Here is a 54099-nt window from a genome sequence, read left to right on the forward strand (position 1 = left end):
ACAGGTACGCTGCACGGCGGGACCTTCGCCAAATTCAGTGGTGTGGCCGCCGAAGGGACGCTGATAGATCTTGCCTTCTTCGGTCCGCGAGAACGGAACGCCATAGTGTTCCAGCTCATAAACAGCCTTGGGCGCGTGACGTGCGAGATATTCCATCGCATCGGTATCGCCCAGCCAGTCCGAGCCCTTGACCGTGTCATACATATGCCACTGCCAGTTATCCGGCCCCATGTTCGACAAGGATGCCGCGATACCACCCTGAGCGGCCACGGTATGCGAACGGGTTGGGAAAACCTTGGTCACACACGCAGTGCGAAGTCCCTGTTCAGCCATTCCCAGCGTTGCGCGCAGGCCAGCTCCGCCGGCTCCAACAACCACGACGTCATATTCGTGGATTTCGTATTCGTATGTTGTCATCTTACCTGATCCTCTACGCGCATTTTACAGGGCGAGCTTTACGAGGGCGAAAAGCCCTGCAGCGATCAACGTGTAGGAAAACGCCGTAACCGCCATCAGCGTCAGTTTCTCTGCAACGCCGTGCACATAGTCTTCGATTGCAACCTGCGCCTCGCGCATCAGGTGAATGATGACCACTACAAGGGTCAGTCCTGTCACGATCGCGGGGAAGGGTCGGCTGTAATAGGCCAGCACTTCTTCGTACGTGCCGCCCAGGCCGTTGGCAAATGTGATAACAAAAAGCGGAACCAGAATGACCAGCGCTGCCGAGCTGACCATCATTTGCCAATGATGATGCGTGCCCTGCCCTCCGGCACCCATGCCTTCTGCGCGTTTGCGTTCGGTAAGATACTGCATAGCCATCCCTCCTTAGACCGCGACCGCTGTGATCAGGGCCAGAACCGTCGCCAACACAAACATGCCGATGCCCAGTTTTTCCGAAACCTGAACATTCAGGCAGTACCCGAGATCCCAGATCAAATGGCGAAGACGACCAAGCATGTGATAGAAAAGCGCCCAGGCCGCACCAAACATCACGAGGTCGCCCAGAAAGCTCCGCATCAATCCGTCGATGAAATTGAATGCGCTTTCCGATGTCGCTGCCGCAAGCAGCCACCAGACCACGAGCACAGAAAGAAGCAAAGCCGCAATGCCGGTGATGCGCACCATGATCGAGGACACGGACGTCATTTGCGGACGGTATATCGTCAGATGTGGTGAAAGTGGGCGGTTGCCCCGATTTACATCGGCCATGTTGGCTCCTTTTCGGTTGGCTACCGAACGTTTTACTGTTTTTTGCGACTCTGTCACGCGCTGCAGGTGCAAAAAAGAGCAAAATTGGCCTAAAAGCACCTATAAATCCAAAACGTGATCACACGAAATATTCTCGTGATCACAAATACCATTCCCCCCTTGCAATGTTAGCGTTTTCAATGCCGAAGCATTGTGATCACGAATCTCCGCCCTGGTCACCTGAGGTCCGCTGTTTGTTGCGTCACCTCGCGCAGCAGCTTTTTTCGAATTCTTTCGGGATAATCGGCGAACCCCGCAGCTGAGACGACGAACGCACCTTCGCCAACAATCACGTTCTCAAAAAAATATGCCGTCAGGTCGGGCTCGCTTTCTTCGATCGCGATCGCATTAACGGTCACACCTCGATGTCGCAACAGCGCGTGTAGCTCAGAAGGTTCAACACCTTCGTTGGATATTCCATCACCGGAGATGTCGATCAAATGCCTTTTGCATTCCGATACCGCGTCAAAGCTGGCCATTGTGGTTTCCAGAGCTTCTCCAATCGCCGTTGAGAAATTCCGCCACACACGCGGGTCTGTCGCCACCTGCCCCGCAAACCGGTCTAGCGTTTCAAAACTGTCGATGTAAGTCCAAGGAATTGTTGTCCTCTGACGCGATGCACCGGTCCACTGAACCAGCATGAGCCGCGCCTGCCCCCGCACCAGCGCCTCGGACACCACCGGATCGCGCAATCCTGCGGCCAGGCCATCCATCTGAATGCGATATTCCTTTGTGTCCACCGAGCCCGACACATCAACCGCCAAAGCCAACGCGAGATCGCAGGCGACCGATTGGGTAGCAAACAAAGAAGCAAGAGTTGCTGCACGCAAAATATGCATGCCCCAACCCTAGCACAGATGAAGGAAACTCAATTCAAATTCTCATCAGGGGGCAATTTCGCGAAGCCAGCCTTCAAACTCAGAGCAAATCGTGATCTCAGCCCGCTCAAGATCATAATACGCGTTTGCCTCACCGCAGTCCTCGACCGTCACCTTCAAGGTCTGTGGCAAACGGAAGTTCTGGTTCAGGGCGGCAACTTCTTCCGAGATGATCTGTTCGGTCAAACTGGAAGTGCCACCAGTGTAACGAATGGATGTGCCCGAACCTTCAATTTCATCGAACACCGGACCCCAGCTGCTGTTGGCCAGATCAAATTCTTCTTCGCAGCTATCCTGTCGTTCTTCTGGCAGCTCCAGATCTTCAATCATATCCGATCGCGCATCCATGTCTGCGCCGACGAACAGGCAGACAAGGTTATAATATCGCTGCAAATCGGGTCCGTGTACGTCCCACCATGCTATATCGCTTCCGGCGGCATGTGCCTCACCCAAAAAACCAAAGGCCGCATCATAGGCTATGCTGACTGCATATTCCTCTTCAAAGAAGGCATCAATCAGCAGGATCGACGCGACATCTGCAGCGTCCTCTTCCTGTCCGAACACAGGTAGTTTCAGGATGTCGATCAGCGCATGCCCGAGCTCGTGATAGAAGATCGACAACAGGTTGGCTTCGACAAAGTCATCGGTATCAGCCGCAACCGGAGCCGCAATCATCGAAGCGCAAAAGGCAATACGTTTCAACATCTTAATATCTCTGTTCTACTTTGGAACAAGTACCCAGACATCCAGATCAAGTAGCACGTTGGGCAGGTATTTTCCGTTTTCATCCTTCAACTCAAACGGGGCTCCGCCCTTTGTTGCAACCAATCGCAGCCGCAGCGCGCCGACCCCTGGGGTATCTGTTTCGGCCTTATCCAGAACCTCGGACCATGCTTTGACCGTGTCGCCAGCGAAACATGGGTTGGCGTGCGCACCGCCGTTCAGACCAACGATCATCTGGGCATTGGCGAGACCATTGAAAGACAAGGCCCGCGCCATCGAGATGACATGGCCGCCATAAATCAGTCGTCCTTCCGGGCGGAATGTCAGGTCGAAATGCACTTTGGCGGTGTTCTGCCACAGACGGGTGGCGAGCATGTGCTCGGCCTCTTCAATCGTCACGCCGTCCACATGATCGATCATTTCGCCTGTTTTGTACTCATCCCAGCGGTGAGATTCGCCGGATTGTACAAAATTGTAGTTTGAGAAATCGAGGCCTTGCGGCACCACCAGATCCGTTGGATCAAGTACCTTTTTCAGTTCAGGCACCACAGTTTCCGGTGCAGGTGCGTCGAGGTTTGATTTTCGAACCATGACCCAGCGGACATATTCGATCACTACCTCGTCGCGCTGGTTCAGTCCGCGGGTTCGCACCCAAACGACACCGGTTTTCCCGTTCGAATTCTGTTTGAGGCCGATCACCTCGGATTCCGAGCGCAATGTGTCGCCGGGATAGACCGGTTTCAGCCAGCGACCTTCGGCATAACCCAGATTGGCAACCGCGTTCAGAGAGATATCCGGCACCGTCTTGCCAAACACCACATGGAAGGCGGCCAGATCGTCAATCGGGCTTTCAGGCAATCCACAATTCCGGGCGAACTCATCCGAGGAATAAAGCGCGTGGCGCGCAGGATAGAGCGCGTGATAGAGCGCGCGCTCTCCTACAGTGACGGTGCGGGGTACTGCGTGGTGCAGCACCTGTCCGACCGAATAATCCTCGAAGAAGTGACCCGGATTTGTTTTTGCCATTATTGCTGTCCCAGTTTCATGTCGGGTGAATAGTCGGCCTCGACCTCTTTGGTCACGGCCTGCGCGCAGCGCATCATGCGGCTGTTTTCGTCATAGGCATACGACGGGTCGCCATACAGCTCCCACCCTTTTGCCAATGCGTCCGACACTTTGTGGCAGAAGGCGGATGTGTCTTCCTCGGTCAGCAGACGATAGAGTTTTGCCATGGTGTCAGATCCTTATGAAGGGAACGGTGACGGGCCGACCAGCCCATGAATGTATCCGATGATGCCCATCAGCACGATCGAGGCGACAAAGAACATCGCATCCTTGCCATAGGTCCCGGGTTCGCCGGGCGTCCAGTCGGGCTCGGATTTGTTGATCACGATCACTTCGACCACAGCCCAGGCCAACAACCCGCCAAACAGGATGATCGAAGCCAGATCGCCATTCACCAGAAGATGCGCAAAGGTCCATAGTTTGAACCCGCCCAACATCGGGTGGCGCATCTTGTTCAAAACACGCCCTTTGGTTCCGGCGGGGCTCAACATGAAGATCGCGATCAACACCAGCAGGTTGTTGATGTGAATCATAAAGGTCGGCGGGGCCCAGACATAGATGAAGTCGGTCATGCGATAACCGAAAATCATCAACAGGATCGACGCCACCAGCGCCAGCGCGACCACGCCCTTGCCGGCATCGCCCATCGCAGCGCGACGTTCAGGCATCACGCGTTTGAACAGGTGCGCGGCCCACCATAGCGCCACGCCGAGAATCAGAAGAACAAAGCCCATGCTGGCTTACCCCGCTTGCAAAGCTGTAATTGCCTCCGCTTTTGCCAGAATTTCGCGGGCAGTTACAACGTGCAGGTTCTCTACGATCTTGCCGTCAACCACAGCCACGCCCTGCCCCAGTGCCTCGACCTCTTCGAACGCGGCGATCTGACGACGCGCCAGATCAATCTCGGAATCGGATGGGGCAAAGGCCGCATTGGTGACATCCACCTGCGCGGGATGGATCAGGGTCTTGCCATCAAAGCCCATATCGCGCCCTTGTGCGCATTCTGCAGCCAGCCCTTCTTCATCCTTGAAGGCGTTGTAAACACCATCGACGATGATCAGGCCTTCGGCCTTTGCCGCCAGCAGGCACAGGCCCAGCGAAGTCATCAGAGGAAGGCGGTCAAGGCGGAAACGGGTTTGCAATTCCTTGGCCAGATCGTTGGTGCCCATAACAAACCCGGCCATCAGTGGATGTGCCGCAATCGCTGCCGCGTTCAGCATTCCGCGCGGGGTTTCCATCATCGCCCAGATTGGCATGTCGCCAGTGATAGCAGCCAGGGCATCAACATCGGCAGCACTTCCGACCTTGGGCAGCAGGACGACGTCTGCGTCCATCTCGCGCACCGCTTCGGCATCCGCGCGACCCCATTCGGTATCCAGACCGTTGATTCGCACGATCTTGACGCGCGACCCGTATCCGCCTGCTGCCAATGCAGCCTTGAGCGTCTCGCGCGCATTGTCTTTTTCATCTGCCGCGACGGCATCTTCGAGATCGAAAATGATCGCATCCACAGGCAGGTTGCGCGCTTTTTCCAGCGCCCGCTCTTTCGAGCCGGGAATATACAGAACCGAACGATATGGGCGCTGACGCGGGTCCATGGGCTTCTCCCATTGAAATAATGTTGCGCGGAATGGGGCATTTTTTGCCGGAAAGTTCAAGCGCAAAATCGCCGCAACGCAGCATTCGGGACGCAACGTGCGTTCTCTTAACCGAATTTCGGTCTGGTCGCGGCAGCCTGAATGCCAGTTGGGATCGAAAGGGGTCAGAGATGAAAAAGACGCTGTTCAAGATGACGATGGGCCTTGGAATAATGGTTCTGGCCGCGCAGCAGGTTCACGCCCGCAATTGTGCGCCACGGGATGAAGTGATCAAGCGTTTGACCGAAACCTATGGCGAAACCCGTCAGGGAATTGGCATCGCGCGCCGGGGCGCGGTGATGGAGGTTTATGCCTCGGACCAAAGCGGAAGCTGGACGATCACGGTGACGTTGCCGGATGGGATGACCTGCCTGGTGGCCTCGGGTCAGGCCTACGAGGCGATAGCCGAAGCTTTGCCGCCAAACGTGTAAAGCTCAGGTCAGCGCATCCCAGATCAACTTGCTGCCGGTCAGGGTCAGCAGGACATAGGCGATACCAAAAAACAGGCGTTCGGATAGCATGAAATGAGCCCGTACGCCCAGCCAGGCCCCTAGGATCGCAAACGGCGTCAGCAGCAAATCGGCCCATGCCGTATGCCATGTGAACATCCCCAGATAGGCATAAGGCACGAATTTCGCGATGTTGATGACCCAGAAAACCAGCACTGTGGTGGCCTGAAATTCGGTCTTCGACAGGCGTTGCGACAGCAGATAGACAGCGGCGGGCGGGCCACCTGCATGACTGACAAAACTGGTGAACCCCGCAACCAGGCCGGCAAACAAGCCCGCAGGAGGCGGCAACCGGTTGGCGAAGCCGCGCACCCAACCTTTGGTCTGCGCGATGTGCCAGACGACAAAGCCGACAGATATCCCCCCTATCAACAGACGCAACAGATCATCATCGGTCGCGCGATAGAGCCACGCGCCCAGTACCACACCCGGCACGGCACCGAGCATCAGCAATCGGGAATCCGGCCAGCTCCAGCGTTTCCAATAGGGTCCCAGCGTCGCCACATCGATGACCATCAGGATCGGAAGCATCAGGGCAAGTGCCTGTCCGGGTTCCAAAATCAGCGCCAGAATCGAAGAGGACGCAAAGGCCACGCCGGACCCGAAACCGCCCTTTGAAATGCCTGCAAAGATCACGGCCGGGATCGCCACAGCAAAAAACATCAGGTTCAGTTCGAACATGGCCCGGCCCCGGAAACGGCTTGTTTCGCAAGCCCTTTAGCGCAACCAGCATGACACTTGCAAACGGTATGCGGTCGCATGCCGCGTCGCAGAACCCTTGCACGATGCCGTTTTAACGACTAGCAAAACCGCGATTTCAAAACCGACCGGAGATATTCCAAATGGCCAGACCCAAGATTGCGCTGATCGGCGCGGGGAACATCGGCGGCACGCTTGCGCATCTTGCAGCTGTCAAAGAACTGGGTGACGTTGTCCTCTTCGACATCGCTGACGGGTTGCCGCAGGGCAAAGCGCTCGACATCGCTGAATCCGGCCCCTCCGAAGGGTTCGATGCGTCCATGTCCGGCACCAGCGACTATGCCGACATCGCAGGCGCAGATGTTTGCATCGTCACCGCCGGCGTTGCGCGTAAACCGGGCATGAGCCGCGATGACCTGCTGGGCATCAACCTGAAAGTCATGAAGTCGGTTGGCGAAGGCATCGCAGCCCACGCACCCGACGCATTCGTGATCTGCATCACCAACCCGCTGGATGCGATGGTCTGGGCTCTGCGCGAATTCTCGGGTCTGCCGCACAACAAAGTCTGCGGCATGGCAGGCGTTCTGGACTCGGCTCGTTTCGCACATTTCCTGTCGGAAGAGTTCAACGTTTCGATGCGCGACGTCACCGCATTCGTTCTGGGCGGCCACGGCGACACGATGGTGCCTTCGGTCCGTTACTCGACCGTTGCCGGTATCCCGCTGCCCGATCTGGTCGAAATGGGCTGGACCACGCAGGACAAGCTGGACGCCATCGTTCAGCGCACCCGTGACGGCGGCGCCGAGATCGTTGGCCTGCTGAAAACCGGTTCGGCCTACTACGCACCTGCCACTTCGGCGATCGAAATGGCCGAAGCGTATCTGAAAGACCAGAAACGCGTACTGCCTTGCGCCGCATACTGCAGCGGCGAGCTGGGCGTCGACGGTCTGTATGTAGGCGTTCCGACCGTCATCGGCGCTGGTGGTGTCGAGCGGATCGTCGACATCAAGCTGAACGAAGACGAGCAGGCCGGTTTCGACAACTCGGTCAACGCAGTCAAAGGCCTGATCGAAGCATGCAAGGGCATCGACAGCTCGCTAGCGTAAGGTCGGGAATTCCGGACCAAGGGATTGAATGCGCGTCTTAGGGCGCGCATTTTCTTTTGGTACCTTAAGGTTCAGGTTATGTTGGCTGCGATAACTTCATTGATAATTACCTTAGCAGCATTTCTGCTGGTTTTGCTTGTCATTCCCCTTCTATGCGTAATCATCAGAAACCGGTCTTCCAGTATTTGGACTCTGCGTATTGCGAGCATCGGCCTTCAGCTATACGCCAGCTTTTGTATATTGATTGGAATTGCACTTATCCCGATAGGTTACTTTACGTTTGGAGTTTCTGGAGGGAACCCAAGTGCTTGGGCTCTTTTTCTTGCCGCATCATTGAGAAGTGCACCACTTCTTCTAGCAGGTGGCGCTTCTTGGTGGATGTGGAATTGGCAGAATCGATATCTGTCTTGACACCCCTACGGCATTATCAATCTCGATATGTGATCACACCCCAAAAACCTGTGATCACAAATATTGAAAATCTTCGTGAAAATCCTCTTTCCGGTCAAAAAACCCTTTAAACTTACAGGGTAGACACCCCTATAACGGTTAAATCGCAGTCAGACGGGACAGTTTCGATGAACATTCACGAATATCAGGCCAAAGCCCTCCTTCGCAGCTATGGCGCACCGGTGTCCGATGGTCGCGCCGTGTTGCGCGCCGAAGAAGCCAAAACCGCAGCAGGTGAGCTGGACGGCCCGCTTTGGGTTGTCAAAGCACAGATCCACGCAGGTGGTCGCGGCAAGGGTTCGTTCAAAGAGGCCGATGCCGGTGAAAAGGGCGGCGTTCGTCTGACCAAGTCGGTTGAAGAAGCCGCTGAAGAAGCCAAAAAGATGCTGGGCCGCACACTGGTCACCCATCAGACCGGTCCGGCAGGCAAGCAAGTCAACCGCATCTACATCGAAGCCGGTTCCGGTATCGAACGCGAACTGTATCTGGCGCTGCTTGTCGATCGTCAGACCAGCCGTATCTCGTTCGTCTGCTCGACCGAAGGCGGCATGGACATCGAAGAAGTTGCCGCTGAAACCCCTGAGAAGATCCTGTCCTTCTCGGTCGACCCGGCAACCGGATATCAGCCTTACCATGGCCGCCGCATTGCGTTCTCACTGGGCCTGGAAGGTGCACAGGTCAAGCAATGCGTCAAGCTGATGGGTCAGCTCTACAAGGCCTTCGTCGAGAAGGACATGGAGATGCTGGAGATCAACCCGCTGATCGTGGCCGAAGGCGGCGACCTGAAGGTACTGGACGCCAAACTGGGCTTTGACGGCAACGCGGTTTACCGCCACCCCGACATCGCCGAGCTGCGCGACACGACCGAGGAAGACCCCAAGGAACTGGAAGCCTCCAAGTACGACCTGAACTACATCGCGCTGGATGGTGAGATCGGCTGCATGGTCAACGGTGCCGGTCTGGCGATGGCGACGATGGACATCATCAAGCTGTACGGGGCTGAGCCTGCCAACTTCCTCGACGTGGGTGGCGGCGCGACCAAAGAGAAAGTGACCGAAGCGTTCAAGATCATCACCTCAGACCCGCAGGTCAAAGGCATTCTGGTCAACATCTTCGGCGGCATCATGCGCTGTGACGTCATCGCCGAGGGCGTTGTAGCTGCGGTGAAAGAAGTTGGCCTGAAAGTACCGCTGGTCGTACGTCTGGAAGGTACGAATGTCGAGAAAGGCAAAGAGATCATCAACAATTCGGGTCTGGACGTGATTGCGGCGGACAACCTGAAAGACGGTGCAGAGAAGATCGTGAAGGCGGTTAAGGGTTGAAGCAAGTGACCGTCGGTTTTCGTCATTCCCTTGTAGCTGCTTGCCTGATTTTGATGTCAGCGTTCTTCGCTTCTTCAGCCTCAGCTCAAGACCTCGAACCAGGCACCAAAGGCTTGGGCTTGGAGGACACCGCAAACCTGTTTATCGGTGTCTGCGCTAAAACTTATCCGAACTTTCGTAAGGCTAAGAAAGTGCTTGCCCAAAACGGGTTTCAAGCTCACTCGAAAACGGGAACGTTTTACGATGGCAAGCGAGATGTGTCTTTTAAACTGACACGTAGCTCGTCTGGCAAAGTTTGCTCCATGGTTTTTTCGTCGAAAGAGAAACCAGAGGAACTCGGTCTGCTACTTGCAGTAGGAAGCACGCAAGGAACTGACGGGAATGCGAAAATCGACGTCGATCCGAACACGTTCGCGACTCGAACAAACTCGCGCGGAAGTTCAGTTATGAACTTCACACCCACGTTCGTGAACAACGGCAAACAGTACTTTCGTGCATCATTGAGCGCATCTAACTGACAAGGAGCCTCCCCAAAATGGCAGTCCTCATCGACAAAAATATCAAAGTGATCTGTCAGGGCTTTACCGGCTCGCATGACAAACCTCGCGCGATGTGGACTGTTTGACCGAGTTGGAAATGAACTGACCCCATGACCATCCCTATCTTCCTCATAGGCCTAGAACGCGCCACCGGGCGGGCGCGTTTGATGGAGCAGGAACTGCAAAAGGCAGGCCTGTCGGCAACGCGGGTGAATGCGGTCGACTGTGATGCCGCAACCCGCGAGGATTTCCTGCGCGATTGCAGCAGCGAAGGACCGTGGGGATATTTTCAGACCAAGGACATGGCCTGCACGCTGAGCCATGCCAAGGCGTGGGAAGCGGTGATTGCCTCAGGGGCTGAGCAAGCGCTGATTCTCGAAGATGACGTATTCCTGACGCCTGAACTGGCGATTTGGCTCAACGATCCGTCCTGGTGGCCCGAGGATGCGGATATCGTTCGGTTCGAACGCTGGCGCAGCACCAAGCTGTATGTGGCGCTCGGGCGGAATCGCCAATCCCATCTGGGGCGCGAGATCCGGCTGATGAAATCGCGACACCCCGGTGGCGCGGCCTATGCCCTGACCCGCAAGGCGGCACAGCACTTTCTGGCGCAGAAGCCGTTTGACATCACGCTGGATGGCCTGCTGTTCAACCCGTCGGCGTCGGCCGCTGCGCGCCAGATCAACATCTATCAGGTGGTTCCGGCCATGGTCGAACAGGGCAACGAAGCACCTGGAGAACACCAGATGGGCTCGCCCCGTCATCGCCCCAAGGGCTGGCCCCTGCTGCGCCAGAAGATCCGGCGCGGCATTGCCGAAATCGATGGCGGAGCCCGCACCATCGCCAATCTGGCGCTTGGTCGCGCCACGCTCGAAAAAATTACTTACGCGCCGCAGGTTCTGCCGGACGCGCAACCCAATCAAACCAGCATCGCCTAAGGAAAGGGACAACATGGCAGTCCTCATCGACGAAAACACCAAGGTCATCTGTCAGGGCTTCACCGGCTCGCAGGGTACATTCCACTCTGAACAGGCCATCGCCTATGGCACCAAGATGGTCGGCGGTGTGACCCCCGGCAAAGGCGGAATGGAGCATCTGGGCCTGCCCGTGTTCAACTCGGTCCACGAAGCCAAGCATGTGACCGAAGCCAATGCCAGCGTGATCTACGTTCCTCCGCCCTTCGCGGCGGACTCGATCCTCGAAGCGATTGACGCCGAGATGGAAGTGATCGTCTGCATCACCGAAGGCATCCCGGTTCTGGACATGATGAAGGTGAAGCGCGCGCTGGAAGGTTCAAGCTCGCGTCTGATCGGCCCGAACTGCCCCGGTGTCATCACACCTGACGCTTGCAAGATCGGCATCATGCCCGGCCACATCCACAAGCGCGGCTCGGTCGGTGTTGTAAGCCGTTCAGGTACGCTTACCTATGAGGCCGTGAAACAGACGACCGACGTAGGACTGGGCCAGTCCACCTGTGTGGGCATCGGCGGTGACCCGATCAAAGGCACCGAGCATATCGACGTACTGGAATGGTTCCTGGCCGATGACGAGACCGAGTCGATCATCATGATCGGTGAGATCGGTGGCTCGGCCGAGGAAGAAGCCGCGCAGTTCCTGGCGGATGAGGCTAAGAAAGGCCGCAAGAAGCCGACCGCTGGGTTCATCGCAGGCCGCACAGCCCCTCCGGGCCGCCGCATGGGCCACGCGGGCGCGATTGTCGCCGGCGGCAAAGGCGGTGCCGAGGACAAGATCGAAGCCATGCGCTCGGCCGGTATCGTCGTGGCCGAAAGCCCGGCGCAGCTGGGTGAGGCTGTGCTGGAAGCGATTGGGTAAGCGGAACAGCCTGTAGTTATGTTGACCAGTATCAAAGAACTTCTATCGTTTTCCGGGCGGGCGTCCCGCTCGGAATACTGGAAGTATGCTGTTCCGATACTGGTGATAATTGCAGGCGCACTGTACGTCGATTTAGCGGTTCTTGATCCAACTGCATATCAGCGTGTGACCACAACAACCGATCTGCTGACGGGAGAAGAGACACAAGAGGTCTCGATTGTTATCAAGTATGGACCAGGGGTTCTTAGCCTCGTTGTGTCCCTCATACTCGTTGTTCCGTTTGCGTCTGTTCTGACACGCCGGGTACACGATATCGGATTCCCGGGCTGGTACGCTTGGCTGGCTCTGTTCCTGGCGTTTTTCTTCGGCCCGGCTTTGTCTTTCTTCGCAGGTTTATTGGGCCTGATCTCGATACCGTTGGCCCTAGTCGTCTCGATCCTACTGGGGATACCGCAACTTGTGATTTCGATACTCGCACTGATCGTAATAGTTTTGTGGGGTACGACCCCTTCTGAGGCGGGGCCTAACGAGTACGGGCCAAGCCCTTTGGGGGCGATAGCATGACCTTCTCTGACGCCATTCGTATCTGTTTCTCCAAGTTCTTCACCTTCTCGGGTCGTGCCTCGCGGCCCGAATACTGGTTCTTTTTTCTGTTCATCGTGATCTGGAACATCATTGCTGGCATCATCGACTGGCAGTTCTTCACACAAGTCTCGGTCACCCAAACGGATGAGGTCAAATCCGTTGCAGCCACGTCCCGGCAACCGGTCCAAAGCATCGTCGGTCTGATCGTTTTCATCCCGCACCTGGCGGTTGCGTTCCGGCGGATGCACGATACCGGTCGCAGCGGGCTTTATGCGCTACTCCCGATCCTGCTGATTGTGGGCGCATTTGCCGTTTTGATCTTTGGCATTGGCATCGCCAGCCAGTTTCACGGTGGCACGTTGGACATCCTGTTCACGCGGGCCACACTGCTTATCGTCATTCCGACATTGCTGGTTCTGGCAGTGTCGCCCCTTCTGGTTCTGTGGTGGCTGACCCGCCCCAGCCAGCCAGGCACCAATCAATACGGTCCCAACCCACATGAGGTAGCCCAATGACCGAACATTCGCCCAACTCTGCCTTTCATGCCTCAAGCTTTATGCAGGGGCATAATGCCGAATATCTGGAGCAGCTTTATGCCCAGTACACAAAGGACCCGAATGCGGTAGATGCCGCCTGGGCCGAATTTTTCAGGCAAATGGGTGACGCCACACCGGACGTGCAGAAAGAGGCCGAGGGACCATCCTGGGCGCGCACCGATTGGCCTCCGATGCCGACTGATGACCTGACGGGTGCGTTGACCGGGGAATGGGCCGAGGTCGATGCCAAGGCCGCCGGAAAGAAGATCAAGGACAAGGCCGCCGCCAAGGGCGTCGAAGTCAGCGATGAGCAGGTCAAACGCGCCGTGCTGGACAGCCTTCGGGCGCTGATGCTGATCCGGGCCTATCGTATTCGCGGACATCTGGCCGCCGATCTGGACCCGCTGGGTATGCGCGCCGCCAGCACGCACCCTGAACTGGACCCAAAAACATACGGTTTCACCGATGCAGATATGGATCGTCCGATCTTTATCGACAACGTGCTGGGCCTGCAGATGGCCTCGATGCGGCAGATCGTCGAGATCGTGAAACGGACCTATTGCGGCACGTTCGCACTGCAATACATGCACATCTCGAACCCGGAAGAAGCCTCGTGGCTGAAAGAGCGGATCGAGGGGTATGGCAAGGAAATCGCCTTTACCAAGGAAGGGCGTAAGGCGATCCTGAACAAGATGGTCGAGGCCGAAGGGTTCGAAAAGTTCCTGCATGTGAAATACATGGGCACCAAGCGCTTTGGTCTGGACGGTGGCGAAGCGCTGATCCCCGCGATGGAACAGATCATCAAGCGCGGTGGCGCGCTGGGTGTCGAGGATATCGTGATCGGTATGCCGCACCGCGGGCGTCTGAACATTCTGGCCAACGTGATGGGCAAGCCTTATCGCGCCATCTTCAACGAATTCCAGGGCGGCAGCTTCAAACCCGAGGATGTGGATGGATCGGGTGACGTGAAGTATCACCTCGGCGCCTCCAGCGATCGGGAGTTCGACGGAAACTCGGTTCACCTGTCGCTAACTGCGAACCCCTCGCATCTTGAAGCCGTGAACCCGGTTGTTCTGGGCAAGGTCCGCGCCAAGCAGGACCAGTTGAACGACACCGATCGCACCAAGGTGATGGGCATTCTGCTGCACGGTGATGCGGCCTTTGCCGGTCAGGGTGTTGTTGCCGAAGGCTTCGGTTTGTCGGGTTTGCGCGGTCACAAGACCGGCGGCACCATGCATATCGTCGTGAACAACCAGATCGGCTTTACCACTGCGCCGCATTTCTCACGCTCCAGCCCGTATCCGACGGATATCGCGTTGATGGTTGAGGCGCCGATCTTCCACGTGAACGGCGACGACCCAGAGGCAGTGGTTCATGCGGCCAAGGTCGCAACCGAGTTCCGCCAGAAGTTCCACAAGGACGTGGTCATCGACATCTTCTGCTATCGCCGGTTTGGTCACAACGAGGGCGATGAGCCCATGTTCACCAACCCGATCATGTACAAGAAGATCAAGACCCATAAGACCACGCTCAGCCTCTATACCGAGCGTCTGGTCAAGGACGGCCTGATCCCCGAGGGTGAGATCGAGGACATGAAAGCCGCCTTCCAGGCGCATCTGAACGATGAGTTCGAGGCCGGCAAGGACTACAAGCCCAACAAGGCCGATTGGCTGGACGGGCGCTGGTCACATCTGGACAAAAACAAGGAAGAATACGTACGCGGCGACACCGCCATTGCACCGGAAACTCTGGCCGAGGTCGGGAATGCCCTGACCCGCGCGCCCGAAGGGTTTGCCCTGCACAAGACCGTCGGCCGTCTGCTCGATCACAAGAAACAGATGTTTGAATCCGGTCAAGGATTTGACTGGGCGACTGGTGAAGCGCTGGCATTTGGCTCCTTGCTGACCGAAGGCTATCCGGTGCGTCTCTCTGGGCAGGATGCGACGCGCGGAACGTTCAGTCAGCGCCATTCCGGATTTATCCATCAGGAATCCGAAGAACGGTACTACCCTCTGAACAACATCCGCTCGGGCCAGTCGCATTACGAAGTCATCGACTCGATGCTCAGCGAATATGCGGTTCTGGGTTTCGAGTACGGCTTCTCGCTGGCGGAACCCAACGCGCTGACCCTGTGGGAGGCGCAGTTCGGCGACTTTGCCAACGGTGCGCAAATCATGTTCGACCAGTTCATCAGCTCGGGCGAAAGCAAATGGCTGCGCATGTCTGGGCTGGTCTGCCTGCTGCCACACGGGTTCGAAGGGCAAGGCCCCGAACACTCGTCAGCGCGGCTTGAGCGGTTCTTGCAGATGTGCGGTCAGGACAACTGGATCGTGGCGAACTGTACAACGCCTGCGAACTACTTCCACATCCTACGCCGTCAGTTGCACCGCACCTTCCGCAAGCCGCTGATCCTGGTGACCCCCAAATCGTTGCTGCGCCACAAACTGGCCGTCAGTACGTCCGAGGATTTCACCACCGGCTCTAGCTTCCACCGGGTGCTATGGGATGACGCGCAGAAGGGCAACTCGGACACCACGCTGGTTGCAGATGACAAGATCAAGCGTGTGGTGATGTGTTCGGGCAAAGTCTACTACGACTTGCTGGAGGAGCGTGATGCGCGCGGCATCGACGATGTCTACCTGCTGCGGATCGAACAGTTCTATCCGTTCCCTGCGCACTCTCTGATCAATGAGCTGGAACGCTTTAAACAGGCAGAAATCGTCTGGTGTCAGGAAGAACCGAAAAACCAGGGCGCGTGGACATTCATCGAGCCAAATATCGAATGGGTGCTGACCCGTATCGGCGCCGATCACAAACGGCCGCGCTATGTCGGTCGCGCAACATCGGCCTCGCCCGCGACGGGTCTGGCCAGCCAACACAAAGCCCAACAAGAAGCGCTGGTGAACGAAGCGCTGAGCATTGAAGGAAAGTAAACGATGTCGATTGAAGTTCGTGTTCCCACGCTTGGCGAGTCGGTAACCGAAGCCACGGTTGCGACATGGTTCAAGAAACCCGGCGACGCAGTTGCCGTGGACGAAATGCTGTGTGAGCTGGAGACCGACAAGGTCACAGTCGAGGTTCCGTCGCCCGCCGCCGGCGTGATGGGTGAGATCGTGGCCGCCGAAGGTGAAACCGTTGGTGTCGATGCCCTGCTGGCAACCATTGCCGCTGGCGAAGGCGCGGCCCCTGCGCCCGCTGCTGCTGCGCCTGCCCCGGCCGCAGCACCCGCCGCTTCGGGTGGCAGTGTTGACGTGATGGTGCCTACCCTGGGCGAGTCGGTGACCGAGGCAACCGTGTCGACATGGTTCAAGCAGGTGGGTGACAGCGTCGCGCAGGACGAGATGCTGTGTGAACTGGAAACCGACAAAGTCTCGGTCGAGGTTCCCGCTCCGGCAGCAGGTGTTCTGGCAGAGATCGTGGCCCCGGAAGGCGCAACCGTAGATGCAACGGCTAAACTGGCGGTGATCTCGGGTTCAGCAGCGGGTGCCGCTGCAGCACCAGTGGCGGCTGCGGCTGCTGCACCAGCCGCGGCGGCAAGCACCGGCAAGGACGTGGCAAATGCCCCCTCTGCCGAGAAAGCCATGGCTGAGGCCGGATTGTCGGCAGATCAGGTCACCGGTACCGGTCGTGATGGCCGCATCATGAAAGAAGATGTTGCGCGTGCCGTTGCTACGGCTGCAGCCCCTGCACCTGCTACAGCGCCCACCCCTGCAGCTCAGGCCCCGCGCGCACCAGTTGCGGCCGAGGACGAGGCCCGCGAGGAACGTGTCCGCATGACACGCCTGCGCCAGACCATCGCAAAGCGTCTGAAAGATGCGCAAAACACTGCCGCAATCCTGACCACCTACAACGAGGTGGACATGACCGAGGTGATGGCCCTGCGTAATCAGTACAAGGACCAGTTCGAGAAGAAGCACGGCGTGCGTCTGGGCTTTATGTCCTTCTTCACCAAGGCCTGCTGTCACGCGCTGAAAGAGGTTCCCGAAGTCAACGCCGAGATCGACGGCACGGACATCGTCTACAAGAACTTCGTTCACATGGGTGTGGCTGCTGGCACGCCGCAGGGTCTGGTTGTACCGGTCATCCGCGATGCTGACAGCATGTCCTTTGCGGCCATCGAAAAAGCCATCGCCGAAAAGGGCAAACGCGCTCGCGAAGGCAAGCTGAGCATGGCCGAGATGCAGGGCGGCACGTTCACCATCTCGAACGGTGGTGTCTATGGCTCGCTCATGTCCTCGCCGATCCTGAACCCCCCGCAGTCCGGCATTTTGGGCATGCACAAGATTCAGGACCGTCCGATGGTCATCAATGGCGAAATCAAGATCCGTCCAATGATGTATCTGGCCCTGTCTTACGACCACCGGATCGTTGACGGTAAAGGCGCCGTGACCTTCCTTGTTCGCGTGAAAGAGGCGCTGGAAGATCCGCGCCGCCTACTGATGGATCTGTAATAATGGCGACACATGTACTCTGGCAGGCCGATGTGGCCGATTTCGATGTCTGGCTGAAAGTGTTTCAGGAAGACAAACCGATGAGGGAGGCCGCGGGCATTCGCGACCTTCACATCTGGAAAGACCCGGATCAGAAGGACCATGCCGTCGCGCTGTTCGAGATCACGGATCTGGATCGCGCTCAGGATTTCATGGAATCCGAGGAGTTGGCGATGCATCACGAACGTGGTGGGGTTGCTCACATCCAGATCAAGGTGCTGGATCCTGTCTGAAATCCGCATTCGCGCCTCATTCAGGGGCGCGAAGTTCACTCGTAATCCGATGATTTGTACCAACTCAGGGGGAACTGACGGATGACCACGGAGCTGACCGTTCTGACCCTTGCTGCATTGCTCTGGGTGGTGCAATTCACGGCCTACTTGGCAGCAGGTCATGGCAAGATCGACCTAGGCCACGCCATTGGCCCACGGGATACCCCATTTGACAAACCCGGTGTCTGTGGCCGTCTGCATCGCGCGCTCAGCAACCATACCGAAGGGTTGGTTCTGTTTGGGATCGCGGCACTTGTCCTGACTGTCTCGGGGCAATCCAGCGGATTTACCGCCGCCTGCAGCTGGATCTATCTGATCGCCCGAATTCTATACGTCCCGGCCTATGCGTTCGGCTGGACACCCTGGCGTACAGTGATCTGGATCGTTGGTCTGCTGGCCACCACCGCAATGTTGCTGGCTGCTGTTCTTTGAGACGGCCCCCAGCATAGATTAATCATAAGGGGAACGGCCCTGGCGCAATCGGTACTGCCGCCATCCCCGCAAACGATAAGGACCTGACATATGGCAAACTATGACGTTATCGTAATCGGCGCCGGTCCCGGCGGCTATGTCTGCGCCATCCGCTGTGCCCAGCTGGGGCTCAAGACGGCTGTGGTCGAGGGGCGTGAAACACTGGGCGGCACCTGTCTGAACGTGGGCTGCATCCCGTCCAAGGCCCTGTTGCATGCCAGCCATCAGTTGCACGAGGCTGAGCATAACTTTGCCAAGATGGGTCTGAAGGGCAAAAGCCCCTCAGTCGATTGGAAACAGATGCAGGCCTACAAGGACGAGGTGATCGACGGAAACACCAAAGGCATCGAATTCCTGTTCAAGAAGAACAAGATCGATTGGCTGAAAGGTTGGGGTTCGATCCCTGCCGCTGGCAAGGTCAAGGTGGGTGATGAGGTTCACGAAGCTAAAAACATCATCATCGCTTCGGGATCGGAACCGTCGTCGCTGCCAGGCGTAGAGGTGGACGAAAAGATCGTCGTAACCTCGACTGGTGCGCTGTCACTGAACAAGATCCCGAAAAAGATGGTGGTCATCGGTGCAGGTGTCATCGGGCTGGAACTGGGCTCGGTCTATCAGCGTTTGGGTGCTGAGGTGACCGTGATCGAATTCCTCGATGTCATCACACCGGGCATGGATCCGGAGGTTCAGAAAACCTTCCAGCGTATCCTCAAGAAGCAGGGCCTGAAATTCGTCATGGGCGCTGCGGTGCAAAAGACCGAAGCCACCAAGACCAAGGCAAAGGTGACATACAAACTGCGCAAGGATGACAGCGAGCATGTGATCGATGCCGATACCGTACTGGTCGCAACCGGGCGTAAGCCATTCTCGGATGGTCTTGGCTTGGAGGCACTGGGTGTTGAGATGACACCACGCGGCCAGATCAAGGTTGGTGCTGATTGGCAAACCAACGTGCCGGGTATCTATGCCATCGGCGATGTAACCGAAGGCCCGATGCTGGCGCACAAAGCCGAGGATGAAGGCATGGCGGCCGCCGAGCAGGTCGCGGGCAAACATGGCCATGTGAACTATGGCGTCATTCCGGGCGTGATCTACACCTGGCCCGAAGTCGCCAATGTTGGTGAGACTGAAGAGACGCTCAAGGAACAGGGCCGCGCCTATAAGGTCGGCAAGTTCATGTTCATGGGCAATGGCCGCGCCAAGGCAAACTTGATGACCGATGGGTTTGTGAAAATCCTCGCCGACAAGGAGACCGACCGTATCCTGGGCGCGCATATCATCGGTCCAGCAGCGGGTGACCTGATCCACGAGGTCTGCGTCGCAATGGAATTCGGCGCATCAGCCGAGGATCTGGCCCTGACCTGCCACGCCCACCCGACCTATTCCGAAGCCGTACGCGAAGCTGCGCTTGCCTGTGGCGACGGACCGATCCACAGCTGAGTTTCCCGATCCCGGCAGCCGTCAGGTTGCCGGGGTCAACCATGCCTCAAGATAGACTTCCAGTCGATCGGCAAAGCTCTGCGCCTCATGCAGCGCGCAAAACTGCAGGGACATGGCCTGTATGGAAAAGGCCTGAACGCCTTCGGCAAGCAGATCGTGTGATACATCCTGCCGAACAGTCGCATGTTCCAACCAGCCGGATACCAGACGGAAGTACCGCTCAAAGCAATGGGCAATTGGTCCGATCTCGGCGATTCCCGTGGCACCCGAATACCTTAACAGCAGATCAAAGACATAGCGTTCCGATGTCATGAAACTGTGGACAGGCTCCAATGCCGCTATGATCTCGGACACAGTTTTGGGATCAGGCCCGCTCTCAGCCTGATCAAAACAGGCGCTCAGCTTTTCGCCCATCAGGATTTCCATCAGCGCGTCCTTGTCGTGGAAATGCGCAAAGAAGGTTCCCTTGGCGACCCCGGCAGCCTGAACCACTTCTTCGACCCGCAATGCCTCGTATCCATTGCGCTGCACAACGTCCTCAGCGGCGGACAAGAGGCGTGCGCGCGTCTTCATGGTTCTTTTTTGAATCGGTTTTTGCATAAGGGTTGTTTGCACGAATTTTGACCGCGGTCAAATTTAATATTGACCATGGTCAATTATTGATTCTACAAACTGACCGCGGTCATTTTTGGAGAATCCCGATGCAACCCAAGAAAGTTCTCATCCTCGACGGTCACCCAGGTGAAACCAGCCTGTCCCGTACCTTTGCCCAGACATACAGCGATGCAGCGCGTAAGGCGGGTCATGACGTCCGAATGGTTCATCTGAGCGATCTGCAGTTCGATCACGATTTCGGTCAGGGCAACTATCACGACTTCAAACCACTGGAGCCCGTGCTTGAGCAGGTACTGCAAGACATCGAATGGAGCGATCATCTGGTCCTGACGACCCCTATGTGGTGGGGTGGCCTGCCTGCCAAACTGAAAGGCCTGATCGACCGGATGTTCATCCCCGGGCGCACGTTCGATACGCGAAACACGACCAAGATTGGGTTTCCCGCACCGATGCTCACCGGTCGGACAGCGCGAGTTATCATGACATCCGACACGCCCGGCTGGTTCATGCGGCTGATCTATCGTCAGGCGCTTATCCGACAGGTTCGGGACCAGATACTTGGCTTTGTTGGCTTCAAACCCACCCGCTTCACCTATTTCGCGGGTGCAAGCTATCCCAAATCGGGCAATGTGGAGCGCTGGATAGAGAAAGTAGCCAAAATCGGTGCGGCTGCAGTTTGAGCAGCGCGCCTACCACATCGTCTTGGCGGCGCGGGCACCCCATTCCTGATCATAGCGCGCGCCGCCTTCCTCTCCCTCAGAAGCCTCAGCGAGAATCTCGCCAACCGTCGGCAGGTCGGCGGTTTCATCACCGCTGCTCCAGGTCCGTGCACGCATCAGAGCCCGGGCACATTGGGTGTAGATTTCAGCAATTTCTATGACAATCACGGTGGCTGGGAGTTTGCCGTTTTTCTCAAACCGCGCGCGCAAACCTTCATCTGTGGTCAAACGCGCCATTCCGTTCAGACGCACCACATTGTTTGATCCCGGAACCATGAACATCAGCGATACATGCGGATCGCGCACAATGTTGCGCAAACTGTCCAGCCGGTTGTTCCCACGCCAATCAGGCATGGCCAGAGTACCTGCATCCAGTTCCAGAACCACCGGACCATCATCGCCGCGCGGGCTGCCATCTACGCCTTCAGGACCCACCGTGCTGAGCACACACAGGCGCGAGGCCATGATCCATTTGCGATAGAGCGGCGTCAGGCGGTGCGCGACCTTACGCAGCGCTGGCGCCCCGGGTTTGCCATACAACGCCTCAAGCGCGGCAATATCTTTAATGAACTCCATCCGGATCAAACCCCACTTCGCGCATCAGATCGTTTGAGCGTGTTTCAATCACGTCTTCCAGACGTGAAAGGAATTCGTTGCGACTGACCCCAGGCTCAATCGGATCAAGGAATTCGACAATCGCATGCCCGGGTTTGCGCATGATACCTGTACGGGGCCAGAACACGCCGACATTCGTGGCTGCCGGTACGCATGGAAAACCCAGTCCTTCATACAGGACGGCCGTGCCAACCTTGTAGGGTTTATGGACCCCGGGGGCGACCCGGGTTCCCTGCGGATAGATCACCAGCTGACCGGGTTCCGCAAACTCTCGGGACACATCCTTGACCATCTTGGCCACCGCCGCGCCGCGCTTGCCTCGGTTAACCGGGATACATCCAAGGCGGCGCGCATACATGCCGATGATCGGGGTCCACAGAAGCTCTCGTTTCATGATGAACTTGCCGTGCGGGATAGCGTCAAAGATCATGATGATATCGAGAAACGACTGGTGCTTGGCACCGATCACCACCTCTCCGGTCGGGACGGGGCCGCGCACTTCACTGCGAATTCCGACCATCCAGCGGGCCAGCCAGATTGTGGTACGCGCATAGGTTTTGCAGGCCTGCAGCGCGCCACGTTTCGCGAACATCGCATAAGGGGCAAAGACCAATCCAAGGATCAGCATCCAGATATAAATCGTGATCATGAAGATCAGCGAACGTACCCATTGAATGGCCATGAGCATCACGAAAGTTCCTTCAACTTGCGACGGGCTGCGGACCAGGTGGCAAAAAAGGCAACAGTTGCCCCAAGCAGCGGAATAGCGGCAGGCAGAAGCCAGCCCATTCCCTGAAAACCCAATCCGGTCAGAAAGCCGCCCGCATCCGATGCTTCGGGCAGAAGCAATACACCAGACATCCCCAGCAACGTACCCACTGCAGCACCAAAGAACGCACGATAGGTAAATCGCCGTACAAAAGCTCCGGCGATGAAGCGATCACGGGCACCGACCTGTCGCAATACCTCGATGATCTGCGCATTGGCGGCGAGGGACGAATTAGCCGCCAGTGTGATCATCGCCGCCGTTGCCCCGCCAATCAGCAAGATGGAAATCCAGCCCAGCCGCCGCAGCGACATGGCCGCGTCGACCAGTGGTTCACGCCATCTGGTATGATCATCCAGTACCGCGCCGGGGACTTCGGCGCCGAGCCTGAGTCGCAGTCCAATGGCATCCAGACCGGGTTCGCCTTCAACGATCTCGATCAGTTGCGGAATAGGCAGAGTGTCCAGGGGCAGATCAGGCCCGAACCAGGGTGCCAGCAGCGCTGCCTGTTCCTCGGATGTCAGGGCCCGCGCAGAAGCCACACCCGGTGTCTGGCGAAGCACATTCAAGGCCGCTTCGGTCTGAGCCGCGCGCTGTTCTGCCGGTGCATTGATACGCAAGGTGGCAGCACCCGCAAGTTCGGTGGCCCAACGGTCGGCCAACCGACCGGACGCCAGCGACAGTGCCAGCGCAAAAACGGCAAGAAAGGCCATGGCGCCGGATACAAACAGAGTAAGCTGCGCGGTAAAACCGGTGGGTGGAACCACCCGGTCGGCCCGCGTGTCGCGGCGTAGCAGCGTTCGGATATCACCATTGCTCATAGGTCCGCCCCCGCCAGCTGCAGCCGACGCTGCGAAATCCGCAAAACCCGCGCCTGAACCTGACTTTTGGCCGCACGGATCAGGCTGAGGTCATGAGTGGCGATCAGAACGGTTTTACCCATGCGGTTGAGTTCGACCAACAAGCGCAAAAGGCGCTGGGACATTTCCCAATCAACATTGCCGGTTGGTTCGTCCGCCAAAACCACATCGGGCGACAGGATAAGCGAACGCGCCAATGCGGCTCGCTGGCGCTCACCACCTGACAGTTCCGGCGGATGAGCCTCCAGCCGGTTTCCCAGCCCGACCCAGTTCAGCAACTCATTTAGGTTGTCTTGTTCCGCATCCTGTGCACGTCCTGCAACCATCAGCGGCAGGGCAACATTTTCGGACAGGGTCATGTGATCCAGAAAATTGCAGTTCTGGTGCACAACCCCGATCCGGCGGCGCAGCAAGGCCATCTGATCCCGATCTAGGCCCGCTATATCTTCTCCAAAGGCGCTGATACGCCCCGATGTGGCCAGCAGGGCGCCATAACAAAGCTTGAGCAAAGTCGTCTTACCGGCCCCGGATGGTCCGGTCAGAAAATGGAACGACCCCGGTTGCAACTGCACCGAAACATCGCTGAGCAGCTCTCCTCCGCCATAGCTGTAGCTGACATTTTCCAGCTCTATCACGCCTGTCCCCATATTTTCTGCCGCTCTTCTTGCCCGAGCGCGGCCTTGGTTTCAATGCCCGTGCCGAGTCCAATTGGTGACACTTGTGTCCTGAGACCAAAAACGCGCTTTGCTGTTGGCTCTTAACGGAATATCATCCCTGAAAAAACTACTATCAGGCCGACAGGCAGGCCGGGGAGGCAGTATGCGTCTAACATGTCCGAAGTGTAGTGCCCAATACGAGGTTCCGGACGAGGTCATTCCAGAAGAAGGCCGAGACGTACAATGTTCCAATTGTGAAGAGACATGGTTTCAGGCCAAGTATCCTGAGCCACAGGCTGAGGCCGCTCCGGCACAAGATGAGAGTGTCGAAGAGACCGAAAACGAAGAGGTCGCCGCTGAAGCCTCTGCCCCCGAGGCAGAGCCTGAACCCGCGCCGGCAGAAGAAGCCCAACCACCAAAGGAAAGCAGCGGCAATGTTGATCCCGCTGTAGCCAATATCCTGCAACAGGAAGCAGCCCGCGAAGCGGAACTGCGGGCGCAGGAAGGCACGGGACTGGAAAGCCAGCCGGATCTGGCGCTGGATCCTCCGGCTGAAGAGCCCGAGGTAGAGGCCAAAGAGCCCACAACGACCGAAACGGCAGAGGATGCCGGGCACAAGGACGTGTTACCGGATGTCGAGGCCATCAATTCCAGCCTGCGTTCCGATGAGACCGACAACCCATCAGCGGAAACCGAAGTCGCACCACGCAAATCCAGCGGGTTTGTGCGGGGGTTTGTGCTGATCCTCGTGATCGGTGTGATTCTGTTCCTGATCTACGGCAATGCATCACAGATCAGCGACGCGGTTCCACAAGCCGAACCAGCCTTGCAGTCTTACGTGTCGCTGGTGGACCAGGCCCGTATCTGGCTTGAGACGCAGGCGGGTTCAGCTTCGCAATAACTCCAGAAACTCTGATCAGAACCGTTCAAGCAGACGCTTGAGGTATTCCAGTTCGATTTTCGGTCGGTCGGTCTCGCCTGTTCGACGACGGATTTCGTCCAGCAATTCACGTGCGCGGCGATAGACGTCTTCGCCTTGTAGCAGGTTCTCATCTGTTGAAATCGAACCGGCCGCGCCCGGATTGCGGCCCAGTGGATCGCGATTGTTGGCCTGCATATCGCCTTCCTGTGTGCCCTGACCGGGTTGGTTTTGCTGGTTCTGGGCCATGGCTTCACCCAGCGCACGCATGCCTTCACGAAGTGCTTCCATCGCTTCGGACTGACGGTCGATTGCTTCGGCCAGATCTTCGCTGCGCAGCGCTTCTTCTGCCTCGTCCATGGCGCGACCTGCACGGCCCAGCGCCTCGCGGGCAGCTTCGCCCTCTTCCGTTCCTGCACCAGGCAGGCCTTGTTCCTGACGGCTCAGTTCATCTCTCAGAGCCTGCTGGCGGTCCGCCAGCGTTCCCTGACCCTGTTGACCTTCGCCACCCTGCTGGTCAGCACCTTGTCCCTGACCACCCTGGCCTTCGTGGCTCTGACCTCGGCCCTGCCCACCCGAACGGCCTTCGTTACCGGTATTTTCACCCGCCTGCGCACCCGGATTGAACTGTTCCTGCAAATCGCGGAAAGCCTGATCGCTCAGGCCCTGCTGTTCGCGCAGAGTCTCGGCGAGCCCTTCCATTGCCTGCTGACCTTCGGATTGACCGCCTTCACCCTGACCTTGGGTGACACGCATGTTCTCCATCATCTGCTGGAACTCTTCCAACGCTTGCTGCGCTTCGGCCATACGACCCTGTTCCATCAGTTCCTGAATACGGTCCATCATCCGCTGCAGATCATCCTGCGTCATTTGCAGCGATTCACCGTTTTGCCCAGGCTGGCCTTCGTCACTTTCGTTTTCCTGCGCCAGACGCTGAAGCTGTCGCAGGTAATCCTGCGTCGCGTCGCGCAGTTCCTGCATCAGATCGGCAATCTCTTCGTCGCTGGCGCCGTTCTGCATCGCCTCGGTCAAACGCTCTTGCGCACGGCGCATGCGTTCCAGCGCATCAGCGAGAGTGCCCTCTTCGATCAGAATCGCCAAATCCCAAAGCGCTTGAGCAATTTCGGCTTGTTGTTCGGGCTTCAGGCCGAATTCATCAAAAGTCTCAAGCCTGCGCAGCAGTACTCGAAGGCGAAGATAAGCCGTCTCGGACCGGAAGAGGCTTTCGGGACGATGCGAAACAGCCCGTAATATCTGCGCGACACGACCAGAGTTGTCACGAGCCCAAAGCAGATCGCGTCTCTGTTCGATCACCGCCGATGCAAGCGGGTCAAAGAAACGCCGGGCGGGCAAAGCGGTCAGATAGGGTTCGGATTCCGACTGCTGATCTGATGCGTCACGAACAGAAAGTGTGATCCTGACCGGTAGATGCGCCCAAGGGTGTTGAGAGAAATCTTCGATCAGATCCTCTTCGAATTCGGTACGGTCCCCGGTGATTGGCATCGGCAGCTGGACGGTGATCGTCTCGCGCAGTTCCGGCTCGGCGGTCAGGCCATAGCGACGATCCACAGACGCCAGATCAAGCTCAATCCGGGCAGACCCCGATACCACACCGTAGTCGTCACTGGCGGTAAAGGGCAGTTTCATCTGACCACCCGCCTCGGCCTCGGCGATGTCGGATACGGCGACCTGTGGTCGGGTGTCCGGAATGACATTCAGTGCCCAATCCCGCCCAGCCGGACCATCAATGCGCAACTGACCGGTGCGTTCGGCAACAAAATCCTGTTCCGGTTCTGTCGCAGCCTCAATCCCTGTCGACGATGCGGATTCCGTCAGGGTATGCGCCCCGACTTCCCCATAGAAACGCAATGTTATGCGGCTGCCCTGAGGCACCGAAAGCGTCGGATCTGTCTGATCGGCCAGATACAAAGTAGGCAAACCGGTATAGCGCGGAGGTTCCACCCATCCTTCCCATGTCGGTCCCTGACCCGCCGTGGCTGTTCCCGGAGTCATCTCGGCAACTGATCCGATGCGCCAGAACGACCCGAAAAAGAACGCCACGACCAACGCCAGCAAAGCTGCGTAGCGCAAAGCATAAGGATCGCGCGAGGCCAGCCGAAGATCCGGTTTGACGACACCTGCCTTCGAGGCCTTCTGCGCCATGCGTGTCTGGTGCGCATGCCAGAGCGCGACAGAATCGGCATCCATGGCACCAATGGCCTGATCATCCAGCAAGGCCTGAATGGGACGGCCGGGCAGGGTTTCATCCAACCGCACGAGCGCTTCGGCACGCGTCGGGATATGGAATCGTCTGATTCCCCAAACTGCTGCCACCAGAAGCCCAAGCACCGCCAGCGCACTTACGGACCAGACAATTTCAACACCGACATGATCCTGCAGACCCAGCATCAAAGCGGCCAAAATGGCCATTGCCAGCGAAAAAAACGGCCAGAATGCGCGCCAAACCTGCTCGGCCAGCATCCCTGCGTGCGTCAGCCACAGGGACAATCGGGGAATTGGCAGGTTTGATCTGTCGGTCAAGGCGGGCCTCCTGATCGGGCCCGCGCGTTCATCGCGTCAAAGCCACGAAGGTATGGTATCGCGGTTTATGATTTCGTCAAAGCTTGGCCGTTCACGAATTACTGCGAATTGATCGCCGTTTACCAGAACCTCTGGGATCAGCGGACGCGTATTGTATTCGCTGGCCATTACCGCGCCATATGCGCCTGCGCTGCGAAAGGCGATCAGATCACCGGATTTCAACGGCGGCATGTTGCGCTGCTTGGCAAAGGTATCACCCGTTTCACAGACCGGCCCCACGATGTCATAGGGTTGCCGTTCAACGCCCGGAGCAGGCTCCTGCACTGCCACAATATCGTGATGCGCCTCGTACATCGCTGGACGGATCAGATCGTTCATTGCGCCATCGAGGATCAGGAAGTCGCGACCTTCTCCGGATTTCACATAAATCACTTTGCTGACCATCAAACCCGCATTCCCGGCGATCAAACGACCGGGTTCGATCTCGATCTCGCAGTCCAGATGACCGAGTGTCTTCTTGATCAGTGCACCATACTCCACCGGCAGCGGTGGCGCATCGTTGGAACGGGTGTAGGGAATGCCCAACCCGCCCCCCAAATCAAGGCGGCGGATGTTGTGACCTTCGGCGCGCAGCTTTTCCGTCAGTTCAGCTACCTTGGTATAGGCCAGTTCAAAGGGCTCCAGTTCGGTCAGCTGCGAGCCGATATGGACGTCGATGCCAATCACCTCGAGGCCGGGCAGGCTGGCGGCATGGGCATAGACCTCAGATGCTCGTGCAATTGGAATGCCGAATTTGTTCTCGGATTTTCCCGTCGCGATCTTGGCATGGGTCTTGGCATCCACATCCGGATTCACCCGAACGGTGATCGGCGCAACCACACCCAACTCCAAAGCAACGGCGTTGATCACTTCCATCTCAGGTTCGGATTCGACGTTGAACTGGCGGATGCCGCCGCTCAGCGCGGTGCGGATTTCATCTGCCGTCTTGCCAACGCCTGAGAACACGATCCTGTCGCCGGGCACCCCGGCAGCTTTGGCGCGCAGATACTCACCGCCCGAAACCACATCCATTCCCGCACCCGCCTGTGCCAGCGTCTTCAGGATAGCCTGATTGCTGGCCGCCTTCATCGCGTAACAAACGAGGTGATCGGTACCGTCCAGCGCATCATCGAACAGCTTGAAATGGCGCAGTAGCGTCGCAGTCGAGTAGACATAGAATGGCGTTCCGACCGCAGCAGCGATTTCGGAGATCGGTACATCCTCGGCGTAAAGCGCGCCGTCGCGGTAAAGAAAGTGATCCATGACAGCGCGCTTAGACTGAAATGCAAGCGTTGATCAATGGTTTTGAAGCGCCATGGCGCGCCTTTCAGGAATCAAAAAAGGGCCCGAAACGAATTCGGACCCCTTTCAAAGAAACAATCAGTCAAACTTCAGGAGTTAACCTCGTCGATCAACTCATCGTAGTAAGCGCACAAACCTGCCAGATCACCAGATGTCTGTGCTTCTGTAGCTTTGGCCTGCATTTCAGTTGCAATCTCCTGCATACGCGTAGGGTTCGTTGCAGCCAGCGTTTGCAGCGCAGTGGACAGTTCCAGCGCCTTGGACTGCGCATTCTCGGCAGTGCAGTCCTGATCCGCAGCAGACGCAATTCCTGCAGATGCAGCAATCATTGCCGCGGCAATAAAGATATTTTTCATTTTGTGCTCACATGTTTTTACCTGATGAATTTTCAGGCACGGCCCTTTTGCTCAGGAGCACCGACACCAACAAGGGGGAAGAATATGAAATTTAACCCATTGTAATAAAATATATTTTGCAGGCGTGCCAAATGGCCGAGCATTAGCGTACAGCTCCAGCTCGTAAACACAATTTGCGCAATGGTTGCTGATTGACGCGTTACTTTCTGGTGGAAACACCAACGCGACCGTAGCCGGAAATTGAGATGCCCGATTTCTTCGGCTCTGCCGCAGGTTCAGGGCGCGACTGATAAGACGGGTCGCAAGCTGCGAGCACAACAAGCGCGGTCAATACACCGATGAATTTCATTCTCTATTGCCTCTGAATTTCAGTCATGAGGGCATGACCACCCAAAGGTGGGTGATCAGACCATGGTTTTCAATCGGGCGTCAGGTCAGAGCCCAAAAAAGACGCTGAGAGGGCCACGGTTTACACCCACGCCGCCACTGACATATGCACCGTTGTTTGAAACGCCGACATTTGCGTTCAGTGTCGGTTGAATGGGCTCGCCATCCGCCCCGCATCCCGACAGCATCGCAGTAGCGGCCACAAGAGCAATTGCGCGCAAAAGGGTCATCACAGGTTCGCCTTCCATCTTTCAATCTGGATACGGACCTGATCCGGTGCCGTACCGCCGTAAGATTGTCGCGAGTTTACCGAATTTTGTACGCCAAGAACAGAATAGACATCCTGAGTGATGTCCGCGTGGACCGACTGCATGTCGTCAAGCGTCAGGTCGGGCAGATCGCAGCCCTTGCTTTCCGCCATCGCAACCAGAGATCCGGTAACGTGGTGTGCATCACGGAACGGCAGGCCCAATACGCGAACCAGCCAATCGGCCAGGTCGGTCGCGGTCGAAAACCCCGAGCCCGCTGCCGCGGCAAGGCTCTCGCGGTTGGCGGTCATATCCTTGACCATGCCTTCCATTGCTGCCAGCGCCAGCATCCAGTTGTCGGCCGCATCAAAGACCTGTTCCTTGTCTTCCTGCATGTCCTTGGAATAGGTCAGGGGCAGGCCTTTCATGACCATCATAAGACCGGTATTGGCTCCGTAAATCCGCCCCACCTTGGCGCGGATTAGTTCTGCAGCATCGGGGTTCTTCTTCTGCGGCATTATCGACGAGCCGGTCGAGAAGCGATCCGATAGAGATACAAAACGGAATTGGGCCGAAGACCAGATCACCAGTTCCTCTGCAAAGCGTGACAGGTGCATGGCACAGATCGATGCGGTCGACAGGAACTCCAACGCGAAGTCGCGGTCGCTGACGGCGTCCAGCGAGTTGGCAGCGGGGCGGTCAAAACCAAGAGCTTCGGCCGTCATGTGGCGGTCGATGGGGAATGAGGTGCCGGCCAGCGCAGCAGCGCCCAGCGGGGATTCGTTCATTCGGGTTCGGGCATCGCGGACACGAGACAGATCACGGCCAAACATCTCGACATAGGCCATCATGTGATGGCCCCAAGTGACTGGCTGGGCGGTTTGAAGGTGGGTGAAGCCCGGCATGACCCAATCAGCACCGGCCTCGGCCTGCGCCAAAAGCGCGCGGATCAGCGCCAGCAAGCCGCTCTCAGCAGCGTCCAGCTGATCACGAACCCAGAGTTTGAAATCGGTCGCAACCTGGTCATTGCGGCTGCGGCCTGTATGCAAACGGCCTGCGGGCTCACCGATGATCTCTTTCAGGCGCGCTTCGACATTCATGTGGATGTCTTCCAGTGCGGTTGAGAACTGAAATTCTCCGCTCTGGATTTCTGACAAAACGGTGAGCAGCCCTTCCCGAATAGCCTCGGCATCACTATCACTTATGACGCCTGTGGCAGCCAACATGGCGGCATGGGCGCGCGAGCCTGCGATGTCCTGGGCTGCCATCCGCTGATCGAACCCGATCGAGGCATTGATCGCCTCCATGATCGCGTCTGGACCGGCGGCAAAGCGGCCGCCCCACATCTGGTTCGAGGATTGATCGGTCATGTAAGAAAACCCGGAGTTGATATGCGCCTATTTCGTCTGATCCCCCTTTATATGGCCCTTGCGCTGGGTGCAAACGCCGCTTTGGCGACAGATGCCGAGACTCTTGGCCCACTGCGCGAAGGAAGTCTGAAACGCCTGATCCTGCACAAAGAGCCCAAGCCGGTCGAAGCCGTTGAGTTTCAGCTGGAAGATGACGGTGGCACTGCGTCTCTTGAGGATTACAAGGGCAAGTATGTGCTGCTGAATTTCTGGGCCACCTGGTGCGCCCCTTGCCGCAAGGAGATGCCGCAGATTGCTGAGCTCCAGGACGAGTTTGGCGGTGACAGTTTCGAAGTTCTGACATTGGCCACCGGACGCAACTCTCCTGCCGGGATCAAGAAGTTCTTCGACGAGAACGGCATCGACAATCTGCCCCGCCATCAGGACCCAAAGCAGGCCGTCGCAAGCAAAATGGGTGTGATTGGCCTGCCGATCACCGTGATCATCGACCCGGACGGCAATGAAATCGCCCGTCTGATCGGTGATGCAGAGTGGAATTCAGATAGCGCCAAAGCGATTGTGTCGACACTGATTGGTGGTGAAAGCTAATCCTGGACGTCCAAAATCGGACGCAGCTTTACCACTATGAGGTCGACCAAATCAGGCGCCATGTAATCAAATTGATCGGGGATACCAAGAATAATAACCTTGGTGTCCTTTATGAGATGACCGAATTTTTCAGACAGCCGCTTCTTCTGGCGGCGGTCCATCACAAATATCATATCTGCCCACTCAACCTGTTCTGATGAGATCATTTCGTCTGCATCCCGGCTAATCCCTGCGAAATCAGTGCTATAGCCGGGCCATTCGCCCACTACATCGGCGGCTGTTGGGCTGCGCATGCGCGCTTTGCCGCAAATGAAAAGAACGTTCTTCAAGATGCCCTTCCTGTTTTCGATGCTGGCGATTTAGAACAAGTCAACTTCGGCCTTCCCGTGCTATAGTTTTCTCATGCTTAGCAAAAACCCTCAAATAAACCAGTTTGAGAGGAAACAGCGATGAAACCGGTAGTTCTGTTGATTGGACGTTTGCCGAACGTAATAGGCGATGTGGCACGGCAGTTGGATCATCTGCCGATCCAATGGCTGGGCGCTCATGATCAGGAAGAGGTCCGGCGGCAACTGGAGGCGGAACCGCGGATTGTCTGTGCCATCATGGGCGCAGGTCTTGATGACAAGATTCGCGGCGAAATGGTGGGCATCATTGCAGCACGCAGGCCTGACATTTGCATCCACCTCAAGGATCGCGCGTCAGGTCCCGAAGGCTTGGTGCCCTTCGTCGAACGCGTTGTGCAGCACGAGATTCTGGAAACTCTGGAAAACAGCTGACGCAACGCCACCTTTGACAGCCTTTCAACTCCTTTGCAGGTTGTCTGCAGGAGGATGGAATGCCACTCGAAATACTATTGGTTCTGGTGGTCGGCGGGATCGCCGGGATCACACTGTTGCTGCACGTCACAGGCAGATCGCGGTTGCGCGTCCTGACCAAGGCCAGCGCACAAAAGGATTGGTTGCGTCACTTTCCCGATGATGACGTGATCGATGTCACCATATCGCATGACTGCCATTCAGCGCTGATCAGAACCAATGTCGGCGCCGGTCTGCTCTGGTCATTTGGCGCAGACACTGTTGCGCGGCATCTGATGGATTTCGACTGGCTTGAGCACCCAAAGGGACTGGAGGTTCAGTTCCACGAGTTTGGCGTGCCGCGCGTGGTTATCCATCTTGACGAAAGCGAACGCCGCCACTGGCGACACCTGATGGAGCCCGCATGACTGATCAAGTGACATTTCCGGACGCCGTGCAATGGGCCGTTCCCTTCTTCATTGCTGCAATCCTTGCAGAATTCCTGTGGATCTCGATCAAGGGTCGGGGCGGGCGATATGAAACCCGTGATGCGGTGACGTCGCTGATCATGGGGGCTGGCAATATTGCGTCGGGCTTTCTGCTGGGCTTCATCGCCTACGCATTCTTCATGTGGCTGTGGCAGATCACACCCCTAAATCTGGGCACATCGATCCCTGTCATTATTCTGTGCTTTGTTCTGGATGATCTGCGGTACTACTGGGTGCACCGTTTGGGGCACCGTGTGCGCTGGGTTTGGGCCAGCCATGTCAATCACCACAGCTCACAGCACTATAATCTCACAACCGCGTTGCGTCAGACATGGACCTATACGTTCACCTTCATGATGGTCGTTCGGGCGCCGCTGATCCTGCTTGGCTTTCACCCTGCGATGGTTTTGTTCGTCGGCGGTATAAACCTGATCTATCAGTTCTGGATACATACCGAAGCGATCGGAAAGATGCCCCGTTGGTTTGAGGCCATCATGAATACCCCCAGCCATCACCGCGCGCACCACGGTCGCAATGCGCGGTATCTGGATTGCAACTATGCCGGTGTCTTCATCATCTGGGACAAACTCTTTGGTACCTTTGTACCCGAGCAGGACGATGACCGCGTCGACTACGGACTGGTGCACAATATCGGTACGTTCAATCCCTTGCGCGTAGCTTTCCACGAATGGGTGGGCATCTGGCAGGATGTAAAACAGCCGGGCCTGAGCCTGCGTCAACGGCTGGCTTATTGCTTTGCACCCCCCGGTTACAGCCACGACGGAAGCCGCGACAACTCTGAACAGATCAAAGCCAAACACCTTGCCCGCCACCCAGAAGATCGTGGAACGCCCGGATTTGAGCAATTTGACGCGAAACCGCCTAATGCACAGGCAGAACGGGCTTGATCTTGCCCGACTGACGGCCACGGCGACTTGAAATTCGGCCCAGCTACTCCATATCGACCAGATGTGCCGCGTATGAGTAGCTTGGAGGCCAGCATGTCCCGTCTGACAACTGTTTCGACTGTTATTGGCCTTTTGGGTCTGGTGATGGCGATGGTATCTGCGCTGATAAGCAATGTACCCTCTGGCATTCTGGCGCTTAGCTTCGTCATGTTGGTCATGGGCATTCTGGGGGCTGTCATCGGCGCCGCCACTTCGCTGGGTCGTGCTTGGCAATCAGCCCGCTGACGGACCGCAAAGCATTAACCAATCTATTAATACATCTTACTTCTTAACCGCAGATTCACCTGTTTGCCCTGAGAATGAGGCCGAACCCCATTCGGCAACCCTCAGGGAACGGTATCCATGCGGGACAAGAAACTTGCAGACCTGCCAGAAGGCGCGGACAGCCCTTTGAATTCAGCGGTTACGGCCCGGGATCGCTCGGTCGTGCAGATGGCAGCTGACGCAGTCAGGCACAAGCAATGCAAGCTGGCCTATCAGCCAGTCATGCAGGCCCATCCTCCGCAGGGTGTCGCCTTTTACGAAGGGTTCATCCGCGTCCTTGACGAAACCGGCCGTGTAATCCCCGCGCGCGAATTCATGCCGCAGGTCGAGAACACGCCGATTGGACGGGAACTGGATTGCATCGCACTGGAAATGGGGCTGCGAACCTTGGTCAGAAACCCCGGAATCCGCCTGTCAATCAACATGTCGGCCCGCTCCATCGGATTTGCGCGCTGGTCCCGCGTACTGGACCGGTTCCTGAAAAAGGACGCCAGCATCGGGGAAAGGTTGATTCTGGAAATCTCGGAAAGCTCGGCGATGCAGGTACCGGAGCTGGTCGTGGATTTCATGGATCGCCTGCAGGAACGTGGTGTCGCCTTCGCGTTGGACGACTTCGGGGCCAGTAATTTCAGCTTTCGCTATTTTCGCGAGTTCCTGTTTGATGCCGCCAAAATCGATGGCCAGTTCATACGCGGGATAAGTGAAAACTCAGACAATCAGGCGCTGGTTCGCGCGCTGATCGCTGTCGCCCGTGAGTTCGAGATTTTGGTAACCGCCGAATCGGTCGAGACCAGACAAGATGCCGAGTTTCTGGTGGCTAATGGAGTCGACTGCCTGCAGGGCTTCCTCTTCGGCGCTCCTTCGATCACGCCGCCCTGGAAGACGAAAAGTGAAGCAAAGACAGGAAGTTAACAAGCACCGCACTGTCGCAACTAATTGCCGATCATAACGCTGAGACAAGCTGTCCGTTGCTGCAACTGCAGCATTACGCTATGGCAAGAGGTGCTTGAGCGGGGGATCACGAGGCGCTCTTGTATCCGGAGAGTGCCTCTCCACGACCTGCGCCGTCAGATTTCCCACAGGACCATGACGGTAAAGGATTGACTGTATGACCAACGTAGTAATCGCATCCGCCGCACGTACAGGCGTCGGTAGCTTTGGCGGTTCGTTTGCGAACACCCCTGCACATGATTTGGGCGCTGCCGTCCTTGAAGCAGTCGTGGAACGCGCTGGAATCGATAAGGGCGAAGTAAGCGAAACCATCATGGGTCAGGTCCTGACCGCTGCACAGGGCCAGAACCCGGCCCGTCAGGCGCATATCAATGCTGGCCTACCGCAGGAAAGCGCCGCGTGGGGCATCAACCAGGTTTGCGGCTCGGGCTTGCGCGCCGTGGCACTGGGCGCACAGCACATTCAGCTGGGCGACGCCGATATCGTTGCCGCAGGCGGACAAGAGAACATGACTCTGTCACCCCATGCCGCCGCTCTGCGCGCCGGTCACAAGATGGGTGACATGAAATACATCGACACGATGATCCGCGACGGTCTGTGGGATGCCTTCAACGGCTATCACATGGGTCAGACCGCTGAAAACGTCGCCGAGAAATGGCAGATCAGCCGTGACATGCAAGACGAGTTTGCAGTTGCGTCGCAGAACAAGGCTGAAGCCGCGCAAAAGGCCGGTAAGTTCGCTGACGAAATCACTCCCTTCACCATCAAAACCCGCAAGGGCGACATAGTGATGGACAGCGACGAATACATCCGTCACGGCGCAACCATCGAAGCCATGGGCAAACTGCGCCCGGCCTTCGCCAAAGACGGTTCGGTCACCGCGGCAAACGCTTCGGGCCTGAACGACGGCGCGGCCGCCACCCTGTTGATGTCGGCCGAGAATGCAGAAAAGCGCGGCATTGAGCCCCTGGCCCGTATCGCATCCTACGCAACCGCTGGCCTGGATCCGTCGATCATGGGCGTCGGTCCGATCTACGCCTCTCGCAAGGCGCTGGAGAAGGCAGGCTGGTCCGTAGATGATCTGGATCTGGTCGAAGCCAACGAAGCCTTTGCCGCTCAGGCCTGCGCCGTAAACAAGGACATGGGTTGGGACCCGTCGATCGTAAACGTCAACGGCGGCGCGATCGCCATCGGTCACCCGATCGGCGCATCCGGCTGCCGCGTACTGAACACCCTGCTCTTCGAAATGAAGCGCCGCGATGCCAAGAAAGGTCTCGCGACCCTCTGCATCGGTGGCGGCATGGGCGTCGCCCTCTGTGTGGAGCGCGACTAAGTGCTTTGACAACCAAATAAAAAAGGGCGCCGACCGGCGCCCTTTTTTGTTACAATCAACCACTACCTATTGGATGCGACGATATTGACACCTCGAAAGCGAAAATTCACGACGAAACAATATTGCGCATCTGCATCTCTCAGAGTAACAGCATTACCAAGGCGACTAAATTTGGAGGATTCCTAAATGGCACGTACAGCACTCGTTACCGGCGGCTCCCGCGGCATCGGCGCAGCAATTTCCAAGGCGCTCAAGGCCGAAGGGTACAACGTTGCAGCCACCTATGCGGGGAATGACGAAGCCGCTGCGAAATTCACCGAAGAAACCGGCATCGCCACCTACAAATGGAACGTCGCCGACTATGATGAATCGAAAGCGGGCATCGAAAAGGTTGAGGCCGAAGTTGGTCCGATCGACATCGTTGTCGCCAATGCGGGCATCACCCGCGACGCGCCATTCCACAAGATGACCCCGGAACAGTGGCATCAGGTGATCGACACCAACCTGACCGGCGTATTCAACACCGTCCACCCGGTCTGGAACGGCATGCGCGAGCGTAAGTTCGGTCGTGTCATCGTCATCAGCTCGATCAATGGCCAAAAGGGTCAGTTTGCGCAGGTGAACTATGCCGCCACCAAGGCCGGTGACCTGGGTATCGTCAAATCGCTGGCGCAAGAGGGCGCACGTGCAGGCATCACTGCAAACGCGATCTGCCCTGGCTATATCGCAACCGAGATGGTGATGGCGGTTCCGGAAAAAGTACGCGAATCGATCATCGGCCAGATCCCGGCCGGTCGTCTGGGTGAGCCTGAAGAAATCGCACGTTGTGTGGCGTTCCTGGCGTCTGACGATTCTCAGTTCATCAACGGCTCGACAATTTCGGCCAACGGTGCTCAGTTCTTCGTCTGATCCGATTGGACAGCATTAGACGCCCGCCAGTTTGGCGGGCGTTCTCTTTTTGCGGTGGAGACTCGCCCACACTGCAACCCAAGCCAGAAAAACGTCGCGATTTGTGCTATCATGCTCCCATTCTTTTAAAGGAGCATTTGATATGAAATTCGTGATGTCCAATCGACGAGCCGGTAAGTTTCGCGAACAGGAAAAAATGGCTTCGCGCGATGCATTGAGCGCAGCTCTGGCCTTACCATCAAGCACAACACATATGCTGTCTGATCTGGCTCCGCCTGATGATCTGGCGCGCCGCAGCGTCGTCATGGAGGGCACAGAGGGCGAAATGCAGGCCCTCGCAGCCACCAGCACAAACGATGTCATTGTCGAGCCTCTGATCATGCACGAACGCGTTGGAGGCGCTCGCAGCCTGTTTGCAGGCACCAATGTGCCAGTCATCGACCTGTCCCATACTGCCGGATCCGGGCTTTTGTTCGAAATCGAGGTACGCGGTGGTGGCAGGGGCCTGCCTTTTGCCGGTGTCACACTTTTTCTGCGCGCCCTTGGTGGTGATGTCGCGCGCGTTGAAGGCATGACTGACGCAAGCGGTATCGCAGTTTTTGACGTCGTCCCTTCGATGCAGCCGCTGGCATATATCGTCAGCCCATATGATGGTTTCTGGTCACGACAGGTCATGGTTGCAGGTCCAAAGACGACGGTGGTTTGCGACAAGCTGCCGGGCAATCGCAGAATCGACTGGTGGCACCGGGCAGTTGGAGTAAACTCATTTGAGGCCGATGCGGGGGATGGAATCGCCGTTGGTGTGATCGATACAGGGTTCGGCCCCCACCCCCATCTGATAGGTACCGATCACGGGGCTTTCATCGACAATCAACACGATCCGGTCGCCGGGGCAGATGTCGACATTCATGGCTCGCATGTTGCCGGCAGCATTGGTGGTCGGCCCGGGGGCCAGATGGTACAGGCCGGTGTTGCGCCGGGTGTTGATCTGCACTCCGCGCGCGTATTCCCGCCCGATTCTGGGGCTTCGAACGTCGATATCGCCAACGCGATTGACCATCTGAGCAAGGCCGGAGCAGACCTGATCAACATGAGCCTCGGTTCTCCGGTAAAATCCGAACTGGTGGAGGATGCGGTTCAGGACGCAGCGGAACGAGGAACGCTGTGCCTGTGTGCAGCCGCCAATGACGGTGGTCCACCGGTCAAATTCCCGGCCGCCTTGTCGGAAACCGTCGCAATCTCAGCCGCGGGGAAAATCGGGACAGCTCCGGATACCTCGACCTCGGGAAATCAACTGCCGCAGGAGCCATGGAAATTCGGGCTGGATGGGTTCTTTCTGGCACGATTCTCGAATTTCGGCCCCGAGATTGATGCAATTGCTCCCGGCGTCGGCATCATCGCTACGGTTCCCGAGCGCCACGGCTTTGTCGCCCCGTATTCCGCGCTGGATGGTACTTCGATGGCGACACCTGTTGCTTGCGCGACGCTTGCCCGGGTTCTGGCAAAGGATGCCGCATATCTGTCGTTGCCCCGGAACATTCACCGCTCGAACATGGCGCGACATATCCTGACGCAAATCTGTGTTACTATCGGCCTCGCACCTGAGTTTCAGGGGCACGGAATGCCGCGCGATTGATCGGATTTATATGCAGGAGCGGGAATGACGGACTATGTGATGGCCATACGCCGCGAGCGGCGCGGCTCGGAACCTGCAGACCTGACACAGCAGATCACCAATGTACCTGGGGTCATGAATGTAACGCCGGGACCATCTGGCCGGATTGTGATTTCGGCAAGCCCCGCAGGCATTGCCGAAGTGAAGAACCGGTTTGGTGAACTGTGCCGGATCGAACCGATCATACTGCACGACCTGTCGAAAAAAGGTCGGTAGATTCGAAAAAGGCCGATCCCAAAGGGATCGGCCCCTCTTTTTATCCCGTAAGAACGCGCGCGCTGCGTTCAGCGGGAACCAAAGAACCAGTTCCAGATCTGCCTGATGGCTTTGCCGCGCTCGGCATGCGCGCGCAGAATTGCGCGGTGCGCAGCTGGGTTTGTGGTCATCTCGATCATTGCACTTCCCCTTTTGTAAAGGTGAACTTGACTTGTCTCTAAGATGCCTGTTGTTTTTAAAAGCTACAAACGAGAGTTTTCGAGAGTTCAGTTTAGAAATTCTTACCCGATATGACCGATCGCCTTCCCCCTTTGACTGCCCTGCGCGCGTTCGATGCCGCTGCCCGGCACATGTCCTTTGCAAAAGCAGCGGACGAGTTGAACGTGACGCCCGCCGCCCTGTCCTTTCAGATCAAATCGCTTGAAGAGCATCTGGGCCAACCGCTGTTTCGCCGCCTGAACCGTGCCGTTGAACTGACAGAAGCAGGACGCTCGCTTGCTCCGGGCGCCGCTGAAGGGTTTGCAACGTTGCAATCAGCATGGGCCGCGACACGCAGATTGCAGGACAACACCACGCTGACCATCACTGCGGGACCGGCGTTGACCGCAAAATGGCTGGCGCCTCGCCTGTATGAATTTGCCCGTGCACATCCGGAAATTGACCTTCGGTTTTCTGCCACGCTGCGCAGCATGGATCTGGAGCGGGACGACGTGGATGTCGCGATCCGGTTTGGGTACGGACAGGATGACGGTTTGTATTCTGTACCTGTGCGGAAGGAATGGCTGACGCCTGTGATGACGCCCGAATTGGCAGAGCAATTCACGACACCTCAGAGTTTGAAAGACGCACCCCTGATACACGACGATTCCATCGGGTTCTTAAAACCTGCGGTCGATTGGCCCGCTTGGTTCAGGGCGGTTGGCGTGAATTTTGTGCCCGAACATGGCGCCCATTTCTCTAACGCTGATCATGCAATTGACGCAGCTGTGGCCGGGCTGGGTGTTGCCCTTGGCCGCCGACCGATGATTATCAAGGATGTGCTGGAGGGGCGCCTAGTTGCGCCATTCAAAACCGCCATCGAAACCAATGCCCGTTTTCGGTTTTTGTGCCTGCCCGGCGCTGAAGATCGCCCCCAGATCAAGGCGTTTCGTGATTGGTTTCTGGCAGAAATTGAAAAAACCGCGCATATCTCGGATGGATTCGAAATCATTCCGGTCGAGGATATCCCGCAACATGACTAAGACCCGTGCGACAGCAATTGGATTTGTGGCCGTTCTGCTGTGGTCACTGCTTGCGCTTTTTACAGTTGGCTCCGCTCCGACCCCACCCCTGCTGCTGAATGCGATTTGCTTCAGTATTGGCGGTACACTGGGAATGATCTGGACATACGCATCGGGCGGACTGCGCCAGTTGCGCGATATCAACTGGAAAATCTATCTCTTCGGCGCTGTCGGGCTGTTCGGATATCACGCATTGTATTTTTCGGCCTTGCGCATGGCCCCTGCGGCCGAGGCGGGGCTGATTGCCTATCTCTGGCCTCTGCTGATTGTTTTGCTGTCAGGTCTGCTGCCGGGAGAGAGCTTGCGCCTTGGACATCTGATCGGTGCCTGTCTTGGTTTTTCCGGCGCGGCGCTGATCATAACCGGAGGCGGCAGTGCAGGGTTCCAGCTTGATCACCTGCCAGGATACGCCCTGGCCCTGCTTTGCGCTCTGACATGGTCTGGGTATTCGGTTCTGTCGCGACGTTTGGGCGAGACACCGACCAGCTCGGTCGCTGTTTTCTGTGTCCTGACGGCAATCGCGTCATGGATGCTGCATTTCGCACTGGAAGAAACCATTTGGCCGGAAACGCCAATCGCATGGGCGTCTACACTGGCACTTGGGCTCGGGCCTGTTGGTCTTGCTTTTTATGTCTGGGATATCGGGGTCAAGCGTGGTGACATTCAGATGCTTGGAACCAGCTCATACGCGGCACCGCTTCTGTCTACGCTTGTTCTGGTTTTGGCCGGGATCGCTATGCCGTCTTGGTCATTGGCGATCGCGGCGCTGCTTATCACTGGCGGTGCCATCATTGCGGCACGCGCCAGCTTCCATTCTTAAGTAGAAAGGCGTTCGATCTCTTCTTTTAGCCTGAGCTTTTGTTTTTTCAGCTGAGCTATGTGGAGATCGTCAATGCCGGGCGAGCGCTGGGCTTGTTCTACTTCGAGACTGAGGTGTTCGTGCTTCTTCTTCAGTTCGGTCAGATGTGCGCTCACGCTCATGGCGATCCTCCTTCTCTCGTATAAGTGTCACGTAAGAAGTTGATCACATCGTTTCCACCCTGTCACGCTGCAGACGCACAGAATCTGTTATAAATCCGACAATTTCGGCTGGTCATTGCCTATCGCGCGGCTGGCCAGGGCAATTCAGCCCCTTCGCGCAGGATTTTCATCACTTCGGGCGTGTAACTTTCACCATCGCGAATATGTCTTTCACCGACGTGCAAAACCAATGGTGCGTGAAGTTTGAAATCAGCCCGACCACCCTTGCGCGCGCGCAGTATCAACAGCTCGGCCGCCCTGCCAATCCGTGGGCCAAGAGGCAGGATTTCGACCGACCCCAGTCGCCCCGAACAAGCAGACAACATGTCCGGCAGCCGTTCGACACGCTGGATCATGTGCAGATAACCGCGCGGGGCAAGACGTCGGGCGGCTACTTCGATCCAATTGGCCAATGGTGTTTGTTCACCGAGTGCGATTTGGCGACCGTTATCGGCGGCAGGGCTGTGCGCTCCGAGGCGATAATACGGTGGATTGGCAATAACGTGATCGAACTGCCGCTGCCTGAGTTCAGACGGTAAAGCGGACAGATCTGCCTGAACAACTTCGAAATTCGCGCCGTTTTCTACAGCGTTTTTGCGCGCCAGCTCAGCGTATTCAGCCTGCAATTCAACTCCTGACAGGTGAAGTCCCGGAACGCGCGCAGCAAGGCATAGCGCCGCAGCCCCTGCCCCGCAGCCCAGCTCGAGTACAGACTGGCCGGATATTGCCGGAACAGATGCCGCCAGAAAAACAGGATCTACACCAGCCCGGTATCCGTCAACGGGCTGCCAAAGCCGGACACGGCCGCCCAGAAAATCGTTACAGGTCAGTTCGTTGTCGGCAAACCCGCTCATCTGCCCAGCGGGATCTCATTGTCACGCATCACCCGCTCGGCCCGATCAAGATCATCCGCCCGAACCATCAGCCGTCGCGGAAAAATTCCAATGCCACCTTCGAGGATGCTCATATTTACGTCCATCTGAAAGCAGTCTATATCCTCGCCCTCAAGGAGAGCGGATGCAAAGGCCAGAATGGTGGGATCGGTGCTGCGCAGAAGTTCTTTCATGGGGATGGATGTAAGGGCAAGGCGGGACGGAAGTCGAGCCTTGTATCAGGAGTGTGATGAATATCAGCACGATCTCGAAACCGCATGAGCGACTGGCGGACATTCTGGCACCGGAAATGGAGGCCGTGAATGAACTGATCCGGACGCGCATGGCGTCGGAACATGCACCACGTATCCCCGAAGTGACGGCCCATCTGGTCGAAGCTGGCGGCAAACGCCTGCGCCCGATGCTGACCCTCGCTGCAGCCCGGCTGTTTGGCTATCCAGGGGATCACCACGTGCGTCTCGCAGCCACAGTCGAATTCATTCATACAGCTACGTTGCTGCATGACGATGTTGTGGATGAAAGCGCCCAGCGTCGCGGACGCCCCACAGCGAACCTGCTTTGGGACAATAAATCCAGTGTTCTGGTAGGTGACTACCTGTTTTCCCGCAGTTTCCAACTGATGGTTGAAACCGGTTCGCTGCGCGTGCTGGACATCCTTGCAAATGCATCCGCGACGATCGCAGAAGGCGAAGTCCTGCAAATGACCGCCGCCACCGATCTGCGCACGGATGAAAGCGTGTATCTGCAGGTGGTTCGCGGCAAAACCGCCGCGCTGTTTTCCGCAGCCACTGAAGTTGGCGGCGTGATCGCGGGCGCGACCGAAGAACAGGTCAAGGCCCTGTTCGATTACGGCGACGCCTTGGGTATTGCATTCCAGATTGCAGACGATCTGCTGGATTATCAAGGTGATAGCAAGGCGACCGGCAAGAATGTCGGCGACGATTTCCGCGAGCGCAAGCTGACTCTGCCGGTGATCAAGGCAGTCGCTCAGGCAACGCCGGAGGAGCGCGCCTTTTGGGAGCGCACAATCGAGAAAGGCCGTCAGGAAGACGCCGATCTGGATCACGCCCTGAGCCTGATGAACAAATACGGCACGCTGGATGAAACGCGCTCTGACGCATATGGCTGGGCCGCCAAGGCAAAGACCGCGCTGGATGTGCTGCCCGATCATGAAATACGCAATCTGTTGCGTGATCTGGCCGACTACGTGGTCTCGCGCCTCAACTAAGCTGCGTGGCGCGGCACCACCAGTTGGGAAAGGCCGCGCCAATTTCATAAGCTGCGAAATGGGCCGCTTTCATCGACGGATAGAGCGCAAAGCAGGTAGACCCTGATCCAGACATCCGCGCGAGCAGGGCGTTTCGGGTTGCGCGCAACTCATCAAGTGTCCGTTCGATTTCAGGCGCCAACGCCTTGGCAGGCGCTTCCAGATCATTGCGTTGTTCACCCAGCCACTCCGCCCAGTCTTCGGAGGTTTCAAGCGCAGGAATATTTTCTGGCATTGGCGGGTTGAGCCGTGATGCGAGTGCTTTGAATATCGGTCTCGTCGGCACCTCCACACCCGGATTAACCAGCAGCGCTGCCAGTGGTGGCAGAACAATCGGGGTTATCTCTTCACCAATGCCCCGCATTCGGGAGGCCTGGCCTGCCACACAAACGGGAACGTCTGCCCCCAGGGACAACGCCACATCGGGTGAGACATCAAACCCCTGCTCGGACAGCACCTTCAACGTAGCCGCAGCATCTGATGAACCGCCTCCTATCCCAGCACCATGCGGAAGAACCTTGTTGAGGCTGACATGCCCTGACCAACCTGCAGCCTCGGCCGCTTGCCATACGAGATTGCGGCTATCCGTCGGAACACCCTCGGCAAACTCGCCCGCCACCTCCATTGACAAGTTGGGCGCAGGCGCAAATATCAGATCATCACCGACATCCGCAAAGGCAACCAGCGAATCCAGCAAGTGATAGCCATCCGTGCGCTGGCCGGTCACATGCAGGGTCAGGTTGATCTTGGCAGGCGCAAAAGCCTTAATTGCCATTGGCGACCTTCAATGGTTCAGCACCTTCCTCGGAAAGCACCAGATCCAGGCCCACATCCAGCTTGCGACGGATACGTTCCGGATCTGCTTCGCCATCGGTATCCTCGGGGTCGATGAACGACAGCGCTCGCTTCCACTGGAACTCAGCCTCACGTTCCCTGCCTACAGCCCAGTACACATCGCCCAAATGATCATTCACGACCGGATCAACCGGCATCAACTCGACGGCGCGTTCCATATGATCAACGGCCTCATCGTAGCGGCCAAGGCGGAAAAGGACCCAGCCAAGGCTGTCAACGATATAGCCGCTGTCAGGGCGCGCTGCGACGGCGCGTTCGATCATGTCCAGCGCCTCATCCAGTTTCTCGCGGCGTTCTACCAATGAGTATCCAAGGTAGTTGAGGACCTGAGGTTGATCCGGGTTCAACTCCAGCGCCCGCCGGAAATCAGCCTCGGCATTTTCCCAGTTTTTCAGGCGCTCGTGCGAGATACCACGGGCATAATGCAGGAACCAATTTCCACCCGAGTCGGTTTCGGTCAGTTCGATGGCTGTGTTGTAGGACTTGATCGCCGCCTCGTAATTCTCCTGCTGGCGCTCAAGGTCCGCAAGCGCAACATGGACGCTGGGCAGACCCGGTTGGCGGGCAGCCAGATTCTGCAGCACTTCTACGGCGGCATCATTTTTTCCTGAACGGCCCAGAACTTCGGCACGACCCAGTTCAGCAGCGTGGTAATCCGCACTATCCGCTGGAACTGACCGATAAGCAGCCACGGCCAAATCATACTGTTTCAGCGCATCCAGCAATTCCGCGCTCAGCAATATTGCATCTATGTGATCGGGCCGCAGGAACGCAGCGATACGTGCATAAAGCAGGACATAATCGGGGGCAGCTTCTGTATTCAGCGCGGCGCCAACCGAGAAAAAGACCTCGGCCATGCCATCCTGCGCAGAACCCACATGGGTGAATGGCAGCGTTTCCCCCGCTTTCAAACGGTTCACATAGCCATCAATGGACGGATCGTTTCCGGCTGCGAATACCTCGTCCAGAAACTGCAACGCGTCTTCGTTGCGGTCGAGTTGCGATAGCACCTCGACCCGTGCCAGCACAGCGCGACGCGAGAAACGGGATACGGCACCACCATTTGCCTGGAAAACCTCTTCGGCCCCTTCGAAATCACCAACTGAAGCCAGCGCCATCGCCTTGTGATACAAAGCAAAGTCCCGCAACCCTTCCTGAGTTGCGACTTCGTCAAACTGCTCCATAGCCTTGGTCATTTCGCCCTGACCGATATAGGTCCAGGCAATCATCAGCCCGTCAACTAGTGGCCCTACGCCCTGTGTTTCGGGGTCCCGCGCGAGAAACTCATCCAGTTTTCCTTCGGACACCAGGCTGGCTGAAATGACCATTTTCGCGGCCTGGCTCGCCAGATCGCTTTCTTCCATCCTTTGCGCAATGGGCAATGCGCCCTCGACCTCGCCCAGCGCAAGACGGGCAACGAGAACACTCTCAAGCAACTGTTCATTTTGCGGATCGAATTTCAGCGCCTGCGCATAGTATTTCTCAGCGGCAGTATAATCGCTTTCGTAAACGGCCTGGCGCCCAGCCAGATAAGACCCCGAACCGGTATCTGAAAGAGCCGGCAACGCGAATGTCGAGGTAATAAGCACGGTCAGAGCCGCGCGACGAACCAGGGAAACCACCAAAATCCTGCCTTATTGTCATTGACTGACCGTAAAGCTAGGGCTTTGGCCTGAAAGAGGCAATGGCAGAGCCTTCACGACCCTGCCAGTGCCCGTGTTTTTGCCTACATGTTCGGATAGTTCGGTCCGTCACCACCCTGCGGCGTCGTCCAGGTGATATTCTGGCTCGGATCCTTGATGTCGCAGGTTTTGCAGTGGACGCAGTTCTGGAAGTTGATGACGAATCGCGGACCGTCTTCATCTTCGACCATTTCGTATACGCCAGCCGGGCAATAGCGCTGCGCCGGTTCATCGAACTTGGGCAGGTTGACCTTTACCGGGATTTCCGGGTCGGTCAGCTTCAGGTGGCAGGGCTGGCTTTCCTCGTGGTTGGTCATCGCGAAGGACACGTTGGTCAAGCGGTCAAAGGACAGCGTGCCATCGGGTTTTGGATAGTCGATCGGCTTGTGCTTGCTGGCCTCTTCGGTCGCCTCGGCATCGTTCTTGCCGTGGCCCAGCGTACCCAGAAGCGAGAAGCCCAGCGTGTTGGTCCACATGTCCATACCGCCCAGCACCAGCGAAGCGGTCAGGCCATATTTCGACCACAGCGGCTTGACGTTCCGCACCTTCTTCAGGTCTGCGCCGATGGCTCCATCGCGAACATCAGCTTCATAGGCGGTCAGTTCATCGCCCGAACGCTCGGCCTTGATGGCATCATACGCAGCCTCGGCCGCAGCTTTACCCGACAGCATGGCGTTGTGGTTGCCCTTGATGCGAGGCACGTTGACCATGCCCGCCGAACAACCCAGCAGCGCCACACCCGGAGCCACAAGTTTCGGCATCGACTGATAGCCGCCCTCGGTGATAGCGCGGGCGCCGTAAGCGACGCGCTTGCCGCCTTTCAGCAGCTCGGCAACCATAGGGTGGTGCTTGAAGCGCTGGAATTCCATGTAGGGGTACAGGTGCGGGTTCTTGTAGTTCAGGTGAACCACAAAACCGACATAGACCTGATTGTTTTCAAGGTGATAGATGAACGACCCGCCACCTGCGTTGCTGCCCAGAGGCCAGCCCATGGTGTGCGTGACCGAACCTTCCTTGTGCTTGGCCGGGTCGATCTCCCAGATCTCTTTCATGCCAACGCCGTATTTCTGCGGCTCTTTGCCAGCAGACAGGTCGTACTTGGCGATGACTTCTTTCGACAGCGAGCCGCGGACACCTTCCGACAGGAAGACATATTTGCCGTGCAGCTCCATGCCCGGCTCGGTGTTCGGACCGTAGGACCCATCGGGTTCCAGACCGAACACACCAGCCACGACGCCTTTGACCTCGCCATTGTCGCCGTAAACCAGCTCAGAACAGGCCATACCCGGGAAGATTTCAACGCCCAGCTCTTCGGCTTGTTCAGCCATCCAGCGGCAGACATTGCCCATCGACACGATGTAGTTGCCGTGGTTGTTCATCAACGGCGGCATCGGGAAGTTGGGGATGCGGATCTTGCCAGCCTCACCCAGCATGTAGAAATTGTCTTCGTGCACAGGCACGTTCAGCGGTGCACCTTTCTCTTTCCAATCCGGAATCAGTGCATCCAGACCGCAAGGATCAAGGACCGCACCGGACAGGATATGCGCGCCTACTTCGGAACCCTTTTCAAGCACCACGACGTTCAGGTCAGCGTCCAGCTGTTTCAGACGGATGGCGGCCGACAGACCCGCAGGGCCTGCACCCACGATCACCACGTCATATTCCATCGCTTCGCGTTCAATTTCGGCCATCGCGGGCTCCTTAGCTAACTTTTCCGAATTGGCGCTCTCATTGCATGGTTCGCGCAATTTTGTTTCACGGCTGATTACCCGTTGTGAAAGACCTTGGTCAATCAAAACACGGCGTAACATCGCTGCAATGCGGCAGTTCACCCCTCTGGAGCGTCACCCATGAGGTATCTGGGACCGCTACCATGCGATTTTGCCCGGTCATCGGGGTTATATAGGGCACATTTCGGCAAACTCAGGCACCCACACCCGATACACCCGTCCAGATTATCCCTTAGTCGGATCAGGGTATCGATTCGCTGGTCCAGATGAGAACGCAGGCCCTTGCTGATTTCCTTCCAATCCTTGGGGGTCGGCGTACGGTTCCCCGGCAGACCGGACAATACCTCTCGGATTTCAGGCAGGGTCAGTCCGAATTGCTGGGCGATCATGACAAAACTCAGCCGCCGGATATCTGCCCTCTGATAACGTCGTTGTCCGCCCGGGTTTCGCCAGGGCGAGATCAAACCCTGTGCTTCGTAGTACCGGATCGCAGAAACTGCCAATCCGGTTCTGCGTGCCAATGCCCCTATCGACAACCCATCTGATACGGCCATCTGAATCTCCAAATAATACCTTGACCTTAAGTTAGGTTTAGAAATTACGGTGAGTCGGGACAAGCCAAATCTGAAAAGGAGATCCCATGATGGCAACTTTGGAACATACCAACTTCACCGTTCGCGACCCCAAAGCCTCGGCTGAATGGATGCACAAGGTGTTTGACTGGAAAACCCGCTGGGAAGGCCCCGCAATCGCTGGTGGGTACACCGTGCATGTGGGCAGCGCCCATACTTACCTTGCGCTCTACGCACCCGGTAATCCAAAGCCGTCGGGCGAAAGCAGCTATGACATCGTCGGCGGGCTGAACCATGTCGGTGTTCTGGTCGAAGATATAGACGCCACCGAGGCAAAGGTACGCGAGGCGGGCTTTGAGCCCCACAATCACGCCGACTACGAGCCAGGGAAAAGGTTCTACTTCGAAGATGATAATGGCATCGAATTTGAAGTTATCAGCTACGACTAGGCCGTATTCCGCGCGTTGGTGAGCATAGCCCTCTTGCAATCCCCGCCCTGATTGGTTCAGGTAATGGCTAACCCCATCTGTCGCCCCGACGCTTTAGTGCGGCGGGGCGACTCAATTTCTGCGTGGACGACAAGAGAATGGAAAAAATTCCAATGACGCCTGCTGGCAACGCCGCGCTCGAGGCGGAACTGAAAAACCTCAAATCCGTCGAGCGCCCGGCGATCATCGAAGCCATCGCTTCGGCGCGTGAGCTTGGCGATCTGAAAGAAAATGCCGAGTATCACTCGGCCCGAGAAAAGCAGGGCTTTATCGAAGGCCGCATCAAAGAGCTGGAAGGCATTCTGTCTCTGGCCGATGTCATCGACCCCAAAAAACTGGCAGGCGCCATCAAATTCGGTGCCAAGGTCACGCTGGTGGACGAAGACACCGATGAAGAAAAAACCTGGCAGATCGTTGGTGAGTACGAAGCCAACATCGAAAACGGTCTGCTGAACATCAAATCCCCCATCGCCCGTGCCCTGATCGGCAAGGACGAAGGTGACAGTGTAGAGGTTCGCACACCCGGTGGTGTGCGGTCCTATGAGATTCTGAGTATCCAGTACTCCTGACCGGAGCGTGTAACATGTCGGGGTCAACACCTGACCAGGAAACCGAGCGTCCGACGTCGCTGGGCATCTATGATCGCCCGGGGCGTCCTTCGGTGACAATTATCGAGATCGTAGCCATCGCGCTGAGCGTATTATGGCTGATCGTGGCGGTGGTCTTTCTGGTCATGCCCGGTCCGAATCAAACCGGTGGGTTTGTGGTGACCCTACTGGCAGTGTTCATGCCTGTCGCGATGATCTGGGTTGCGGCCACCGCGATGCGCGCCAGTCGGATCATGCGCGAAGAAAGTGCCCGGCTACAAACCGCGATCGATGCCATTCGCAACGCCTATGTCATACAGCAGCAACGAGCAGCCAGCACCTATGAGCCAACAGTCAGCAAGAAGCTGGATGAAATAGCTGAGACCGCCAAAAACACCGAAACCGCACTGGCAACCTTTTCGTCCCAGCGTACCGAGCTGGCAAGGATTACCCCGTCGACAAACGGAACTGGTGATCAGACCTCGCTGGAGCTCGGGACTTCGGCCGAAGACATTGCGCCGCCCCTGACCACAGATATCTTCATTCGCGCGCTGAACTTCCCCGAAACTGCGGAAGACACCGTTGGGTTCGATGCATTGCGACTGGCGCTGAAGGACCGAAAGACCGCGCAATTGGTACAAGCGTCGCAGGATGTTCTGACATTGCTGAGCCAAGAAGGCATCTACATGGATGACCTGCGGCCCGACATGGCCCGCCCTGAGGTTTGGCGTCAGTTTGCCCAAGGCGCGCGAGGGCGCGCCGTCGCAGCGCTCGGCGGCATCCGGGATCGCTCCTCGCTGGCGCTGACATCGGCCCGGATGAAGCAGGATCCGATATTCCGGGATGCAGCCCATCATTTTTTGCGTCGCTTCGACAACATGATCGTGGAGTTCGAACCCGCAGCCAGCGATGCCGATCTGACCGCGCTGGGTGAGACCCGAACCGCGCGGGCGTTCATGCTGCTGGGTCGAGTCGCCGGAACCTTCGACTAGTCTTTCGGGACAGGCCAGCTCATCCGCGTTGAAATGCTAAAGCCGAACAAGTGACGAAAAGGTCCGGTTTCTTCCTGTCCCACGACCCTGAAGCCCTCGCGCGCATACAGTTCGCGTGCACGAGGGTTGGTGTCGATAACGTCCAGCTGGACTTCGGTCATTCCGGTTCGCAGCGCCTCCGCCTTGATGGCAGATAGCAGCTTCGTCCCGACCCCTTGCCCGCGTGCTTCGGCAGCCACAAAAATTCCATCCATCTGAAATACACTGGGCTGCGTTTTGCGTTCGAGCACACTCAGGATCAGACCGCGCCACGTGCCGCCAAGCCAACCATAGACCTGGGCTAGATCTGTAATCGAGCCTTCAGTCAGCCCGCCGGATGATGTTTTGAACCCGGCCAGTCCCAGCATCTGCCCATCTTTATCCCGCGCAACCAGTGCATAGTCGGGGTTCAGGACGCGCTCGAAGAACGCGATCCCGCGTTCCTCAGGACCCATGACCTTGTTGAGCTTGCCCGAAAACGCCTGCCAGAACAGGTGCGCTGCCAGACCACGCTCAGCTTCACTGAAACCGCGCGAGACCGAAACTGTCACAACCCAAAGCTTCCATAGGGAATGAACCGAACCGGATCACCCGGTTTGATATGGCGCTCACCATCTTCGATCTCGACCAGTCCTTCGGCCCAGCTGAGGCCGCTGATACGTCCCGAACCTTCTGAATGGAACACTTCAACGTGACCGTCCCTAACCCGGGCTCTCTGGTATTCGCGGCGACCCGGTTTTTTTCGTTTTTCGAAACCTGCAGGCAGCTCAAACCCCTGAGGTTCAGACCAGCCTGCCCCCGCCATGAGGCAAAGCGCAGGGCGTGCGAAAATCAGGCTACATACCATTGCTGCCACGGGGTTGCCCGGCAATCCGAATACGGGCGTTTCATTCCACATGCCCAATGCCAGCGGGCGTCCGGGTTTCAGTGCTATGCGCCATTCCTGCATTGCTCCAGCATCGCGCAGCAGGGCTGAAACGTGATCTTCATCCCCCGCCGAGGCGCCACCGCTGCTCAGGATCACATCCACATTCTGCGCTGCCTCATCCAGACAAGTACGCAGGGCCTCGCGGCTATCAGAGACACGCCCCAGATCGACCGGCACAAATCCCATCCGTTCGATCAGCGACAACAGCATGGGGCGGTTGGCATCATAAATCTGCCCCGGACCTGCGGCAGCGCCCGGCTCAACCAATTCATCCCCGGTCGACAAGACCGCCACACGCAATTGCTGACGAACAGGCACTTCAGACACTCCGACCGCCGACAGAAGCGCCAGATCCGCTGGGTTCAAGCTGCGGCCTGCAGACAGGGCCAGCTCTCCTGCCGCCACATCCTCGCCCGCACGACGCGTATTGGCACCTCGCTTCAAGGGGCCACGAAAGGCGATATGGCCGTCCTGAACCGTGACATCTTCCTCAAGTATGACCGTATCGACACCATCGGGTAACGCTGCGCCAGTAAGAACCCTGAGCGCAGAACCTTCGGTCACCTGACCATCGAATGGGATACCCGCTGCCGCCCGTCCTTCGATCAAAGGCAAAACATAGGTTCCGTCTGTAATTTCCACCGCAAATCCATAGCCATCAACAGCGGTGTTGCGCTGCGGCGGGTTGGATCGTTGTGCGATCATGTCTTCCGCAAGAATACGGCCAGACGCCTGCATCAGCGGCAGCGTCTCTACCCCCGTCACGGGCCTCAGCCTGTCGCGTAGCAACGCCAGCGCATCATCAACCGGCGTCCAGTTCACCCCTGCGGGCAGAGCGAAGCAATCGTTCTGCAAAGGCGGCGGCGCAATGTCGGGTTTGTTTTGCGAACTGGTCAATTTCAACGTTCCTTTTGTTCGCCGCCACTCAGGTCTCTGATCCGCTGGACGTGTCTGGAATACCTTGATCCTTAGACTTTGATATTTGGGGGATTGGCCTCACAATCCAACCTCCTGGAGCACAAAGTCAGCGATCGCTTGCGTGTCGTTCAGATCAAAAACCGGACGATCCAGAGTAAGTTCCGTGTCACTGGCGACTGCGCGAACAGTCTCGTCATTGGCCGCGATCAGGGGATTTCCGGGTTCTTTTCGAAAAGCCTCGATCTTGGGGTGCCGCTCGCGTTTATAGCCCTCGATCAAAATCAGATCGACAGGCGACAGGCGGCCAAGCAATTTCTCCAGTGACGGTTCCGGAGCGCCGCGAAGTTCCTGCATTAGCGCCACGCGCTTGCCTGAGGCTAACAGAACCTCACTGGCGCCAGCCGTCCGGTGGCGATAGCTGTCACGCCCCGGCTGATCGACATCAAAGGCGTGATGGGCGTGCTTTACGGTTGAAACGGAAAAACCACGCCGTGTAATTTCAGCCACCAACCGTTCCATCAATCCGGTTTTGCCCGCGTCTTTCCAACCGGTGACTCCGTATATCCTCATGCGCGCTCCAGCATGTCTTGCGCCAGTTGCAAATCATCGGGCGTGTTAACGTTAAAAAACGGATCGAATGGGTCAGCTGAAAACAGCGCCTCACGCCCGTCATGCTTGTCGGTCCACAGAACCACCTTGCGCAGCCCGTCATTCAAAGCCGCCCGCAGATCGTCCCGCAGGCCCACCGGCCAAAGCCCAAAGGTGGGGTGCCGATTGACCCGCTTTCCACCTCCGGATTTCAGCGCCTCCTCTCCGGTACGTGGTGTCGTTGCCATGACCAGAGGATGTTTCTGATCCTCAGCCGCATTCATCAACCGCATAACCAGATCGTGCGGGAAAAATGGCGTGTCGGCGGCAGCGGTCACGATGCTGTCCGCACCCTGTTCCGAAGCCCAATCCAGACCGGCCAGAACACCGGCCAGTGGTCCGGCAAACCCTTCGATCGTGTCTGCAATCACCGGTAAATCAAAATCGGCAAAGCGCGCAGGATCACCATTGGCATTCAGCGCAAGCCTGTCCACCTGCGGAGCGAGACGGTTGATCACATGGCTCAATAGGCTCTGCCCGCCAAGTTGCAGCAAACCCTTGTCTCCGCCGCCCATTCGGGTGGCGAGACCACCAGCGAGGATAACCCCCAAAGGTCGCTTCATTCTCTAACCTCGTTCTACGCCCAATGCCGCTGCCACCCTACAGTTCCTTCAGCCTAGCTGAAATGCCGATGGATAAAGTTGATGCAGGACAAACAGCCACATGATCAGCGTTCCGACCGCCAGAAACGAAGTTGCCGAGACAATATGTGCCGCTAGCTGAGGTTCCTGATCATAGTGTTTTGCCAACAGAAAGATATTCTTTGCAGTCGGCACCGCCGCCGAGACCGTCGCCGCAATCGTCCAGAGCGGATC

General features: G+C 57.3%; 65 protein-coding genes (2 of these 65 cut by a window edge). 31 read left to right on the forward strand and 34 right to left on the reverse strand.

The window, feature by feature from the left end; translation table 11 throughout:
* From sdhA to GOX61_RS06965, 9 genes are all read right to left on the reverse strand, one after another.
* Window positions 1–417, reverse strand: the beginning of a protein-coding gene (gene sdhA / locus GOX61_RS06925; protein WP_155149864.1) for a succinate dehydrogenase flavoprotein subunit. It extends 1389 nt beyond the left edge of the window; only the first 417 of its 1806 coding nucleotides appear in the window; the start codon lies at window positions 415–417; its stop codon lies off the left edge, out of view.
* A gap of 24 nt (window positions 418–441) precedes the next feature.
* Complete coding sequence (sdhD, locus tag GOX61_RS06930; RefSeq protein ID WP_155149862.1) at window positions 442–813, reverse strand: succinate dehydrogenase, hydrophobic membrane anchor protein; 372 nt, start codon at window positions 811–813, stop codon at window positions 442–444.
* A 12-nt stretch (window positions 814–825) separates the two neighbouring features.
* The gene (gene sdhC / locus GOX61_RS06935) at window positions 826–1209 is read right to left on the reverse strand and encodes a succinate dehydrogenase, cytochrome b556 subunit (protein WP_155149860.1); all 384 of its coding nucleotides are present in this window, start codon (window positions 1207–1209) and stop codon (window positions 826–828) included.
* A 215-nt stretch (window positions 1210–1424) separates the two neighbouring features.
* The gene (locus tag GOX61_RS06940; RefSeq protein WP_155149858.1) at window positions 1425–2087 is read right to left on the reverse strand and encodes a DUF1194 domain-containing protein; all 663 of its coding nucleotides are present in this window, start codon (window positions 2085–2087) and stop codon (window positions 1425–1427) included.
* Window positions 2088–2132: 45 nt separating this feature from the next.
* Entirely contained in the window at window positions 2133–2831 is a 699-nt protein-coding gene (locus GOX61_RS06945; RefSeq protein WP_170332366.1) for a DUF4344 domain-containing metallopeptidase, read from the reverse strand.
* 15 nt (window positions 2832–2846) lie between these two features.
* Window positions 2847–3875 (reverse strand): MaoC family dehydratase, encoded by a 1029-nt coding sequence (locus GOX61_RS06950; protein ID WP_170332368.1) that lies wholly within the window; start codon window positions 3873–3875, stop codon window positions 2847–2849.
* Window positions 3875–4081 (reverse strand): DUF1737 domain-containing protein, encoded by a 207-nt coding sequence (locus GOX61_RS06955; protein ID WP_170332370.1) that lies wholly within the window; start codon window positions 4079–4081, stop codon window positions 3875–3877. The genes GOX61_RS06950 and GOX61_RS06955 overlap by 1 nt, the downstream gene beginning before the upstream one ends.
* Before the next feature lie 12 nt (window positions 4082–4093).
* Complete coding sequence (locus tag GOX61_RS06960; protein WP_170332372.1) at window positions 4094–4648, reverse strand: NnrU family protein; 555 nt, start codon at window positions 4646–4648, stop codon at window positions 4094–4096.
* Window positions 4649–4654: 6 nt separating this feature from the next.
* Window positions 4655–5512 (reverse strand): HpcH/HpaI aldolase/citrate lyase family protein, encoded by an 858-nt coding sequence (locus GOX61_RS06965; RefSeq protein WP_170332374.1) that lies wholly within the window; start codon window positions 5510–5512, stop codon window positions 4655–4657.
* Window positions 5513–5682: 170 nt separating this feature from the next.
* Here GOX61_RS06965 and GOX61_RS06970 point away from each other — a divergent pair, with 170 nt between their 5' ends.
* Window positions 5683–5982 carry a hypothetical protein gene (locus tag GOX61_RS06970; RefSeq protein WP_170332376.1) on the forward strand — a complete coding sequence of 100 codons (300 nt, stop codon included), beginning with the start codon at window positions 5683–5685 and terminating at the stop codon, window positions 5980–5982.
* Window positions 5983–5985: 3 nt separating this feature from the next.
* On the opposite strand, the gene GOX61_RS06975 is transcribed toward GOX61_RS06970, so the two are convergent.
* Window positions 5986–6741 (reverse strand): sulfite exporter TauE/SafE family protein, encoded by a 756-nt coding sequence (locus GOX61_RS06975; RefSeq protein WP_170332378.1) that lies wholly within the window; start codon window positions 6739–6741, stop codon window positions 5986–5988.
* 161 nt (window positions 6742–6902) lie between these two features.
* On the opposite strand from GOX61_RS06975, the gene mdh reads away from it, so the two are divergent.
* The 12 genes from mdh (at window position 6903) to lpdA (ending at window position 19803) form a co-directional block, all read left to right on the forward strand.
* A complete protein-coding gene (gene mdh, locus GOX61_RS06980; protein WP_155149842.1) occupies window positions 6903–7865 on the forward strand; it encodes a malate dehydrogenase in 963 nt (320 codons plus the stop codon).
* A 578-nt stretch (window positions 7866–8443) separates the two neighbouring features.
* Entirely contained in the window at window positions 8444–9637 is a 1194-nt protein-coding gene (sucC, locus tag GOX61_RS06985) for an ADP-forming succinate--CoA ligase subunit beta (RefSeq protein ID WP_155149840.1), read from the forward strand.
* Complete coding sequence (locus GOX61_RS06990; protein WP_170332380.1) at window positions 9634–10155, forward strand: hypothetical protein; 522 nt, start codon at window positions 9634–9636, stop codon at window positions 10153–10155. Before sucC ends, GOX61_RS06990 begins: the two co-directional genes overlap by 4 nt.
* Window positions 10156–10286: 131 nt before the next feature.
* Entirely contained in the window at window positions 10287–11114 is an 828-nt protein-coding gene (locus GOX61_RS06995; protein WP_170332382.1) for a glycosyltransferase family 25 protein, read from the forward strand.
* A 13-nt stretch (window positions 11115–11127) separates the two neighbouring features.
* Window positions 11128–12009 (forward strand): succinate--CoA ligase subunit alpha, encoded by an 882-nt coding sequence (sucD, locus tag GOX61_RS07000; RefSeq protein WP_117870362.1) that lies wholly within the window; start codon window positions 11128–11130, stop codon window positions 12007–12009.
* Between the two features lie 18 nt (window positions 12010–12027).
* Window positions 12028–12573, forward strand: coding sequence for a DUF805 domain-containing protein (locus GOX61_RS07005; protein WP_170332384.1), 546 nt, complete (start codon window positions 12028–12030; stop codon window positions 12571–12573).
* A complete protein-coding gene (locus tag GOX61_RS07010; RefSeq protein WP_170332387.1) occupies window positions 12570–13109 on the forward strand; it encodes a DUF805 domain-containing protein in 540 nt (179 codons plus the stop codon). Before GOX61_RS07005 ends, GOX61_RS07010 begins: the two co-directional genes overlap by 4 nt.
* The gene (locus GOX61_RS07015) at window positions 13106–16063 is read left to right on the forward strand and encodes a 2-oxoglutarate dehydrogenase E1 component (RefSeq protein ID WP_170332388.1); all 2958 of its coding nucleotides are present in this window, start codon (window positions 13106–13108) and stop codon (window positions 16061–16063) included. The genes GOX61_RS07010 and GOX61_RS07015 overlap by 4 nt, the downstream gene beginning before the upstream one ends.
* Before the next feature lie 3 nt (window positions 16064–16066).
* Window positions 16067–17581 carry a 2-oxoglutarate dehydrogenase complex dihydrolipoyllysine-residue succinyltransferase gene (odhB, locus tag GOX61_RS07020; RefSeq protein ID WP_170332390.1) on the forward strand — a complete coding sequence of 505 codons (1515 nt, stop codon included), beginning with the start codon at window positions 16067–16069 and terminating at the stop codon, window positions 17579–17581.
* A 2-nt stretch (window positions 17582–17583) separates the two neighbouring features.
* Window positions 17584–17853, forward strand: coding sequence for a hypothetical protein (locus GOX61_RS07025; RefSeq protein ID WP_155149827.1), 270 nt, complete (start codon window positions 17584–17586; stop codon window positions 17851–17853).
* Between the two features lie 81 nt (window positions 17854–17934).
* The gene (locus GOX61_RS07030; protein WP_170332392.1) at window positions 17935–18324 is read left to right on the forward strand and encodes an MAPEG family protein; all 390 of its coding nucleotides are present in this window, start codon (window positions 17935–17937) and stop codon (window positions 18322–18324) included.
* 90 nt (window positions 18325–18414) lie between these two features.
* On the forward strand, window positions 18415–19803 hold the full coding sequence (gene lpdA / locus GOX61_RS07035; RefSeq protein WP_170332395.1) for a dihydrolipoyl dehydrogenase: 1389 nt from the start codon (window positions 18415–18417) through the stop codon (window positions 19801–19803).
* 21 nt (window positions 19804–19824) lie between these two features.
* Here the strand turns inward: lpdA and GOX61_RS07040 are convergent, their stop codons facing one another.
* Window positions 19825–20376: a TetR/AcrR family transcriptional regulator gene (locus GOX61_RS07040; RefSeq protein WP_254436781.1), complete on the reverse strand. Its 552-nt coding sequence runs from the start codon at window positions 20374–20376 to the stop codon at window positions 19825–19827.
* A 128-nt stretch (window positions 20377–20504) separates the two neighbouring features.
* Here GOX61_RS07040 and GOX61_RS07045 point away from each other — a divergent pair, with 128 nt between their 5' ends.
* Window positions 20505–21098 (forward strand): NAD(P)H-dependent oxidoreductase, encoded by a 594-nt coding sequence (locus GOX61_RS07045; RefSeq protein WP_170332399.1) that lies wholly within the window; start codon window positions 20505–20507, stop codon window positions 21096–21098.
* A gap of 9 nt (window positions 21099–21107) precedes the next feature.
* Here the strand turns inward: GOX61_RS07045 and GOX61_RS07050 are convergent, their stop codons facing one another.
* The 4 genes from GOX61_RS07050 to GOX61_RS07065 are packed head-to-tail and all read right to left on the reverse strand — an operon-like array spanning window position 21108 to window position 24013.
* Window positions 21108–21713, reverse strand: a complete 606-nt coding sequence (locus GOX61_RS07050) for a pyridoxamine 5'-phosphate oxidase family protein (protein WP_170332402.1) — start codon at window positions 21711–21713, stop codon at window positions 21108–21110.
* The gene (locus GOX61_RS07055; RefSeq protein ID WP_155149816.1) at window positions 21700–22440 is read right to left on the reverse strand and encodes a lysophospholipid acyltransferase family protein; all 741 of its coding nucleotides are present in this window, start codon (window positions 22438–22440) and stop codon (window positions 21700–21702) included. Before GOX61_RS07055 ends, GOX61_RS07050 begins: the two co-directional genes overlap by 14 nt.
* Entirely contained in the window at window positions 22440–23339 is a 900-nt protein-coding gene (locus GOX61_RS07060) for a cell division protein FtsX (protein WP_170332404.1), read from the reverse strand. Before GOX61_RS07060 ends, GOX61_RS07055 begins: the two co-directional genes overlap by 1 nt.
* A complete protein-coding gene (locus GOX61_RS07065) occupies window positions 23336–24013 on the reverse strand; it encodes a cell division ATP-binding protein FtsE (protein WP_170332405.1) in 678 nt (225 codons plus the stop codon). Before GOX61_RS07065 ends, GOX61_RS07060 begins: the two co-directional genes overlap by 4 nt.
* 184 nt (window positions 24014–24197) lie before the next feature.
* On the opposite strand from GOX61_RS07065, the gene GOX61_RS07070 reads away from it, so the two are divergent.
* The gene (locus tag GOX61_RS07070) at window positions 24198–24935 is read left to right on the forward strand and encodes a zinc-ribbon domain-containing protein (protein WP_170332407.1); all 738 of its coding nucleotides are present in this window, start codon (window positions 24198–24200) and stop codon (window positions 24933–24935) included.
* Window positions 24936–24950: 15 nt separating this feature from the next.
* Here the strand turns inward: GOX61_RS07070 and GOX61_RS07075 are convergent, their stop codons facing one another.
* The 6 genes from GOX61_RS07075 to argH form a co-directional block, all read right to left on the reverse strand.
* Window positions 24951–27494, reverse strand: coding sequence for a TIGR02302 family protein (locus GOX61_RS07075; RefSeq protein WP_367646945.1), 2544 nt, complete (start codon window positions 27492–27494; stop codon window positions 24951–24953).
* A gap of 36 nt (window positions 27495–27530) precedes the next feature.
* The gene (lysA, locus tag GOX61_RS07080; protein WP_170332409.1) at window positions 27531–28796 is read right to left on the reverse strand and encodes a diaminopimelate decarboxylase; all 1266 of its coding nucleotides are present in this window, start codon (window positions 28794–28796) and stop codon (window positions 27531–27533) included.
* Window positions 28797–28924: 128 nt separating this feature from the next.
* Entirely contained in the window at window positions 28925–29191 is a 267-nt protein-coding gene (locus tag GOX61_RS07085; RefSeq protein ID WP_254436782.1) for a hypothetical protein, read from the reverse strand.
* Between the two features lie 199 nt (window positions 29192–29390).
* On the reverse strand, window positions 29391–29540 hold the full coding sequence (locus GOX61_RS07090) for a hypothetical protein (protein WP_170332411.1): 150 nt from the start codon (window positions 29538–29540) through the stop codon (window positions 29391–29393).
* A gap of 85 nt (window positions 29541–29625) precedes the next feature.
* Window positions 29626–29808 (reverse strand): hypothetical protein, encoded by a 183-nt coding sequence (locus GOX61_RS07095; RefSeq protein WP_155149808.1) that lies wholly within the window; start codon window positions 29806–29808, stop codon window positions 29626–29628.
* Window positions 29808–31196, reverse strand: a complete 1389-nt coding sequence (gene argH, locus GOX61_RS07100; protein ID WP_170332413.1) for an argininosuccinate lyase — start codon at window positions 31194–31196, stop codon at window positions 29808–29810. The genes GOX61_RS07095 and argH overlap by 1 nt, the downstream gene beginning before the upstream one ends.
* A gap of 21 nt (window positions 31197–31217) precedes the next feature.
* On the opposite strand from argH, the gene GOX61_RS07105 reads away from it, so the two are divergent.
* Window positions 31218–31784: a TlpA disulfide reductase family protein gene (locus GOX61_RS07105; RefSeq protein ID WP_170332415.1), complete on the forward strand. Its 567-nt coding sequence runs from the start codon at window positions 31218–31220 to the stop codon at window positions 31782–31784.
* Here the strand turns inward: GOX61_RS07105 and GOX61_RS07110 are convergent.
* Window positions 31781–32113: a low molecular weight protein tyrosine phosphatase family protein gene (locus tag GOX61_RS07110; protein WP_254436783.1), complete on the reverse strand. Its 333-nt coding sequence runs from the start codon at window positions 32111–32113 to the stop codon at window positions 31781–31783. The genes GOX61_RS07105 and GOX61_RS07110 overlap by 4 nt on opposite strands.
* 120 nt (window positions 32114–32233) lie before the next feature.
* Here GOX61_RS07110 and GOX61_RS07115 point away from each other — a divergent pair, with 120 nt between their 5' ends.
* The 11 genes from GOX61_RS07115 to yddG all read left to right on the forward strand — a co-directional run bounded on the left by GOX61_RS07115 (window position 32234) and on the right by yddG (window position 41485).
* Window positions 32234–32563 carry a hypothetical protein gene (locus GOX61_RS07115; RefSeq protein ID WP_155149802.1) on the forward strand — a complete coding sequence of 110 codons (330 nt, stop codon included), beginning with the start codon at window positions 32234–32236 and terminating at the stop codon, window positions 32561–32563.
* A 59-nt stretch (window positions 32564–32622) separates the two neighbouring features.
* Window positions 32623–33009 (forward strand): hypothetical protein, encoded by a 387-nt coding sequence (locus GOX61_RS07120; RefSeq protein WP_170332417.1) that lies wholly within the window; start codon window positions 32623–32625, stop codon window positions 33007–33009.
* A complete protein-coding gene (locus GOX61_RS07125; protein WP_170332419.1) occupies window positions 33006–33977 on the forward strand; it encodes a sterol desaturase family protein in 972 nt (323 codons plus the stop codon). Before GOX61_RS07120 ends, GOX61_RS07125 begins: the two co-directional genes overlap by 4 nt.
* Before the next feature lie 93 nt (window positions 33978–34070).
* Window positions 34071–34262, forward strand: coding sequence for a hypothetical protein (locus GOX61_RS07130; protein WP_170332421.1), 192 nt, complete (start codon window positions 34071–34073; stop codon window positions 34260–34262).
* 117 nt (window positions 34263–34379) lie between these two features.
* On the forward strand, window positions 34380–35213 hold the full coding sequence (locus GOX61_RS07135; protein ID WP_170332423.1) for an EAL domain-containing protein: 834 nt from the start codon (window positions 34380–34382) through the stop codon (window positions 35211–35213).
* 196 nt (window positions 35214–35409) lie between these two features.
* Entirely contained in the window at window positions 35410–36585 is a 1176-nt protein-coding gene (locus GOX61_RS07140) for an acetyl-CoA C-acetyltransferase (protein ID WP_155149792.1), read from the forward strand.
* 186 nt (window positions 36586–36771) lie between these two features.
* Window positions 36772–37494 (forward strand): acetoacetyl-CoA reductase, encoded by a 723-nt coding sequence (phbB, locus tag GOX61_RS07145; protein WP_155149791.1) that lies wholly within the window; start codon window positions 36772–36774, stop codon window positions 37492–37494.
* Between the two features lie 142 nt (window positions 37495–37636).
* Window positions 37637–39130: a S8 family peptidase gene (locus tag GOX61_RS07150; protein ID WP_170332425.1), complete on the forward strand. Its 1494-nt coding sequence runs from the start codon at window positions 37637–37639 to the stop codon at window positions 39128–39130.
* 24 nt (window positions 39131–39154) lie between these two features.
* Window positions 39155–39385 (forward strand): hypothetical protein, encoded by a 231-nt coding sequence (locus tag GOX61_RS07155; RefSeq protein WP_170332428.1) that lies wholly within the window; start codon window positions 39155–39157, stop codon window positions 39383–39385.
* Window positions 39386–39675: 290 nt separating this feature from the next.
* Window positions 39676–40626 (forward strand): transcriptional regulator GcvA, encoded by a 951-nt coding sequence (locus tag GOX61_RS07160; RefSeq protein ID WP_170332430.1) that lies wholly within the window; start codon window positions 39676–39678, stop codon window positions 40624–40626.
* Window positions 40619–41485: an aromatic amino acid exporter YddG gene (gene yddG, locus GOX61_RS07165; protein ID WP_170332432.1), complete on the forward strand. Its 867-nt coding sequence runs from the start codon at window positions 40619–40621 to the stop codon at window positions 41483–41485. Before GOX61_RS07160 ends, yddG begins: the two co-directional genes overlap by 8 nt.
* Here yddG and GOX61_RS07170 read toward each other — a convergent pair.
* The 3 genes from GOX61_RS07170 to GOX61_RS07180 all read right to left on the reverse strand — a co-directional run bounded on the left by GOX61_RS07170 (window position 41482) and on the right by GOX61_RS07180 (window position 42751).
* Window positions 41482–41646 (reverse strand): YdcH family protein, encoded by a 165-nt coding sequence (locus GOX61_RS07170; RefSeq protein WP_155149761.1) that lies wholly within the window; start codon window positions 41644–41646, stop codon window positions 41482–41484. The genes yddG and GOX61_RS07170 overlap by 4 nt on opposite strands.
* A 119-nt stretch (window positions 41647–41765) precedes the next feature.
* Window positions 41766–42539 carry a tRNA1(Val) (adenine(37)-N6)-methyltransferase gene (locus tag GOX61_RS07175; protein ID WP_170332434.1) on the reverse strand — a complete coding sequence of 258 codons (774 nt, stop codon included), beginning with the start codon at window positions 42537–42539 and terminating at the stop codon, window positions 41766–41768.
* The gene (locus GOX61_RS07180; protein ID WP_155149757.1) at window positions 42536–42751 is read right to left on the reverse strand and encodes a putative signal transducing protein; all 216 of its coding nucleotides are present in this window, start codon (window positions 42749–42751) and stop codon (window positions 42536–42538) included. Before GOX61_RS07180 ends, GOX61_RS07175 begins: the two co-directional genes overlap by 4 nt.
* A 56-nt stretch (window positions 42752–42807) precedes the next feature.
* Here GOX61_RS07180 and GOX61_RS07185 point away from each other — a divergent pair, with 56 nt between their 5' ends.
* Window positions 42808–43806 (forward strand): polyprenyl synthetase family protein, encoded by a 999-nt coding sequence (locus GOX61_RS07185; protein ID WP_155149755.1) that lies wholly within the window; start codon window positions 42808–42810, stop codon window positions 43804–43806.
* Here the strand turns inward: GOX61_RS07185 and GOX61_RS07190 are convergent.
* The 4 genes from GOX61_RS07190 to soxR form a co-directional block, all read right to left on the reverse strand.
* On the reverse strand, window positions 43799–44620 hold the full coding sequence (locus GOX61_RS07190; RefSeq protein WP_170332436.1) for a 4-(cytidine 5'-diphospho)-2-C-methyl-D-erythritol kinase: 822 nt from the start codon (window positions 44618–44620) through the stop codon (window positions 43799–43801). The genes GOX61_RS07185 and GOX61_RS07190 overlap by 8 nt on opposite strands.
* Entirely contained in the window at window positions 44610–46325 is a 1716-nt protein-coding gene (locus GOX61_RS07195; RefSeq protein ID WP_217353789.1) for a tetratricopeptide repeat protein, read from the reverse strand. The genes GOX61_RS07190 and GOX61_RS07195 overlap by 11 nt, the downstream gene beginning before the upstream one ends.
* A 101-nt stretch (window positions 46326–46426) precedes the next feature.
* Complete coding sequence (locus tag GOX61_RS07200; RefSeq protein ID WP_170332440.1) at window positions 46427–48073, reverse strand: electron transfer flavoprotein-ubiquinone oxidoreductase; 1647 nt, start codon at window positions 48071–48073, stop codon at window positions 46427–46429.
* Between the two features lie 137 nt (window positions 48074–48210).
* Window positions 48211–48666 carry a redox-sensitive transcriptional activator SoxR gene (gene soxR / locus GOX61_RS07205; protein ID WP_155149747.1) on the reverse strand — a complete coding sequence of 152 codons (456 nt, stop codon included), beginning with the start codon at window positions 48664–48666 and terminating at the stop codon, window positions 48211–48213.
* Window positions 48667–48752: 86 nt separating this feature from the next.
* Here soxR and GOX61_RS07210 point away from each other — a divergent pair, with 86 nt between their 5' ends.
* From GOX61_RS07210 to GOX61_RS07220, 3 genes are all read left to right on the forward strand, one after another.
* Window positions 48753–49133 (forward strand): VOC family protein, encoded by a 381-nt coding sequence (locus GOX61_RS07210; RefSeq protein WP_170332442.1) that lies wholly within the window; start codon window positions 48753–48755, stop codon window positions 49131–49133.
* Between the two features lie 137 nt (window positions 49134–49270).
* Window positions 49271–49741, forward strand: coding sequence for a transcription elongation factor GreA (greA, locus tag GOX61_RS07215; protein WP_155149743.1), 471 nt, complete (start codon window positions 49271–49273; stop codon window positions 49739–49741).
* Window positions 49742–49755: 14 nt separating this feature from the next.
* Window positions 49756–50751 (forward strand): hypothetical protein, encoded by a 996-nt coding sequence (locus GOX61_RS07220; protein ID WP_170332445.1) that lies wholly within the window; start codon window positions 49756–49758, stop codon window positions 50749–50751.
* Here GOX61_RS07220 and GOX61_RS07225 read toward each other — a convergent pair.
* The 5 genes from GOX61_RS07225 to GOX61_RS07245 all read right to left on the reverse strand — a co-directional run.
* The gene (locus GOX61_RS07225; RefSeq protein ID WP_367646946.1) at window positions 50748–51341 is read right to left on the reverse strand and encodes a GNAT family N-acetyltransferase; all 594 of its coding nucleotides are present in this window, start codon (window positions 51339–51341) and stop codon (window positions 50748–50750) included. The two genes, GOX61_RS07220 and GOX61_RS07225, sit on opposite strands and share 4 nt — an antisense overlap.
* Complete coding sequence (locus GOX61_RS07230; RefSeq protein ID WP_170332446.1) at window positions 51338–52615, reverse strand: molybdenum cofactor synthesis domain-containing protein; 1278 nt, start codon at window positions 52613–52615, stop codon at window positions 51338–51340. The genes GOX61_RS07225 and GOX61_RS07230 overlap by 4 nt, the downstream gene beginning before the upstream one ends.
* Window positions 52616–52714: 99 nt before the next feature.
* Window positions 52715–53206 carry a molybdopterin-guanine dinucleotide biosynthesis protein B gene (mobB, locus tag GOX61_RS07235; RefSeq protein WP_170332448.1) on the reverse strand — a complete coding sequence of 164 codons (492 nt, stop codon included), beginning with the start codon at window positions 53204–53206 and terminating at the stop codon, window positions 52715–52717.
* Entirely contained in the window at window positions 53203–53847 is a 645-nt protein-coding gene (mobA, locus tag GOX61_RS07240; RefSeq protein ID WP_170332450.1) for a molybdenum cofactor guanylyltransferase MobA, read from the reverse strand. The genes mobB and mobA overlap by 4 nt, the downstream gene beginning before the upstream one ends.
* 48 nt (window positions 53848–53895) lie before the next feature.
* Window positions 53896–54099, reverse strand: the 3' portion of a protein-coding gene (locus GOX61_RS07245; protein WP_170332452.1) for an AEC family transporter. It continues 750 nt past the right edge of the window; only the last 204 of its 954 coding nucleotides appear in the window; its start codon lies off the right edge, out of view; the stop codon is at window positions 53896–53898.

The organism is Ruegeria arenilitoris, assembly GCF_013030265.1.
Taxonomy (GTDB): domain Bacteria; phylum Pseudomonadota; class Alphaproteobacteria; order Rhodobacterales; family Rhodobacteraceae; genus Ruegeria; species Ruegeria arenilitoris_E.

What these genes read in the sequence shown, in the direction of transcription:
- GOX61_RS07095 (WP_155149808.1), bottom strand. Translation starts at nt 29,808, where the DNA reads ATGACCCTTTTGCGCGCAATTGCTCTTGTGGCCGCTACTGCGATGCTG.
- GOX61_RS07175 (WP_170332434.1), bottom strand. Translation starts at nt 42,539, where the DNA reads ATGAGCGGGTTTGCCGACAACGAACTGACCTGTAACGATTTTCTGGGC.
- GOX61_RS07125 (WP_170332419.1), top strand. Translation starts at nt 33,006, where the DNA reads ATGACTGATCAAGTGACATTTCCGGACGCCGTGCAATGGGCCGTTCCC.
- GOX61_RS07200 (WP_170332440.1), bottom strand. Translation starts at nt 48,073, where the DNA reads ATGGCCGAAATTGAACGCGAAGCGATGGAATATGACGTGGTGATCGTG.
- sucC (WP_155149840.1), top strand. Translation starts at nt 8,444, where the DNA reads ATGAACATTCACGAATATCAGGCCAAAGCCCTCCTTCGCAGCTATGGC.
- GOX61_RS07185 (WP_155149755.1), top strand. Translation starts at nt 42,808, where the DNA reads ATGAATATCAGCACGATCTCGAAACCGCATGAGCGACTGGCGGACATT.
- lysA (WP_170332409.1), bottom strand. Translation starts at nt 28,796, where the DNA reads ATGGATCACTTTCTTTACCGCGACGGCGCGCTTTACGCCGAGGATGTA.
- GOX61_RS07155 (WP_170332428.1), top strand. Translation starts at nt 39,155, where the DNA reads ATGACGGACTATGTGATGGCCATACGCCGCGAGCGGCGCGGCTCGGAA.
- sucD (WP_117870362.1), top strand. Translation starts at nt 11,128, where the DNA reads ATGGCAGTCCTCATCGACGAAAACACCAAGGTCATCTGTCAGGGCTTC.
- greA (WP_155149743.1), top strand. Translation starts at nt 49,271, where the DNA reads ATGGAAAAAATTCCAATGACGCCTGCTGGCAACGCCGCGCTCGAGGCG.
- GOX61_RS07040 (WP_254436781.1), bottom strand. Translation starts at nt 20,376, where the DNA reads ATGAAGACGCGCGCACGCCTCTTGTCCGCCGCTGAGGACGTTGTGCAG.
- GOX61_RS07060 (WP_170332404.1), bottom strand. Translation starts at nt 23,339, where the DNA reads ATGAGCAATGGTGATATCCGAACGCTGCTACGCCGCGACACGCGGGCC.
- GOX61_RS07135 (WP_170332423.1), top strand. Translation starts at nt 34,380, where the DNA reads ATGCGGGACAAGAAACTTGCAGACCTGCCAGAAGGCGCGGACAGCCCT.
- GOX61_RS07085 (WP_254436782.1), bottom strand. Translation starts at nt 29,191, where the DNA reads ATGAAAAATATCTTTATTGCCGCGGCAATGATTGCTGCATCTGCAGGA.
- GOX61_RS06975 (WP_170332378.1), bottom strand. Translation starts at nt 6,741, where the DNA reads ATGTTCGAACTGAACCTGATGTTTTTTGCTGTGGCGATCCCGGCCGTG.
- mobA (WP_170332450.1), bottom strand. Translation starts at nt 53,847, where the DNA reads ATGAAGCGACCTTTGGGGGTTATCCTCGCTGGTGGTCTCGCCACCCGA.
- GOX61_RS07070 (WP_170332407.1), top strand. Translation starts at nt 24,198, where the DNA reads ATGCGTCTAACATGTCCGAAGTGTAGTGCCCAATACGAGGTTCCGGAC.
- odhB (WP_170332390.1), top strand. Translation starts at nt 16,067, where the DNA reads ATGTCGATTGAAGTTCGTGTTCCCACGCTTGGCGAGTCGGTAACCGAA.
- GOX61_RS06960 (WP_170332372.1), bottom strand. Translation starts at nt 4,648, where the DNA reads ATGGGCTTTGTTCTTCTGATTCTCGGCGTGGCGCTATGGTGGGCCGCG.
- yddG (WP_170332432.1), top strand. Translation starts at nt 40,619, where the DNA reads ATGACTAAGACCCGTGCGACAGCAATTGGATTTGTGGCCGTTCTGCTG.
- lpdA (WP_170332395.1), top strand. Translation starts at nt 18,415, where the DNA reads ATGGCAAACTATGACGTTATCGTAATCGGCGCCGGTCCCGGCGGCTAT.
- GOX61_RS07180 (WP_155149757.1), bottom strand. Translation starts at nt 42,751, where the DNA reads ATGAAAGAACTTCTGCGCAGCACCGATCCCACCATTCTGGCCTTTGCA.
- GOX61_RS06995 (WP_170332382.1), top strand. Translation starts at nt 10,287, where the DNA reads ATGACCATCCCTATCTTCCTCATAGGCCTAGAACGCGCCACCGGGCGG.
- GOX61_RS07045 (WP_170332399.1), top strand. Translation starts at nt 20,505, where the DNA reads ATGCAACCCAAGAAAGTTCTCATCCTCGACGGTCACCCAGGTGAAACC.
- mdh (WP_155149842.1), top strand. Translation starts at nt 6,903, where the DNA reads ATGGCCAGACCCAAGATTGCGCTGATCGGCGCGGGGAACATCGGCGGC.
- GOX61_RS07120 (WP_170332417.1), top strand. Translation starts at nt 32,623, where the DNA reads ATGCCACTCGAAATACTATTGGTTCTGGTGGTCGGCGGGATCGCCGGG.
- GOX61_RS07115 (WP_155149802.1), top strand. Translation starts at nt 32,234, where the DNA reads ATGAAACCGGTAGTTCTGTTGATTGGACGTTTGCCGAACGTAATAGGC.
- GOX61_RS07150 (WP_170332425.1), top strand. Translation starts at nt 37,637, where the DNA reads ATGAAATTCGTGATGTCCAATCGACGAGCCGGTAAGTTTCGCGAACAG.
- GOX61_RS06965 (WP_170332374.1), bottom strand. Translation starts at nt 5,512, where the DNA reads ATGGACCCGCGTCAGCGCCCATATCGTTCGGTTCTGTATATTCCCGGC.
- GOX61_RS07050 (WP_170332402.1), bottom strand. Translation starts at nt 21,713, where the DNA reads ATGGAGTTCATTAAAGATATTGCCGCGCTTGAGGCGTTGTATGGCAAA.
- GOX61_RS07015 (WP_170332388.1), top strand. Translation starts at nt 13,106, where the DNA reads ATGACCGAACATTCGCCCAACTCTGCCTTTCATGCCTCAAGCTTTATG.
- GOX61_RS06950 (WP_170332368.1), bottom strand. Translation starts at nt 3,875, where the DNA reads ATGGCAAAAACAAATCCGGGTCACTTCTTCGAGGATTATTCGGTCGGA.
- soxR (WP_155149747.1), bottom strand. Translation starts at nt 48,666, where the DNA reads ATGGCCGTATCAGATGGGTTGTCGATAGGGGCATTGGCACGCAGAACC.
- GOX61_RS07210 (WP_170332442.1), top strand. Translation starts at nt 48,753, where the DNA reads ATGATGGCAACTTTGGAACATACCAACTTCACCGTTCGCGACCCCAAA.
- GOX61_RS07010 (WP_170332387.1), top strand. Translation starts at nt 12,570, where the DNA reads ATGACCTTCTCTGACGCCATTCGTATCTGTTTCTCCAAGTTCTTCACC.
- sdhC (WP_155149860.1), bottom strand. Translation starts at nt 1,209, where the DNA reads ATGGCCGATGTAAATCGGGGCAACCGCCCACTTTCACCACATCTGACG.
- GOX61_RS06945 (WP_170332366.1), bottom strand. Translation starts at nt 2,831, where the DNA reads ATGTTGAAACGTATTGCCTTTTGCGCTTCGATGATTGCGGCTCCGGTT.
- GOX61_RS07055 (WP_155149816.1), bottom strand. Translation starts at nt 22,440, where the DNA reads ATGCTCATGGCCATTCAATGGGTACGTTCGCTGATCTTCATGATCACG.
- GOX61_RS07030 (WP_170332392.1), top strand. Translation starts at nt 17,935, where the DNA reads ATGACCACGGAGCTGACCGTTCTGACCCTTGCTGCATTGCTCTGGGTG.
- GOX61_RS07005 (WP_170332384.1), top strand. Translation starts at nt 12,028, where the DNA reads ATGTTGACCAGTATCAAAGAACTTCTATCGTTTTCCGGGCGGGCGTCC.
- GOX61_RS07190 (WP_170332436.1), bottom strand. Translation starts at nt 44,620, where the DNA reads ATGGCAATTAAGGCTTTTGCGCCTGCCAAGATCAACCTGACCCTGCAT.
- GOX61_RS06940 (WP_155149858.1), bottom strand. Translation starts at nt 2,087, where the DNA reads ATGCATATTTTGCGTGCAGCAACTCTTGCTTCTTTGTTTGCTACCCAA.
- argH (WP_170332413.1), bottom strand. Translation starts at nt 31,196, where the DNA reads ATGACCGATCAATCCTCGAACCAGATGTGGGGCGGCCGCTTTGCCGCC.
- GOX61_RS07105 (WP_170332415.1), top strand. Translation starts at nt 31,218, where the DNA reads ATGCGCCTATTTCGTCTGATCCCCCTTTATATGGCCCTTGCGCTGGGT.
- sdhD (WP_155149862.1), bottom strand. Translation starts at nt 813, where the DNA reads ATGCAGTATCTTACCGAACGCAAACGCGCAGAAGGCATGGGTGCCGGA.
- GOX61_RS07090 (WP_170332411.1), bottom strand. Translation starts at nt 29,540, where the DNA reads ATGAAATTCATCGGTGTATTGACCGCGCTTGTTGTGCTCGCAGCTTGC.
- mobB (WP_170332448.1), bottom strand. Translation starts at nt 53,206, where the DNA reads ATGAGGATATACGGAGTCACCGGTTGGAAAGACGCGGGCAAAACCGGA.
- GOX61_RS06970 (WP_170332376.1), top strand. Translation starts at nt 5,683, where the DNA reads ATGAAAAAGACGCTGTTCAAGATGACGATGGGCCTTGGAATAATGGTT.
- GOX61_RS07140 (WP_155149792.1), top strand. Translation starts at nt 35,410, where the DNA reads ATGACCAACGTAGTAATCGCATCCGCCGCACGTACAGGCGTCGGTAGC.
- GOX61_RS07130 (WP_170332421.1), top strand. Translation starts at nt 34,071, where the DNA reads ATGTCCCGTCTGACAACTGTTTCGACTGTTATTGGCCTTTTGGGTCTG.
- GOX61_RS07025 (WP_155149827.1), top strand. Translation starts at nt 17,584, where the DNA reads ATGGCGACACATGTACTCTGGCAGGCCGATGTGGCCGATTTCGATGTC.
- GOX61_RS07220 (WP_170332445.1), top strand. Translation starts at nt 49,756, where the DNA reads ATGTCGGGGTCAACACCTGACCAGGAAACCGAGCGTCCGACGTCGCTG.
- GOX61_RS07170 (WP_155149761.1), bottom strand. Translation starts at nt 41,646, where the DNA reads ATGAGCGTGAGCGCACATCTGACCGAACTGAAGAAGAAGCACGAACAC.
- GOX61_RS06955 (WP_170332370.1), bottom strand. Translation starts at nt 4,081, where the DNA reads ATGGCAAAACTCTATCGTCTGCTGACCGAGGAAGACACATCCGCCTTC.
- phbB (WP_155149791.1), top strand. Translation starts at nt 36,772, where the DNA reads ATGGCACGTACAGCACTCGTTACCGGCGGCTCCCGCGGCATCGGCGCA.
- GOX61_RS07160 (WP_170332430.1), top strand. Translation starts at nt 39,676, where the DNA reads ATGACCGATCGCCTTCCCCCTTTGACTGCCCTGCGCGCGTTCGATGCC.